Annotated in this window: 54 protein-coding genes and 2 tRNA genes (1 of these 56 only partly in view); 35 read left to right on the forward strand and 21 right to left on the reverse strand. The window is 72.0% G+C overall.

Annotated features, from left to right (window positions below):
* Positions 1-372 precede the first annotated feature (372 nt).
* Positions 373-1,014, forward strand: a complete 642-nt coding sequence (locus H4W80_RS38765) for a cytochrome P450 (protein ID WP_192789600.1) — start codon at positions 373-375, stop codon at positions 1,012-1,014.
* On the opposite strand, the gene H4W80_RS38770 is transcribed toward H4W80_RS38765, so the two are convergent.
* Positions 1,006-1,602 (reverse strand): hypothetical protein, encoded by a 597-nt coding sequence (locus tag H4W80_RS38770; protein WP_192789601.1) that lies wholly within the window; start codon positions 1,600-1,602, stop codon positions 1,006-1,008. The two genes, H4W80_RS38765 and H4W80_RS38770, sit on opposite strands and share 9 nt — an antisense overlap.
* A 107-nt stretch (positions 1,603-1,709) precedes the next feature.
* Between H4W80_RS38770 and H4W80_RS38775 the strand changes: the two genes are divergently transcribed.
* The 3 genes from H4W80_RS38775 to H4W80_RS38785 are packed head-to-tail and all read left to right on the forward strand — an operon-like array spanning position 1,710 to position 3,141.
* Positions 1,710-2,045 (forward strand): ArsR/SmtB family transcription factor, encoded by a 336-nt coding sequence (locus H4W80_RS38775; RefSeq protein ID WP_192789602.1) that lies wholly within the window; start codon positions 1,710-1,712, stop codon positions 2,043-2,045.
* Entirely contained in the window at positions 2,045-2,515 is a 471-nt protein-coding gene (locus tag H4W80_RS38780) for an SRPBCC domain-containing protein (RefSeq protein ID WP_192789603.1), read from the forward strand. The genes H4W80_RS38775 and H4W80_RS38780 overlap by 1 nt, the downstream gene beginning before the upstream one ends.
* Positions 2,512-3,141 (forward strand): dihydrofolate reductase family protein, encoded by a 630-nt coding sequence (locus tag H4W80_RS38785; protein WP_192789604.1) that lies wholly within the window; start codon positions 2,512-2,514, stop codon positions 3,139-3,141. Before H4W80_RS38780 ends, H4W80_RS38785 begins: the two co-directional genes overlap by 4 nt.
* 13 nt (positions 3,142-3,154) lie before the next feature.
* Here H4W80_RS38785 and helR read toward each other — a convergent pair whose 3' ends face one another.
* Both helR and H4W80_RS38795 read right to left on the reverse strand, forming a co-directional pair.
* Positions 3,155-5,311, reverse strand: coding sequence for an RNA polymerase recycling motor ATPase HelR (gene helR / locus H4W80_RS38790; RefSeq protein WP_192789605.1), 2,157 nt, complete (start codon positions 5,309-5,311; stop codon positions 3,155-3,157).
* 46 nt (positions 5,312-5,357) lie between these two features.
* Positions 5,358-6,593: a glycosyltransferase gene (locus H4W80_RS38795; protein ID WP_192789606.1), complete on the reverse strand. Its 1,236-nt coding sequence runs from the start codon at positions 6,591-6,593 to the stop codon at positions 5,358-5,360.
* Positions 6,594-6,818: 225 nt separating this feature from the next.
* Here H4W80_RS38795 and H4W80_RS38800 point away from each other — a divergent pair, with 225 nt between their 5' ends.
* From H4W80_RS38800 to H4W80_RS38810, 3 genes are read left to right on the forward strand one after another with little or no spacing between them, the layout of a single operon-like run.
* Positions 6,819-7,238, forward strand: coding sequence for a TOBE domain-containing protein (locus H4W80_RS38800; RefSeq protein WP_192789607.1), 420 nt, complete (start codon positions 6,819-6,821; stop codon positions 7,236-7,238).
* Positions 7,235-8,086: an ABC transporter permease gene (locus H4W80_RS38805; RefSeq protein ID WP_192789608.1), complete on the forward strand. Its 852-nt coding sequence runs from the start codon at positions 7,235-7,237 to the stop codon at positions 8,084-8,086. Before H4W80_RS38800 ends, H4W80_RS38805 begins: the two co-directional genes overlap by 4 nt.
* A complete protein-coding gene (locus tag H4W80_RS38810) occupies positions 8,083-9,114 on the forward strand; it encodes an ABC transporter ATP-binding protein (RefSeq protein ID WP_192789609.1) in 1,032 nt (343 codons plus the stop codon). Before H4W80_RS38805 ends, H4W80_RS38810 begins: the two co-directional genes overlap by 4 nt.
* A gap of 65 nt (positions 9,115-9,179) precedes the next feature.
* On the opposite strand, the gene H4W80_RS38815 is transcribed toward H4W80_RS38810, so the two are convergent.
* The 4 genes from H4W80_RS38815 to H4W80_RS38830 form a co-directional block, all read right to left on the reverse strand.
* The gene (locus H4W80_RS38815) at positions 9,180-13,280 is read right to left on the reverse strand and encodes a bifunctional nitrate reductase/sulfite reductase flavoprotein subunit alpha (RefSeq protein WP_192789610.1); all 4,101 of its coding nucleotides are present in this window, start codon (positions 13,278-13,280) and stop codon (positions 9,180-9,182) included.
* Between the two features lie 178 nt (positions 13,281-13,458).
* Complete coding sequence (locus H4W80_RS38820; protein WP_192789611.1) at positions 13,459-14,517, reverse strand: threonine aldolase family protein; 1,059 nt, start codon at positions 14,515-14,517, stop codon at positions 13,459-13,461.
* Positions 14,518-14,567: 50 nt separating this feature from the next.
* Complete coding sequence (locus H4W80_RS38825) at positions 14,568-14,855, reverse strand: DUF1905 domain-containing protein (protein ID WP_192789612.1); 288 nt, start codon at positions 14,853-14,855, stop codon at positions 14,568-14,570.
* Between the two features lie 19 nt (positions 14,856-14,874).
* Positions 14,875-15,543 (reverse strand): rhomboid family intramembrane serine protease, encoded by a 669-nt coding sequence (locus H4W80_RS38830; RefSeq protein ID WP_318787259.1) that lies wholly within the window; start codon positions 15,541-15,543, stop codon positions 14,875-14,877.
* Between the two features lie 77 nt (positions 15,544-15,620).
* Between H4W80_RS38830 and H4W80_RS38835 the strand changes: the two genes are divergently transcribed.
* From H4W80_RS38835 to H4W80_RS38860, 6 genes are all read left to right on the forward strand, one after another.
* Positions 15,621-16,001: a hypothetical protein gene (locus tag H4W80_RS38835; RefSeq protein ID WP_192789614.1), complete on the forward strand. Its 381-nt coding sequence runs from the start codon at positions 15,621-15,623 to the stop codon at positions 15,999-16,001.
* Between the two features lie 97 nt (positions 16,002-16,098).
* Positions 16,099-16,533: a signal peptidase I gene (gene lepB, locus H4W80_RS38840; RefSeq protein WP_225963890.1), complete on the forward strand. Its 435-nt coding sequence runs from the start codon at positions 16,099-16,101 to the stop codon at positions 16,531-16,533.
* Between the two features lie 10 nt (positions 16,534-16,543).
* Complete coding sequence (locus H4W80_RS38845) at positions 16,544-19,438, forward strand: AfsR/SARP family transcriptional regulator (RefSeq protein ID WP_192789615.1); 2,895 nt, start codon at positions 16,544-16,546, stop codon at positions 19,436-19,438.
* A gap of 74 nt (positions 19,439-19,512) precedes the next feature.
* Entirely contained in the window at positions 19,513-19,707 is a 195-nt protein-coding gene (locus H4W80_RS38850) for a hypothetical protein (protein ID WP_192789616.1), read from the forward strand.
* Positions 19,708-19,791: 84 nt separating this feature from the next.
* Positions 19,792-20,289 (forward strand): hypothetical protein, encoded by a 498-nt coding sequence (locus tag H4W80_RS38855; RefSeq protein WP_192789617.1) that lies wholly within the window; start codon positions 19,792-19,794, stop codon positions 20,287-20,289.
* Entirely contained in the window at positions 20,286-22,091 is a 1,806-nt protein-coding gene (locus H4W80_RS38860) for an ABC transporter ATP-binding protein (RefSeq protein WP_318787260.1), read from the forward strand. The genes H4W80_RS38855 and H4W80_RS38860 overlap by 4 nt, the downstream gene beginning before the upstream one ends.
* Here the strand turns inward: H4W80_RS38860 and H4W80_RS38865 are convergent.
* Both H4W80_RS38865 and H4W80_RS63945 read right to left on the reverse strand, forming a co-directional pair.
* A complete protein-coding gene (locus H4W80_RS38865; RefSeq protein ID WP_318787261.1) occupies positions 22,064-22,552 on the reverse strand; it encodes a S26 family signal peptidase in 489 nt (162 codons plus the stop codon). The genes H4W80_RS38860 and H4W80_RS38865 overlap by 28 nt on opposite strands.
* A 31-nt stretch (positions 22,553-22,583) precedes the next feature.
* A complete protein-coding gene (locus tag H4W80_RS63945; protein WP_192789619.1) occupies positions 22,584-23,378 on the reverse strand; it encodes an ATP-binding cassette domain-containing protein in 795 nt (264 codons plus the stop codon).
* Between the two features lie 86 nt (positions 23,379-23,464).
* Here H4W80_RS63945 and H4W80_RS38875 point away from each other — a divergent pair, with 86 nt between their 5' ends.
* Genes H4W80_RS38875 through H4W80_RS38885 form a run of 3 tightly spaced genes read left to right on the forward strand, consistent with a single transcriptional unit; the run spans position 23,465 to position 25,574 of the window.
* On the forward strand, positions 23,465-23,989 hold the full coding sequence (locus H4W80_RS38875; protein ID WP_192789620.1) for a MauE/DoxX family redox-associated membrane protein: 525 nt from the start codon (positions 23,465-23,467) through the stop codon (positions 23,987-23,989).
* A 16-nt stretch (positions 23,990-24,005) separates the two neighbouring features.
* On the forward strand, positions 24,006-24,893 hold the full coding sequence (locus tag H4W80_RS38880) for a hypothetical protein (RefSeq protein ID WP_192789621.1): 888 nt from the start codon (positions 24,006-24,008) through the stop codon (positions 24,891-24,893).
* Positions 24,894-24,941: 48 nt separating this feature from the next.
* Entirely contained in the window at positions 24,942-25,574 is a 633-nt protein-coding gene (locus tag H4W80_RS38885; protein WP_192789622.1) for a 2'-5' RNA ligase family protein, read from the forward strand.
* A gap of 12 nt (positions 25,575-25,586) precedes the next feature.
* Here the strand turns inward: H4W80_RS38885 and H4W80_RS38890 are convergent, their stop codons facing one another.
* Positions 25,587-26,027 carry a MarR family winged helix-turn-helix transcriptional regulator gene (locus tag H4W80_RS38890; protein WP_192789623.1) on the reverse strand — a complete coding sequence of 147 codons (441 nt, stop codon included), beginning with the start codon at positions 26,025-26,027 and terminating at the stop codon, positions 25,587-25,589.
* Between the two features lie 62 nt (positions 26,028-26,089).
* Here H4W80_RS38890 and H4W80_RS38895 point away from each other — a divergent pair, with 62 nt between their 5' ends.
* A complete protein-coding gene (locus tag H4W80_RS38895) occupies positions 26,090-27,223 on the forward strand; it encodes an FAD-dependent monooxygenase (protein WP_192789624.1) in 1,134 nt (377 codons plus the stop codon).
* Here H4W80_RS38895 and H4W80_RS38900 read toward each other — a convergent pair.
* A complete protein-coding gene (locus tag H4W80_RS38900; RefSeq protein WP_225963891.1) occupies positions 27,220-28,110 on the reverse strand; it encodes a Rossmann-fold NAD(P)-binding domain-containing protein in 891 nt (296 codons plus the stop codon). The two genes, H4W80_RS38895 and H4W80_RS38900, sit on opposite strands and share 4 nt — an antisense overlap.
* Positions 28,111-28,181: 71 nt before the next feature.
* Between H4W80_RS38900 and H4W80_RS38905 the strand changes: the two genes are divergently transcribed.
* Positions 28,182-29,117: a GlxA family transcriptional regulator gene (locus H4W80_RS38905; protein ID WP_192789625.1), complete on the forward strand. Its 936-nt coding sequence runs from the start codon at positions 28,182-28,184 to the stop codon at positions 29,115-29,117.
* A 54-nt stretch (positions 29,118-29,171) separates the two neighbouring features.
* On the opposite strand, the gene H4W80_RS38910 is transcribed toward H4W80_RS38905, so the two are convergent.
* The 4 genes from H4W80_RS38910 to H4W80_RS38925 all read right to left on the reverse strand — a co-directional run bounded on the left by H4W80_RS38910 (position 29,172) and on the right by H4W80_RS38925 (position 31,911).
* Entirely contained in the window at positions 29,172-29,438 is a 267-nt protein-coding gene (locus H4W80_RS38910; protein WP_192789626.1) for a ribbon-helix-helix protein, CopG family, read from the reverse strand.
* A gap of 288 nt (positions 29,439-29,726) precedes the next feature.
* A complete protein-coding gene (locus tag H4W80_RS38915; protein ID WP_192789627.1) occupies positions 29,727-30,230 on the reverse strand; it encodes an NUDIX hydrolase in 504 nt (167 codons plus the stop codon).
* A gap of 12 nt (positions 30,231-30,242) precedes the next feature.
* Complete coding sequence (locus H4W80_RS38920; protein ID WP_192789628.1) at positions 30,243-30,986, reverse strand: ABC transporter permease; 744 nt, start codon at positions 30,984-30,986, stop codon at positions 30,243-30,245.
* A complete protein-coding gene (locus H4W80_RS38925; protein ID WP_192789629.1) occupies positions 30,967-31,911 on the reverse strand; it encodes an ATP-binding cassette domain-containing protein in 945 nt (314 codons plus the stop codon). The genes H4W80_RS38920 and H4W80_RS38925 overlap by 20 nt, the downstream gene beginning before the upstream one ends.
* Before the next feature lie 247 nt (positions 31,912-32,158).
* Between H4W80_RS38925 and H4W80_RS38930 the strand changes: the two genes are divergently transcribed.
* The 5 genes from H4W80_RS38930 to H4W80_RS38950 all read left to right on the forward strand — a co-directional run bounded on the left by H4W80_RS38930 (position 32,159) and on the right by H4W80_RS38950 (position 34,803).
* Positions 32,159-32,692 carry a P-loop nucleotide/nucleoside kinase family protein gene (locus H4W80_RS38930; RefSeq protein ID WP_225963892.1) on the forward strand — a complete coding sequence of 178 codons (534 nt, stop codon included), beginning with the start codon at positions 32,159-32,161 and terminating at the stop codon, positions 32,690-32,692.
* Between the two features lie 50 nt (positions 32,693-32,742).
* A complete protein-coding gene (locus tag H4W80_RS38935; RefSeq protein WP_192789630.1) occupies positions 32,743-33,705 on the forward strand; it encodes a GH25 family lysozyme in 963 nt (320 codons plus the stop codon).
* A 127-nt stretch (positions 33,706-33,832) separates the two neighbouring features.
* The gene (locus H4W80_RS38940; protein ID WP_225963893.1) at positions 33,833-34,387 is read left to right on the forward strand and encodes a C40 family peptidase; all 555 of its coding nucleotides are present in this window, start codon (positions 33,833-33,835) and stop codon (positions 34,385-34,387) included.
* Between the two features lie 73 nt (positions 34,388-34,460).
* Positions 34,461-34,691: a transposase gene (locus tag H4W80_RS38945; protein WP_192789631.1), complete on the forward strand. Its 231-nt coding sequence runs from the start codon at positions 34,461-34,463 to the stop codon at positions 34,689-34,691.
* Positions 34,692-34,730: 39 nt separating this feature from the next.
* A tRNA-Thr gene (locus H4W80_RS38950) sits at positions 34,731-34,803 on the forward strand.
* A 950-nt stretch (positions 34,804-35,753) separates the two neighbouring features.
* Here H4W80_RS38950 and H4W80_RS38955 read toward each other — a convergent pair.
* Positions 35,754-36,518, reverse strand: coding sequence for a DUF2071 domain-containing protein (locus H4W80_RS38955; protein ID WP_192789632.1), 765 nt, complete (start codon positions 36,516-36,518; stop codon positions 35,754-35,756).
* Between the two features lie 299 nt (positions 36,519-36,817).
* On the opposite strand from H4W80_RS38955, the gene H4W80_RS38960 reads away from it, so the two are divergent.
* From H4W80_RS38960 to H4W80_RS38990, 7 genes are all read left to right on the forward strand, one after another.
* Positions 36,818-36,891 (forward strand) — tRNA-Met (locus H4W80_RS38960).
* 71 nt (positions 36,892-36,962) lie between these two features.
* Entirely contained in the window at positions 36,963-37,127 is a 165-nt protein-coding gene (gene rpmG / locus H4W80_RS38965; protein ID WP_019632658.1) for a 50S ribosomal protein L33, read from the forward strand.
* 920 nt (positions 37,128-38,047) lie between these two features.
* The gene (locus H4W80_RS38970; protein WP_192789633.1) at positions 38,048-38,497 is read left to right on the forward strand and encodes a MaoC family dehydratase N-terminal domain-containing protein; all 450 of its coding nucleotides are present in this window, start codon (positions 38,048-38,050) and stop codon (positions 38,495-38,497) included.
* 1 nt (position 38,498) lies between these two features.
* A complete protein-coding gene (locus H4W80_RS38975) occupies positions 38,499-38,927 on the forward strand; it encodes a MaoC family dehydratase (protein ID WP_192789634.1) in 429 nt (142 codons plus the stop codon).
* Positions 38,928-39,038: 111 nt separating this feature from the next.
* Positions 39,039-40,538, forward strand: a complete 1,500-nt coding sequence (locus tag H4W80_RS38980; protein WP_192789635.1) for a hypothetical protein — start codon at positions 39,039-39,041, stop codon at positions 40,536-40,538.
* Between the two features lie 11 nt (positions 40,539-40,549).
* Complete coding sequence (locus H4W80_RS38985; RefSeq protein ID WP_192789636.1) at positions 40,550-41,635, forward strand: UDP-N-acetylmuramate dehydrogenase; 1,086 nt, start codon at positions 40,550-40,552, stop codon at positions 41,633-41,635.
* Positions 41,636-41,858: 223 nt separating this feature from the next.
* On the forward strand, positions 41,859-42,425 hold the full coding sequence (locus tag H4W80_RS38990) for a TMEM165/GDT1 family protein (protein ID WP_192789637.1): 567 nt from the start codon (positions 41,859-41,861) through the stop codon (positions 42,423-42,425).
* Here H4W80_RS38990 and H4W80_RS38995 read toward each other — a convergent pair.
* Positions 42,422-45,277, reverse strand: coding sequence for an ATP-binding protein (locus H4W80_RS38995; RefSeq protein WP_225963894.1), 2,856 nt, complete (start codon positions 45,275-45,277; stop codon positions 42,422-42,424). The genes H4W80_RS38990 and H4W80_RS38995 overlap by 4 nt on opposite strands.
* Before the next feature lie 115 nt (positions 45,278-45,392).
* Entirely contained in the window at positions 45,393-45,539 is a 147-nt protein-coding gene (locus H4W80_RS39000) for a hypothetical protein (RefSeq protein WP_192789639.1), read from the reverse strand.
* Between the two features lie 198 nt (positions 45,540-45,737).
* Between H4W80_RS39000 and deoC the strand changes: the two genes are divergently transcribed.
* The 4 genes from deoC (at position 45,738) to H4W80_RS39020 (ending at position 49,951) form a co-directional block, all read left to right on the forward strand.
* A complete protein-coding gene (gene deoC / locus H4W80_RS39005) occupies positions 45,738-46,667 on the forward strand; it encodes a deoxyribose-phosphate aldolase (protein ID WP_192793999.1) in 930 nt (309 codons plus the stop codon).
* Positions 46,667-48,094 (forward strand): aldehyde dehydrogenase family protein, encoded by a 1,428-nt coding sequence (locus tag H4W80_RS39010; RefSeq protein WP_192789640.1) that lies wholly within the window; start codon positions 46,667-46,669, stop codon positions 48,092-48,094. Before deoC ends, H4W80_RS39010 begins: the two co-directional genes overlap by 1 nt.
* Positions 48,095-48,273: 179 nt before the next feature.
* Positions 48,274-49,119 (forward strand): aldehyde dehydrogenase family protein, encoded by an 846-nt coding sequence (locus H4W80_RS39015; RefSeq protein ID WP_192789641.1) that lies wholly within the window; start codon positions 48,274-48,276, stop codon positions 49,117-49,119.
* Positions 49,120-49,132: 13 nt separating this feature from the next.
* Positions 49,133-49,951: a helix-turn-helix transcriptional regulator gene (locus H4W80_RS39020; RefSeq protein ID WP_192789642.1), complete on the forward strand. Its 819-nt coding sequence runs from the start codon at positions 49,133-49,135 to the stop codon at positions 49,949-49,951.
* On the opposite strand, the gene H4W80_RS39025 is transcribed toward H4W80_RS39020, so the two are convergent.
* Both H4W80_RS39025 and H4W80_RS39030 read right to left on the reverse strand, forming a co-directional pair.
* Entirely contained in the window at positions 49,926-51,263 is a 1,338-nt protein-coding gene (locus H4W80_RS39025; RefSeq protein ID WP_192789643.1) for an MFS transporter, read from the reverse strand. The two genes, H4W80_RS39020 and H4W80_RS39025, sit on opposite strands and share 26 nt — an antisense overlap.
* 118 nt (positions 51,264-51,381) lie before the next feature.
* Positions 51,382-52,824, reverse strand: coding sequence for an amidase (locus H4W80_RS39030; protein WP_192789644.1), 1,443 nt, complete (start codon positions 52,822-52,824; stop codon positions 51,382-51,384).
* 61 nt (positions 52,825-52,885) lie between these two features.
* Here H4W80_RS39030 and H4W80_RS39035 point away from each other — a divergent pair, with 61 nt between their 5' ends.
* On the forward strand, positions 52,886-54,070 hold the full coding sequence (locus H4W80_RS39035) for a threonine synthase (protein WP_318787262.1): 1,185 nt from the start codon (positions 52,886-52,888) through the stop codon (positions 54,068-54,070).
* Positions 54,071-54,082: 12 nt separating this feature from the next.
* Here the strand turns inward: H4W80_RS39035 and hrpB are convergent, their stop codons facing one another.
* Positions 54,083-55,462, reverse strand: partial view of an ATP-dependent helicase HrpB gene (gene hrpB, locus H4W80_RS39040; RefSeq protein ID WP_225963895.1) — the 3' portion only. It continues 1,005 nt past the right edge of the window; only the last 1,380 of its 2,385 coding nucleotides appear in the window; its start codon lies off the right edge, out of view; the stop codon is at positions 54,083-54,085.

Raw genomic sequence — 55,462 nt, forward strand, 5'->3', positions numbered from 1 at the left:
CTTCGGGCACCGGCACCCGCCGGGTGGCCCGACGCCGCCGGTCAAGCCGTGAGACTGCCGAAGTGGGCACGGCCGGCATGGGGAATGCTGGCATTTCGTGCAAATTGTCCGGTTCGCCGGGCTGGGCGTCGTACGCGGCCTGTATGTCGTTCAGGCAAAGCCCGGTCAGTGCCTGAATCCGGGCGCATCCGCGGTGCGGAGAATGCGAGCGTCAGTGGCCCGCCGTCCCGGGGATGGCGCTCAGAGGGTGACAGGCCGTCGAGGACGAGCGCGAGGTAGCGCCGCCAGCCGTCGCCGTCCGGGTCCATCTCTCTGCTGCTCGGCGTCCCGTACTCCGACCACGGCTTCTTCCAGGAGATCACCGGTGTCCTGATGAGCCGCCTCATCCAGGAGTACCTCCCGACCGGGGAGCTGACCCGCGAGACCATCGTGATGAACAGCTTCATCCTGCTCAGCGCCGGCCACGAGACCACCGCCGACATGATCGGCCTCGGCACGCTGGCCCTGCTGGAGAACCCCGCGCTCCTGGCCCGGATCCGTGACGCCGACGACCCCAAGGTGGTGTCGGGCGCGGTCGAAGAGCTGCTGCGATACCTGACGATCGTGCACAGTCTCGTCGCCCGGGTGGCCAAGGAGGACATCGAGGTCGGCGGCACGCTCGTCAGGGCGGGCGAAGGGCTGATCATGAACCTCCCCGCCGCCAACCGCGACCCGGCCTTCCTCGACAACCCCGACATCCTCGACATCGAGCGCAACTCCCGAGGCCACATGGCCTTCGGCTACGGCGTGCACCAGTGCCTCGGCCAGACCCTCGCCCGCGCCGAACTCGAGATCGTGCTGCTCACCCTGCTGCGCCGCCTGCCCACCCTGCGGCCGGCCGTGCCGCTGGAGGAGATCCGGTTCCGGGGTGACATGAGCATCTACGGCGTCCACGAGCTGCCCGTCACCTGGGAGCAGCCCGGGAAGCCGCCGTCCGTACGCGAGGTCGGCGCCGCGCAGGCCGCATCAGGTTGAGGGGGCGAGGCGATCCCAGACCAGGCGTTGCCGTTCCGCCGGCAGCTCCTGGCCCCTCATGGCCCGCCGCAACAGCTCGACATCGCACCCGTGCGCGCTCATGTGGTCGAGGAGGGGCTCGTAACGGTCGGCCCGGTCCCGTACGAGTTCCGTCGCCAGCCGTAGTTCCAGCCGGACCGCAGGAACCTGGTGCGAGCCACATGCGATCCACACGTAGTGCTGCCATGGGCCGCGACCGACGCATTCCAAGGCGTCGGAGTCGGCCTGCCTCTCGACGGTGCTCAGCTCCACCTTGACCCCGTGCACCTCGTACCTGGCGAAGTACTGCGAGGACGCCGGGATCCACGAGGCGGCATAGAGGCAGGGGAACGAGGCGAGCGCGGCACCGAACGCGTCCACCTCCTCCCGCCGCGCCACCAGGAGGTCGATGTCCCCGACAGGAAGCCGAACCCCCTGGAGGAGAGCTGCGCTCGTGCCCCCAAGGCGGTAAGTGATGTCGGCACCCGCGGCTCGCAGGGCGGTGAGCACCGTGTCCAGCGCAGCGGTGATGTCCGCCGCTCGGAGAAATGTTCCACCGTTGTCGTCCATGGCGAGCAGCCTAGGAGCGCGCGGACGCGCGATGTCAGTCCTCCGGAGCGGCATGCTCGATACTTAGCCCTTGCGCTAACTATTGCGGGACGGCCATACTTAGCCGCATGGCACAGTATTCGGCGCAGCTCGACGGGGTGTTCGTCGCCCTCGCCGACCCCACCCGGCGCGCCGTCGTCCGGCGCCTCGGCCACGGGCCCACGAGCGTCGGTGACCTCGCCCGCGAGTTCCCGATGACCCTCCCCTCGTTCATGAAGCATGTGCGCACGCTCGAGTCGAACGGGCTCATCCGCACGGTCAAGTCCGGCCGGGTGCGCACCTGCGTGCTCAACCGCGAGCGGCTCGCCCTGGTCGACGATTGGCTCGCCGAGCAGCGCCGGATCTGGGAGGCGCGCACCGACCGCCTCGAACAGTTCGTCACCGACCCCGAGGAGAACCAGTAGTGAACCCCGATCTCGACCTCGCTCTGGAGCGGATCATCCGCGCCCCGCGCGCGACCGTGTGGAGGGCCTGGACGGACCCGTCCCGGCTTGAGCGGTGGTGGGTCCCGGCTCCGTCCCGCTGCCGGGTGGACCGCCTGGACCTGCGGCCCGGCGGGGCGTTCGTGGCGCGGCTGAGCGACGGCGGGGCCGAGTTCGTCCCGCACCTGGACGCGTGCTTCCTCGCCGTGGACGAGCTTGAGCGGATCGTGTTCACCAACGCGATCGACAGCGCGTGGCGGCCCGCGAGCCCCGCCCCGGTCGCGATGACCGCCACGATCACGCTGAACGACCACCCGGACGGCACGGACTACCGGATCGTCGTCCGGCACGGCGACCCCGAGGCCCGCGCCCATCACGAGAAGCTCGGCTTCGCCGAGGGCTGGGGGACGGTCACCGCCCAGCTGGCCGCGCTCACCGAGGGCGGGCAATGAAGATCACTCTCACAGAGTTCCTCACCCTCGACGGGGTCAGCCAGGGACCCGGCTCGCCGGAGGAGGACACCAGCGACGGATTCACCCGCGGCGGCTGGCTCGTCCCTCACATGGACGGGACGTTCGTCCAGCGCGTCTCCGGCTGGCTCGACCTCGCCGACGGCCTGCTGCTCGGACGGCGGACCTACGAGGCGTTCGCCCGCGACTGGCCGGAGATCACCGACCCGGCCGACCCGTTCACCGAGCGGATGAACACCCTGCCGAAGTACGTCGTGACGAACACCCTCACCGAAGGGACCTGGAACCCCACGACCGTCCTCAAGGGCGACCCGGTCCAGGCGGTCACCGAACTCAAGGCACGGCCGGGCCGCGAACTCCAGATCCACGGCAGCGCCCGCCTCGGCGACTCACTGCTGGCGGCCGGCCTGATCGACACGCTCCGCCTCGTGCTCGCCCCCGCCGTCCTCCGGACCGGCCGACGGCTGCTGACCGGCGCGGGCGCCCCGTCCGATCTCCGCCTGCTCCACCACGAGGCCACGCCGAACGGCATGCTGCTCCTGGAGTACGAGGTGACCGGCCGGGCAGCACGCCGAGGCGCGTACGAAGGCGTCACCGCCTTCACCTGAGCGGCAACCTGGCTCAGGAGCTCGTGAGGATGACCAGTTGCTGAGTCGCCCGGGTCATCGCCACATAACGGTCGACCGCCCCCTCGATGCCCTCGCCGAACGCCTCCGGGTCGATGAGCACGACGAGGTCGAACTCGAGCCCCTTCGACAGCTCCGGTGTCAGCGACCGGACGCGGGACGTCCCCTGGAACGCGGGGTCGCCGATCACGCAGGCGATCCCGTCGGCGTGCGCGGCGAGCCAGGTGTCGAGGATCGAGTCCAGCTCCGCGACGGACCCGTGTACGACGGGGACGTCGGTGCTGCGGATGGAGGTCGGCACGTTGGCGTCCGGGAGAGCGGCCCGGATGACCGGCTCGGCCTCCGTCATGATCGCTTCCGGTGTGCGGTAGTTGATGCTCAGGGACGCCAGCTTGATCCGGTCGAGCCCGACCCGCTCCAGCCGTTCCTGCCACGACTCCGTGAACCCGTGCCTGGCCTGGGCCCGGTCCCCGACGATGGTGAAGCTCCGGGACGGGCACCGCAGCAGCAGCATCTGCCACTCCGCGTCGGTCAGCTCCTGGGCCTCGTCCACGACGATGTGGGCGAACGGGCCGGCGAGCTGGTCGGGTTCGGCGCCGGGCGATGCGGTCTCGTCGACCAGGGCGTCCCGCAGGTCCTGGCCGCGCAGCATCGTCACCGCGCCCTCACCGTCGTCATCGGCTTCGAGCAGGTCGTCGACGACCCGGGCCATGCGCTCGCGTTCGGCGGCGACGGAGGCTTCCTGCCGCCGCTTGAGCCGCGCCGCCTCCGGATCGCCGAGCCGCTGCCGCGCCGCGTCCAGGAGCGGCAGGTCGGACACCGTCCAGGCCTGGGCGTCCGCGCGCTGCAACCGCCGGATCTCGTCGGCGCTGAGCCAGGGGGCGCACATCCGCAGGTAGGCGGGCACCGACCACAGGTCTCCGACGAGGTCGGCCGCTTCGATCAGCGGCCAGGCGCGGTTGAAGGTCGTGAGCAGCTCCCTGTTCCGCAGCAGCGACTTGCGGAGCAGGTCAGCCGAGATGTCCTCCTCGGCGTCGTGCTTGTCCGCCAGGATCGTGAGCAGTTCCTGCCAGATCTGGTCGCGCGCCTCGTTGTGCGGGGTGCCGGGCTCGGCCGCCTCGAACGCCTCGGCCCAGTCCTCGGGGCCCAGCCAGATGTCGGACCAGGGGGTTGTGACCGTCATGCCCTTGGCGGGCGGGTTCTCGTAGAACCTGACGGCCGGCTCGATCGCCTTGACCAGGTTCGCGGACGACTTCAGGCGGGCCACGTCCGGGTCGGTCTCGAGCGCCGCCGTGGCCCCCTCGGCGACGAGGTCCCGCAGGGTGCAGGTCTGCACGCCCTCCTCGCCGAGGCTGGGGAGGACGTCGGCGACGTAGGCCAGGTACGGCTGGTGCGGACCGACGAACAGCACGCCGCCCCGGCGGTGACCGAGGCGAGGGTCGGAGTAGAGGAGGTACGCGGAGCGGTGCAGGGCGACGACGGTCTTGCCCGTGCCCGGACCGCCGTCGACGACGAGGGCGCCGCCGGATCCCGCGCGGATGATGGCGTCCTGGTCGGCCTGGATGGTGCCGAGCACGTCCCGCATCCGCGGCGACCGGCTGCCGCCCAGGCTGGCGATGAAGGCGGACTGGTCGTCGAGCGCGGCTTGGTGCCCGTCGAACCCGTCCGAGGTGAACACCTCGTCCCAGTAGTCGCTGATCCGGCCGCGGGTCCAGCGGTACCTGCGGCGGCTCGCCAGCCCCATCGGGTTGCCGTGGGTGGCTCCGAAGAACGGCTCGGCCGCGGGGGAACGCCAGTCGAGCAGCAGCCGGCGGCCCTCGCTGTCCGTGAGGCCGAGCCGTCCGATGTAGACCGGCTCGGGGTCGTCCGCGCTGACCATGTGCCCGAGGCACAGGTCCAGACCGAAGCGACGCAGCGCGCGCAGGCGAGCGGACAGCCGGTGGATCTCCAGGTCCCGGTCCAGCGCCGCCCGCCCCTTTCCGCCGGGCGCCCTGCGCTCGGCGTCGAGGCGGCCGGACAGCTCCGAGATCGACTGCTCAAGGCTCTCCGCGATGGCCGCGAAGTGCCGCTCGTCGCCGGCGATCAGCGCCGGGTCGGCCTTGGGGGCGAGATGCTCGGGCAGGTCGAACACGCCGGTGGTCAGGGGATTCAAGTCATCAGCTCCGATGTGAGGTCGCTTGCGAAGGTCGGCGGGTGATTCACACGGACGAGGACGGCCTTTCCCGGCTGACCACGTCGAGCAGCAGCCTCGCGGCCACCTCTGCCCCGTCGGTGCGGATCGTGCCGGCCACGTCGGCCGCCCGTACGCGGGTCTCGGGGGCCAGAGCCGTTTTGAGCGCGGCCGACAGGGACCCGGCGGTCGGAGCCGGACCGTCGTGCGCCGCGCCGATGCCCAGGTCGGCCACCCGACCGCCCCAGTACGGCTGGTCCGCCGCCTGGGGCACCACCACCTGGGGCGCGCCGGCCCGTGCGGCCGTCGTCGTGGTGCCCGCGCCGCCGTGGTGGACGACCGCGGCCACCCGGCCGAACAGCGCCTGCTGGTTGACCTCGCCGACGACGAAACAGTCGTCCCGGTCGTCGATCAGAGCCAGGTCGGCCCAGCCGCTCTTGATGATCGTGCGACGGCCCTGCGCCCGGACCGCCTCGATGGCCACCCGGGCGGCGTCCTGGGAAGCGTGCATGGGCATGCTGCCGAAGCCCACGTACACCGGTGGTTCGCCGGCCTCCAGGAACGCCACCAGCTCGGCCGGGAGCGGGCGATTGTCCGGCAGGATCCACGCGCCGGTCTGTACGACGTCGAGCTCCGGCCCGTCCTGCCACGGGTCCAGGGCCGGGTCCGTCGCCAGCCACGGCTGGTCGCCGATGACGTAGTCGCGGACGTTGTCCACCGGCGGCAGGCCGATCGACGCCCGGTTGGTGTTGAGCGCCGCGCCGAACAGCGCGTCGATGCTCTGGGCGTCCAGGTCCCACAGCACCCGGTTGTCGGTCACCTCCGGCGGGAACGGCCGGCCCGGATAGGCCAGCGGCCGGCGGTGCGGCGACGGCAGGGTGAGCTGCTGGAAGGTCACGGACACGGAGCGGATGCCCAGCTTCTCGGCCACCGACCGCGCACCGGCGGCGGCCGGCATCATGCCGGTCGCCACCAGCACGTCACATCCCTCGGCCGCCGCGGTGACCGCCTCGAACTGGCCCGCGATCAACTCGGCCGCGCGCTGGGGCAGGGACGACGGCGCCGGCGCCGCGGTCGTCAGCGCACGCGCCGACGGTCCGACCGGCACCAGCTCCACGCCGACCCCGGCCAACCGCTGCGCGAACTCCTCGTCCGGCGGCGCGCACACCCGCACCTCAGCGCCGAGCTCCCGCAACCGCACCGCGAGTGCCGCCATCGGTTCGACGTCCCCGCGCGATCCGTACGTCGACAACACCACACGCACTTCGCGTCCCCCATTTCCGCAGGTTCTGGCCTCGGCGGATGATTCTGCGGCATGACCCGGGTCTTGTGGCAAGCCCCCCGGTGCGCTATACGTTGAGAGTGGAAAGGCGCGGGCACTCCCCTTTCCCTTCTTCTCATCGCTCGATGCTCCCCTGACAGCTCAGCCGGTGGATGCCAGGGCTGAACCGTACTTCGGCTCGAATCTGCGAAGGTATGGTGAGGGCCTATGACGACGTTCCGGATCAGCGAGGCCGCGGCGCTGCTCGGGGTCAGCGCCGACACCGTCCGCCGGTGGGTGGACGCGGGGCGGCTGCCGGCCGAGCGGGACGAGCACGGTCATCGGCAGGTGAACGGCACCGACCTGGCCGCCTTCGCCCGGGCCCAGGTCGAGGAGATCGAGAGCGGCAGCCGTTCGTCGGCGCGTAACCGCTTCCGGGGGATCGTGACCGAGGTGATCCGGGACGCGGTGATGGCGCAGGTGGAGATCGCCGCCGGGCCGTTCCGCGTGGTGTCGCTGATGAGCCGCCAGGCCGCCGACGAGCTCGGCCTGGAGGCCGGGGTGGTGGCGGTCGCCGTGATCAAGTCCACCAACGTCGTCGTCGAGATCCCCGGTCACGAGCGCGTGGCCGGCAGCCCATCCGCATGACCGATCCCGGGCGCGCCGACCGGGCGGACCTGAAAGTCGGGTCCGCCGGTCGTCCGGCTCGTCAGGCTTCCGGGCGGCTGCCGTGGATGCTGGTCGTGCCCGCGCTGGTGGGCCTGGCCTTCCTGGTGCTGCCGCTGGCCGGGCTGCTGGTCCGCGCGCCCTGGTCCACGCTGCTGGAGCGGCTGGCCGAGCCGCAGGTGCTGGAGGCGTTGCGGCTGTCGCTGGTGTGCGCGACCATCGCGACGGCCCTGTGCCTGGTGTTCGGGGTGCCGCTGGCGTGGCTGCTGGCGAGGGTGGACTTCCCGGGCCGGCGGGTGGTGCGGGCGCTGGTGACCGTGCCGCTGGTGCTGCCGCCGGTGGTGGGCGGTGTGGCGCTGCTGCTGGTGCTGGGGCGGCGCGGGCTGGTCGGGCAGTGGCTGGAGTCGTCGCTGGGGATCACGCTGCCGTTCACCACGGCGGGGGTGGTCGTCGCGGAGGCGTTCGTGGCGATGCCGTTCCTGGTGATCAGCGTGGAGGGGGCGCTGCGCGGCGCCGACCGGCGCTTCGAGGAGGCGGCGGCCACGCTGGGGGCCTCGCGGTGGACGGTGTTCCGGCGGGTTACGCTGCCGCTGATCGCGCCGGGCGTGGTGGCCGGGGCGGTGTTGTGCTGGGCGCGGGCGCTGGGGGAGTTCGGCGCGACGATCACGTTCGCGGGGAACTTCCCGGGCACCACCCGTACGATGCCGCTGGCCGTCTACCTGGCCCTGGAGACCGAGCCGGAGGCGGCGATCGTGCTCAGCCTCGTCCTGCTGGCGGTCTCCGTGATCATCCTGGCCAGCCTGCGCGATCGGTGGGTGAGCAGCCCATGACGCTGCGGGCCCGTCTGGTGGTCAGCCGGTCCGCCTTCACTCTCGACATCGCGTTCGAGGTGGCCGCGGGCGAGGTCGTGGCGCTGCTCGGCCCCAACGGCGCGGGCAAGACCACCGCGCTGCGCGCCCTGGCCGGGCTCACCGCGCTGTCCGGCGGCGAGATCGTCCTGGACGGCCGCGACCTGCACCCGCTGGCCGCCGAGCAGCGCCCGATCGGCATGGTCTTCCAGGACTACCTGCTCTTCCCGCACCTGACGGCGCTCGACAACGTCGCCTTCGGGCCGCGCTGCCAGGGCGTCCCCAAGGCCGAGGCCCGCCGCACGGCCGCCGCCCTGCTGGAGCGGGTCGGCCTGGCCGACCGGGCCGCCGCCAAGCCGCGCCAGCTCTCCGGCGGCCAGGCCCAGCGGGTCGCGCTGGCGCGGGCGCTGGCCGTACGGCCCGGCCTGCTGCTGCTGGACGAGCCGCTGGCCGCGCTGGACGCCCACACCCGGCTGGAGATCCGCTCCCAGCTGCGCCGCCATCTGGCCGACTTCGACGGCGCGACCGTCCTGGTCACCCACGATCCGCTGGATGCGATGGTGCTGGCGGACCGGCTGATCGTCATCGAGAACGGCGCCGTCGTCCAGCAGGGCACCCCGGCCGAGGTCGCCCGCCACCCGCGTACCGACTACGTCGCCCGGCTGGTCGGGCTCAACCTGTATCGCGGGGTGGCCGACGGATCCCGGGTCAAGGCCGGCGAGCTGCTGCTGCACACCTCCGAACGGCTCGACGGGCCCGCGTTCGTCGCCTTCCCGCCCGCCGCCGTGGCCCTCTACCGGACCCGCCCGGACGGGAGCCCGCGCAACCTGTGGCAGGCGCGCATCGAGGGCATCGAACGGCACGGAGACAACGTACGGGTCCACCTCGGCGGCCCCATCACCGCCTTCGCCGACATCACCCCGGCCGCCCTGGCCGACCTCGACCTGACCCCGGGCCTGCAGATCTGGGCCTCGGTCAAGGCCGGCGAGACCCACGCCTACCCGGCATGAACGCCAGCTCCACAAACGGTCGGCGGCGCACACCCTGAGGTCGGTGACCTGGCGCGGCGTCGCTTTCAGTACACGTCGCGCACGTAGCGTTTCGCCGCGGCCAGCTGCTTGACGTACGCGGTGGCGTCGTCGGGAGCCAGGCCGCCGTGGCGGGCCGCGATGTCGCGAAGGGTCTGGTCGACGTCCTTGGCCATCCGGGCGGCGTCGCCGCACACGTACACGTGCGCGCCCTCCTGCAGCCAGCTCCACAGCTGCACGCCGTGCTCGCGCATCCGGTCCTGCACATAGACCTTGGCCCGCTGGTCGCGGGAGAAGGCCAGGTCCAGGCGGGTCAGCAGGCCGTCGTCGTGCAGCGCGGCCAGTTCGTCGCGGTAGTAGAAGTCGGTGGTGCGGCGCTGCTCGCCGAAGAAGAGCCAGTTGCGGCCGTGGTGGCCGAGGGCCCGGCGCTCGTCGAGGAAGCCGAGGAAGGGGGCCACGCCGGTGCCGGGACCGATCATCACCATGGGAGCGCTGGGGTCGGCGGGTGGCCGGAAGTGCTTGGTCGGCTGGACGTGCACCGGAACGGTGGTCTGCTCCGGGCTGTCGGCCAGGTACGCCGAGCAGGCGCCGCCCCGCGTCGTGCCGCGCGGGTTGCGGAAGCGCACCACCGAGACCGTCAGGCTGATCCGGTCGGGGCTGGTGAGCGGGCTGGAGGAGATGGAGTACAGGCGCGGTTGGAGCCGTTTGAGCACGTCGGCCCACTCCTGGGCCGTGGCGCGTACGGGGAGCTCGGCGAGCACGTCCACGGCCTGGCGACCCCACGCCCATTTGTCCAGCTCGCCCTTGTTGCCGGGGCGCAGGAGCCGGGCGAGGTCGCGGTCGCGGGTGCGTTCGGCGACGAACTTCAGCAGGCCAGGGGTGATCCTGGTGATGTCGAGGTGGCGGTGCAGGGCCTCGCGGAGCGGCAGCGTCCCCAGGCCGGGCAGCTCGACGGTGTCGGCGGGGCTGAGGCCGGTGCCGGCCAGCCATTCCATGACCAGGTCCAGGCTGTTGACGGGCAGCACGCCGAGGGCGTCGCCCGCCCGGTAGGTCAGCTCGCCGCCGGTGTCGAAGGTGAACTGGCGAACCTCCTTGGCCGAGCCCGGCAGGCTGAGCAGCCTGTTCGCCGTCAGCGTCGCGGTGAAGGGGGTGGCGCGGGTGCCGGCCGGCGTGGCCGTCTTCGGTTCGCTCCGCCCCGGTCCGGGATCGGCGAGGGTGGACAGGAGCTGGTCAAGCCAGTCCAGGGCGCGTTCGTGCTCGTCCGGCTCGCAGTCCACGCGTGGCGCGAGGCGCAGCGCGCCGAGCTCCTCCAGGCGCTGGTCGAGGCGCCGGCCGTGGCCGCAGAAGTCGTCGTAGCTGGAGTCGCCGAAGGCGAGGACGGCATAGCGCATGCCGTCGAGCCGCGGCGCTCCGGGCTCGGCGAGCGCCTCCCAGAACGCGGCGCCGTTGTCGGGGGCCTCGCCGTCGCCGAACGTGCTGGAGATGATCAGCAGGTCCGCGTCCGGCGCCAGGGCCTGCGGGGCGCAGTCGTCCATGCTGACCAGCCGGGCGCTGCGGCCGGCGCCCGCCAGCCGCTCGGCGCTGGCCGCGGCGAACTCCTCGGCGTTGCCCGTTTGCGAAGCCCACAGGATGACGATCTCGCGCGCCGGGGCCGCCGGGGCCGCCGGTTCGGTGGGCTTGTGCGCCGGGAGGACGATGCGGGAGAAGGCGCCGGCCAGCGCCCCGTTCACCCACAGCGCGTGGTCCGGCGCGAAGGGAGCGTGACCCGGCAGCACCGGTACGTCAGCCCCGTCGAGCGGGGCGCTCGCCAGGCCGGACAGGAATCCGGACAGATAGCGGCGTTCCGACGGGGAGAGCTCCGGCGGGGTCATGTCGGCGAGCCCGAACAGGTCGTGCAGCGCGCCGACGGCGACCGGCGTCCGCACCCCCTCATCGGTGGTGGGAGTCGCCGTGGTGCGGTCCGGGGCGACCTTGACGAGGGAGACGGCGCACACCTTCAGCTCGGGCTGGAAGGAGATGGGATCGACGGCGTCGCTGGTGACGGCGTTGACGCTGAGGTACTCGCCGAAGAGATCGTTCCAGTGGAACGGCGCGAACAGGTTGCCCGGCATCACCCGGTCCGTCACCACCGCCGGCAACACGGCCCGCCCGCGCCGGGAGGAGACCGCCACGAGGTCGCCCTCGCCGATGCCGTGCTCGGCGGCGTCGGCCGGGTTGATCTCCACGAACGGGCCGGGGTTGAGCCTGTTCAGCTTCGCGATCTTGGCCGTCTTGGTGAGCGTGTGCCACTGGTGCTGCACCCGGCCGGTGTTGAGCACGTACGGGAAGGTGTCGTCGGGCAGCTCGGCGGCGGGCAGGTGCGGACGCGGGAAGAAGACGGCGCGGCCGTCGGGGGTGGCGAAGGCCAGCCGCGGGCCGCTGCCGTCCTCGCGCGTGAGCGTCGCCTGGCTGCGGCCGTCGTTGAGGTAGCGGACCGGGTTGCGCTCGCCGGAGCCGGGCGGGGCGGGCCACTGCACGGGGGTCTCGCGCAGCCGGTCGTACGTCACGCCGCGCAGGTCGTACCCGGTCGCCGGGTTCCAGGCCCGCTTGATCTCCTCGAACACCTCCTCCGCGCTCGCATAGGAGAAGCCGTCCTCGAACCCCATCTCGCACGCGACCCGGGCGATGATCATCCAGTCGGGCAGCGCCTCGCCGGCCGGCTCGACGGCCTGCCGGAGCAGGGTGAGGTTGCGCTCGGAGTTGATCATCACGCCTTCGGTCTCGGCCCACAGGGCGGCGGGCAGGACCACGTCGGCGTAGGCGTTGGTCTCGGTGGCCGCGAAGACGTCCTGCGTCACCACGAACTCGGCGGCCTCCAGGCCCGCGATCACGGTCCTGCGGTTGGCGACGCTGGCCACGGGGTTGGTGCAGATGATCCAGCACGCCTTGATCTCGCCCTCGGCCATCCGGGAGAACATCTCGATCGTGCCCTGCCCGACGTCGGTGCGCAGCGTGCCGGGCGCGATGCCCCACAGGTCCTCGACGAACCGGCGGTCCTGCTCCACCAGCACCGAGCGCTGGCCGGGCAGGCCGGGGCCCATGTAGCCCATCTCGCGGCCGCCCATCGCGTTCGGCTGGCCGGTCAGCGAGAACGGGCCGCTGCCCGGGCGGCAGATCGCGCCCGTGGCCAGGTGCAGGTTGCACAGCGCGTTGGTGTTCCAGGTGCCGTGGGTGCTCTGGTTGAGCCCCATCGTCCAGCAGCTCATCCACTCGCCGGCCGCGCCGATCCACTGGGCGGCCTGGCGCAGGTCGGCCTCGGGGATGCCGGTGAGCTCGGCGACCCTGGCGGGCGGGTAGTCGAGCAGGAACTCCGGCATCGCCTCCCAGCCGCGGGTGTGCTCGGCGACGAACTCCTCGTCCACGTGCCCGTTCTCCACCAGCAGGTGCAGCAGCCCGTTGAGCAGGGCCAGGTCCGTGCCGGGCCGGATCTGCAGGAACAGGTCGGCCTTGGCGGCGGTGGCGGTGCGCCGCGGGTCCACCACGATCAGCTTGGCGCCGGCCTTGACCCGGTCCATCATGCGCAGGAACAGGATGGGGTGGCAGTCGGCCATGTTCGCGCCGATGACGAAGAACACCTCGGCGCGCTCGAAGTCCTCGTACGAGCCGGGCGGGCCGTCCGAGCCCAGCGACAGCTTGTAGCCGCTGCCCGCGCTGGCCATGCACAGCCGCGAGTTCGACTCGATCTGGTTGGTGCCGACGAACCCCTTGGCCAGCTTGTTGGCCAGGTACTGGGCCTCCAGCGTCAGCTGCCCGGAGACGTAGAACGACAGGGCGTCGGGCCCGTGCTCGTCCAGGATCGCGCGCAGCCGCCGGGCGGTCGCCGTGATCGCCGCGTCGACGCCGCTCTCCTCTGGCTGCACGCCCCTGGCGGGCCGGACGAGCGCGCGCTCCAGCCGGCCCGGGGCGGCGAGCATGTCAGCGCTCGTGGCGCCCTTGGTGCAGAGGCGGCCGGCGTTGGCGGGATGGCTCTTGTCGCCGGCGACCTTGACCACCCGGCGCCGCCCGTCCTCGCCCTGGGCCACGTCCAGGACGATCCCGCACCCTACGCCGCAGTAGGAGCAGACGGTCTTCACGCGCGTGATGGCGTTGCTCGGGTCTGTCGCCGTCATCGGCCCTTCCCCTTCGACAGGGCCTGAACGACGTTCCCATCAGCGGGCGCGTCGCAGCCGCACCGGGCAGTCCAACGCGCAAAACGTAAGAAACAGGCGTTACGCGGATGTCACAACGACCGACCGCCGCCGGTTACATCCGGTTCACCGCCGATCCCCGCCCGCCACACGCCCAGGGTCACGCGGTGGCGCGGGCGAGCACCTCGTGGATGAGGGCGACCACCTCGCCGGGGGCGAACTCCATGGCGTTGTCGCCGACGCTGATCTCGAAGCTGCACCGGCCCGGGTCGGTCGCGGAGCGGACCCGCCCCCAGAGCTGGACGCCGTGTTCGGCGAGGATCTCCTCGCCGGCCCGCTCGACCGCGCGCCGGGGAGCCGGCAGGTGGATGTGGAACAGCGGCGTCTGCGGGGGATCGGGGTAGGCGCGGGCGGCGCCGTCGGCGTTGACGGCCGCCGCGATGGCGACGGCGTGCTCGCGGTAGGCGGGCATGCGTGCGGCCAGGGTGTCGAGGCCGACGAGGGCGGCCAGGGCGAGCGGCCAGGCGTCGCGGATGCCGCCGCCGAGTCGCTGGCGCCACACCCGGGCGGCGTCCACCGTGGCGGTGTCGGCGGCGAGCACGGCGCCCCGTACGCCTTGCAGGCTCTTGTAGAGCGAGACGTAGACCGTGTCGAACAGGGCGGCGATCTCGTCGAACGGCCGGCGATAGTACGTCTGGGCCTCCCACAACCGGGCGCCGTCCAGGTGCGCGGCGGCGCCGGTGGCCCGTACGAGGGCGACCTGCTCGCCCAGGTCCTGCCATTCCGGAAGCAGGCCGCCGAGGTCGCGCTGCGGCAACTCCCAGACGACCGCCGCGAGCGGCTCGCCGATGGCCCGGAGATCGTCGGTGGTCATCAGCTCGTGCAGGTCGCCGGTGCGGCGCATCCGCAGGCCGTGGACGGCGTTGTAGCCCTGCTCCTCCCAGACGTCGAGATGCGACTGCGGGTGCACGGCGAAGGTCCGGCGCCCGCGCCGGTCGGCGTGCAGGCGCAGGGCGACCTGCTGGGCCATCGTCCCGCTGGGGAAGAACAGCGCGCTTTCCTTGCCGAGGAGCTCGGACAGCCGCCGCTCCAGCACGGCCACGGGGCCGTCAGGACCGTCCGGCGGGGTGTCGTCGTCCACGAGCGCCAGCATCTGCTCCAGCATCACTCGCGGAGTACGCCGGATCGGCGCGTGCAGGAACAACGACCGTCGGATCATATGCACACTCCTAGCTATTGCAATTGGTTCGCAATAGTAGCCTCGGTGTGTCAGACGTCAACGGTCAGGCGAACGGTCACCACGTCCCCCACGTCGAGCCCCTCGGCCTTGCGCACCCCCGCCTTCACCGGCACGATGTAGCGCCCGTCCTTCGGGAACAGCGACGTCTTCCACCGGGTCTCCCGTATCTGGGCCGTGACCGGGATCATGCCCCAGCCATAGCTCACCGCGGCGGCGGTCGTCTCCAGATCGCGGCACTCCTCGTCCGGGACGGTGACGAAGTGCCAGGGCGCAGGCCCCCTCCAGAACCACATCTCACTGCTGAACTCGACGTTCATCGGCTCAGGATAGGAGCTGTCACAGCCCGAGATCGTCCAGTTCCTTCAGCAGCGCGCTCCGAGGGCTCTGCTGAGGTGGGGGCGAGGACGACGGCGTACGCCGGGACCGGGCGCGTTCGCGCAATATCCAGCCACCCGCCACGCCGCCGAGGAAGCCGAACAGGTGAGCCTGCCAGCCGATCCCCTCCTGGGGCAGCAGGCCGGCGAACTGGTAGGCGAAGCACAGGGCCATGACCACGCCCACCACGATGTCGATGAGATGCCGGTCGAACGCGCCGCGCACCAGGATGTAGCCGAAGTAGCCGAAGACGACGCCGCTCGCGCCCGCCCCGGTGGCCTCGGGGCTGGCGGTGAACCAGGCGCCGAGACCGCTGACCAGGATGATGAGCCCGGTCACGCTGAGGAACTTGCGCACGCCCCGATAGGCGGACAGGAAGCCGAAGATGAACAGCGGCCCCGAGTTCGCCTCGATGTGCGCCCAGCTCCAGTGCAAAAACGGCGCCGAGACGATGTCGGGCAGGCTGCCGGGGTTCCACGCCTGGATCCCGTACTCGTAGCTCAGCGTGTAGCCCGACGCCCAGTTGGCGATCTGGATCGTCCAGATGACGGCCAGCGCCCCGACCATCACCCATAACGCCTTGCGCGCCTCAGCGATCATGATCTCGGCCGTCTGGCCCTTGGCTTCCACTTGATCCCTCCTGAGGGCCCGCGCCTTTTTCCGGGAATCAGTATCGGGGTCATCGGTCATTTCCCCAAGGAGCGCTGATGTACGTACGGTTCCAGAGCCCCACGCCGAACGCGAGAGGGACGTATCCCGGCGTGTTCGGCCTCGTCAACAACCTGGCCGCGCAAGGGCTGCTGTCCCCCGGAGAGGAGGTGTTCAGGCGCGGCAACAACGACTGGTACGAGGCGAACTTCACCGATCCCGCGAGCGTGGACCCCACCGTCTATGACCGTGAGCTCAACCCGGGAGCCGCGGCCTGGTTCAAGCCGTCGGCTCGTCATCTGATGGAGCGGGTGCCGGGTTACCTCGCGATCCTCGCCGCGCACGGCGTGGAGTGCGTGCGGCTGGAATCGGCCGACCCCGGCAAAGTGATCTACGAAGACGACGATCAGATCGTCGTGGTGCCCCGTCCGGCCGGGTAGCCCCATGATCGGGAACGGTTGACAGCGCGCGGAGGCAACGGCGATCCTCAGCCGGACAAAGATCAATATTTCCCAGGGGCCGACGGTGGAAAAGCGGATGAAGCTGATCAGCATGGGATTGCTCGCCGGTGTGCTCGCGGCGGCGGCCGGCGCCTTGGTGGCCCGCCGGCGCTACGTGGTGGTCACCGTCGAGGGGACGAGCATGGCGCCGACCTTGCACGACGGCGACCGGGTGCTGGTCAGGCGGCGCCGGATCGGCCAGGTGGCCAGGGGCGACGTCGTGGTGCTCGAACCCCCGTCCGACCCGCGAGCGGGCCTGGACGGCACCCGCTGGAACATCAAGCGCGCCGTCGCCCTGCCGGGCGACCCGGTGCCGCCGGACGTGGAGGACGCCGCGGAGCGGGTGCCCGCTGGTGCGCTGGTGGTCTACGGCGACAACCCCCACAGCGTCGACTCGCGGCAGCGCGGTTTCTTCCCGGCCGATCGCCTGCTCGGGGTCGCGCTGCGCCGCTTGGGCGGGGCTGCCCTGTAGGCGGCGGGACGTGAAGTTCCGGATGCTCGGACCGCTGCGGATCGAGGGCGACGACTCGCCGGCGGGAGGGGCGAGGATCACGGCGCCCAAGCAGCGGACCGTCCTCGCCATGCTGCTCGCCCGCGCGGGCCACGTCGTCCCGATCCGGTCGCTGGTGGCGGAGGTCTGGGACGACCAGCCGCCCCGCTCCGCGGTGGCGAACCTGCGTACGTACCTCATGCAGTTGCGCAAGCTGATGCCCCCCGCGGCCGACCCGTCCGTGGAGCGGCTGGTGACCTCGGACGCCGGCTACCTGCTGCGGGTCGAGCCCGAGGAGTTCGACCTCTTCCAGTTCGAGGCGCTGACCGCGCACGCCCGCCAGGCGCTGGGCAGGCGCGATCTCAGCACCGCCCTCGACTCCTACACCCGGGCCCTCGCGCTGTGGCAGGGGATGGCGGCCGAGGACGTGCCGCTGGGGCCGACGCTGCGGGAGGTGGTCGCGCGCCTCACCGACCACTACCTGAGCGTGGTGGAGGAGCACGCGGACATCCAGCTCGCCCTGGGCAGGCACGCGACGGCGGCCAAGCGGCTGCGCGAGGTGATCGGGCAGTATCCGCTGCGCGAGCGGCTGCACGGCCAGCTCATGGTGGCCCTGTACCAGAGCGGCGACGTGGTCGGCGCGCTGGACGCGTTCGGGGCCGCCCGGAAGGTCCTCGCCGACGAGCTGGGCATCGATCCCGGGCCTGACCTGCGCAGACTGCACCAGCTGATCCTGCGCAGGGACCCGGCCCTGCTGTCGGAGGAGGAGGCCCCCGCCGACGACGGGCGGCCCCGGCCGCGCCAGCTGCCGCGCGCGCCGAGCGTGTTCGTGGGCCGGTCGGCCGAGCTCGCCCGCATCCACGCCGTGCTGGGCGCCGGCGCGGGGCCGCCCGTGCTGGCGCTGCACGGCCCCGGCGGGATCGGCAAGTCGACGCTCGCCATGAAGGCGGCGTACGGCGTCGCCGACCGGTACCCCGACGGCCACCTCTACGCCGACCTGCAGGGATCGACGCCGAGCCTGTCGCCGTTGCGCCCCGACGAGGTGCTCGGCCGCTTCCTGCGCGCCCTGGGGGTGCCTCCGGGCGAGGTGCCCGCGGCGCCGGCGGAGGCGGCCGCCCTCTACCAGTCGGTGCTGGCCGACCGGCGCGTCCTGGTCGTCCTGGACAACGCGGTCGGCGCCGCCCAGGTGGCTCCCCTGCTGCCGGCGGGCGGTGGCTGCGCGGCCCTGGTCACCAGCCGGTCGGCTTTGACCACGCTGGACGCCGTACCGGTCGCCGTGAGCATGTTCGACGAGGAGCAGTCGGTACGGATGCTGGCGCTGCTGGCCGGCCAGGCGCGCGTGGCCGCCGAGAAGGAGGCGGCGGCCGAGATCGCGCGCTGGTGCTGCCACCATCCGCTGGCGCTGCGCATCGCCGGCGCCCGCCTCGCGGGCCGGCCGGACTGGTCGCTCGCGGCCTTCAACGAGCGCCTGAGCAACCAGCGGCGGCGCCTGGACGAGCTGCAGGCGGCCGACCTGCGCGTCCGCTCCTGCTTCGAGGTCGGCTACGCGACCCTGACGAGCGCCGCGAGGACCGTCTTCCGCCTGTTCGGCGTGCTGGAGGTGCCGGAGGTGGGCGTCGAGCTTGTCGCCGCGCTGGCCGACGCCGACCTGAAGGCCGCCGAGGCCGTGCTCGACGAGCTGGTCGAGGCACGACTGATCGAGCCGGTCGGCGAGAGCCGGTTCCGCACGCACGACCTGCTGCGGCTCTTCGCGGCGGAGCTGGCCGCCTCCCACGACCCGCCGGCGGACCTGGACCTGGCCGTGCGGCGGGCCCTGGACTGGTACCTCGGCCTCTGCCGCCAGTTGCGCGACCTGCTGCAGCCGCACCTGCGAGCCGGGAGCGGGGAGCGCCGGCGCGATCCCGGCCTGGTGCTGCCCGACCCCGCCGCGGCCGTGCGGTGGCTCGACACGGAGCTGCGCTGCCTCGTCGCGGCCGCCGTCCAGGCCGCGCGCGGGCAGCCGGACGTGGCGCGCTTCGCCATCGAGCTGATGACCCTGGTCAAGGCCACGGTGATGAAGGGCGGCTACTGGCGCGAGCTGGAGACCATCGCGCGGCTGGCCATCGAGGTGGCGCGGCGCGACGGCGACCGCGGCGCGGAGGCGTCCACGCTCGCGACCCTGGGGCTGCTGGAATGGCGGGCCGGCCAGAGGGAGGCGGCCGACGGCCACCTGCGGCGCGCGCTCGAGCTCTGGCGCGACCTGGGCAACCGCGAGGAGGAAGGGATGGCGCTGCACAACCTCGGCTGGCTGCACATGCAGACCGGCGACCTCGACGCGGCACTCGGCCACATCAGCGCCAGCCTGCGGCTGCTCAAGACGCACGGGTCCAGGCGGGTCGGGCTGGTCGGCCACAACCTGGGCGAGCTCCTGCTCCAGCTGGGCAGGGACGCCGAGGCGGTGGACCGCTTCGAACGGTGCCTGGCCGTCCGCCGCGCCGATCGCGACCTGAACGGCGAGAGCATCACGCTGGCGGCGCTCGGCCGCGCCTACTGCCTGCTCGACCGGCGGGACGAGGCGCTGGCCGCGATGGACGAGGCGCTGGCCCGCTGCGAGGAGACCGGCAACCGGGAGGACGAGTGGGAGGTGCTGCTGAGCAGGTCCGAGATCCGGCTGCGGCAGGGCGCCCTCGCCGCGGCCGAGCGCGACCTGGTCAGGGCCCTGGAGGTGACCGCCCAGATCGGCGACGCGTACGGCTACGCCGCCTGCACCCGCCAGCTCGCCAGGGCCTGGACGGCGTCGGGCGACCCGCGTGCCGCGGGGGACGCCCGGCGGGCCGAGGAGCTGTTCGCGGATCCGGCGATGCGCCTCGACCCGGTGCTGGAAAGGCTGCTCACCGCCCAGGTGTAGCGCGGCTGTATCGGTCGCTGTATCTCCCCCAAATAGCGTTTCGGCCTGACCGCATCGCTATACAAGGAGCGAACATGACGTCTGTCTTGGGCAAGCTCGGCGACAGGATTCTCGACAGGCTCGTGCCGAAGGCGTCCGCCAAGGCGGCCGCCGAGTGGTACGTGCACTGCTACTGCAGGGAGCGTTCCGACTTCAGGAAGATCTGCACGACCGCCGGCGGCACCACCCGCTGCGGGTCCTGCTACGCCTTCAGGGTCTGCGGCGGCTAGGTAGTGCGCGCGGACCGGTGGCGGCCACCTCCGCCACCGGTCCGACCTGTTGGAGCTGTTGACCGCCTGAAGAGGGGTTGTCCGATGACCATCCTGATCGTCGCCGTCGTGCTGGTCGGCCTGCTGTGCCTGCTGGACCTGGTGCTCACCCTGGGCGTGCTGCGCCGGCTGCGCGAGCACACCGCCGAGCTGGAGCGCCTCGCGGGGACGTCGACGCTCATGCCGTACGACCCCCGCGTGCTGGTCGGGCGCACGCTGCCGCAGGACGTGGCGGGAGCGCGGCTCGTGGGCTTCTTCGACGTCGGCTGCGACACCTGCCACGAGCGCGCGCCGCAGTTCGCCGCGCAGGCCGAGGGGCAGAACGCCCTGGCGGTCGTCTCCGGCGCCGCCGACGAGGCCGCGGACCTGGTCGAGGTGGTGGGCGGCGTGGCGAGCGTCGTCACGGGCGAGGACGCGCAGCGCATCGTGCGGGCTCTCGACATCCACGCCTTCCCCACGTTCCTGAGGACCGACCAGGACGGCAAGGTCGTGGCCGCGGACACGGACCTGACCGACCTGGCCGCCATGGCGCCGGCCACGTGACCCGTCGCGCCGCCACCCTGGCGCTGCTGTGCTGGCGGGCCGGGCCGGTGCTGGCGGCGTCCCAGCTGGTCGCCACCGTCCTGGCCGGACTGCTGCCCTCGGCCACCGTGTGGGCGACCAAGACGCTCGTCGACGGGCTGGCGGCGGGCCGGCCGGAACGCGTGCTCGCCCCGGTCGCCGGCCTCGTCGTGCTGGGGCTGGTCGCCGGGGTGCTGCCGCAGCTGACCGGCTATCTGCGGGGCGAGACGGACCGCCGGCTGGACCTGCTGCTGCAGGATCGCCTGTACACACGGGTGAACACGTTCCACGGCCTGTCGCGGTTCGAGAATCCGGTGTTCCTGGACGAGCTGCGCATGGCGGCGCAGGCGACGGGCAACGCGATGGGGCCGATCACCTCGGGCCTGTTCGACCTGGGGCGCAACGTCATCGCCCTGGCCGGGCTCCTCACCGCCCTCGCCGTGCTGAGCCCGCTCATGGCGGGACTGGTGGCGCTCGCGGCGCTGCCCGTCCTCGCGGCGCGGATGTCCCTGGAGAAGCGGCGGATCAAGATGATCGCCGGGCAGTCCGCCGCGGCCCGGCGGCAGATCTTCTACTCCTCCCTGATCACCGACGTGGAGGCCGCCAAGGAGGTCCGGCTCTTCGGGCTGGGCGACTTCCTCAAGCGCCGGGTGCTCGGCGAGCTGGCCGTCCTGCAGGCGGGGGAGCGGCGGCTGGACCGGCGGGAGGCGCTCACGCAGTCGGCGCTCGCGGCGCTCTCCGCCGCGGTCAGCGGCGCCGGGCTGCTCTGGGCGGTGTACTCCGCCCTGGACGGCCGGCTCACCCTCGGCGACGTGACCGCGTTCGCCGCCGCCGTGGCGGGCACGCAGGCCGCGCTGACCGCCACCGTGGACAACGCCGCGAACGCCCGCCAGGCGCTGCTCCTGTTCGCCCACCACGAACGGGTGATGTCGCTGCCCGGCGACCTGCCCACGCCCGCCGGACCGGAGCGCCTGCCCGCGCTGCGCCGCGGCATCGAGCTGCGCGACGTGTGGTTCCGGTACGACGAGAGCCATCCCTGGGTGCTGCGCGGGGTGAACCTGACGATCCCCCACGGCGCCTCGGTCGCGCTGGTCGGGCTCAACGGGGCCGGCAAGAGCACGCTGATCAAGCTGCTGTGCCGCTTCTACGACCCGACGCGCGGCGCCATCCTCTGGGACGGCATCGACATCCGCGACGTGCCGCCCGCCGAGCTGCGCGCCAGGATGGGCGTGCTCTTCCAGGACTACATGAGCTACGACCTGACCGCGGCGGAGAACATCGGGGTGGGCGAGGTCGAGGCGATGTCCGACCGCGCCAGGCTCCGGGCCGCCGCCGAGCTGGCGGGCGCGCACGAAACCGTCCAGGCGCTGCCCCGGGGCTACGACACCATGCTGAGCCGCGTCTTCTTCGGCCCCGAGGACGACGACGACCCCCAGGCGGGCGTGACGCTCTCCGGGGGCCAGTGGCAGCGCCTGGCCCTGGCCCGCGCGCTGGTGCGCGAGCGCCGCGACCTGCTCATCCTCGACGAGCCCAGCTCCGGCCTGGACGCGCAGGCCGAGTACGAGGTGCACCGGCGGCTGCGCGAGCATCGCGCGGGCAACACCAGCCTGCTGGTCTCGCACCGGCTCGGAGCGGTCCGCGACGCCGACCTGATCGTGGTGCTCGGCGAGGGCCGGATCATCGAGCGGGGCGCCCACGACGAGTTGATCGCGCTGGGCGGCCGGTACGCCCACCTGTTCGCCACCCAGGCCAGCGGCTACCGCGAGGGCGCCGACCTCGGCTGATCGACCTTGCGCAGCACCACGCCGAACAGGCGGTCCGCCGCCAGGTAGCCGGACTGCCGGGAGTCGAGCGAATGGTCCGGGTTGTCGCCCAGCACCACCAGGCGTCCGGCCGGCACCCGCGTGCCCGGCTCGCCCCGCAGCGCGGGGACGGTGTCGCGCGGGATCGGGTCACCCGGGACGGCCGCGACCCGCTTGATGATCCAGCCCGGGCCTGCGCCCAGCTGCTGGTGCCGTTCCCGCCGGCGCTCGCCCGGCCGGGCGTGGGCGAAGCCGCTCAGCACGACGACCTGCCCGGGGCGCAGCGATCCCGGCGGCGTCCGCCGTACGAGGACGCGCTCACCCGGCCGGTACGCCGGCAGCATGCTCTCCCCCTGGACGGTCACCACCAGGTACCGCCGGCGCACCCGGAGAACGGCGAGAGCGACGCCGACGGCCGCCAGCACGACGATCGCGCCGGTCACCGCGACAGCTCCACGTCGTCCCGGTAGCCGGTCACCGCGACAGCTCCACGTCGTCCCGGTAGAGGGTCGCCTGCCGGGCGAACAACTCGGCGTACGTGCCGCCCTCGGCCAGCAGGGCGGCATGCGTGCCCTGCTCCGTGACGACGCCGTCGGTCAGCACCACGATCCGGTCGGCCGTGCGGATCCCGCCGAGCCGATGGGTGATGACCACGCTGGTCCGCCCCGACCTCAGCGTGGCGAGCCGGCCGTGCACCTCGTACTCGGCCTCGGGGTCCAGGCCGGCGCTGGGCTCGTCGAGGATCATCAGGTCCCGGTCGCGGCGCAGGAACGCCCTGGCCAGCGCCAGCCGCTGCCACTGCCCGCCGGAGAGCAGCACTCCGGAGCCGGCGTTGTCCTGCTCGTCGTCCGGGTCCTGGGGGAATCCACGGCTCAGCAGCGTGCGGTAGCCGTGCGGCAGGGCCAGCGCCGCGCCCAGCGGCGGCATCGGGTCCGGCACGGCCATCGCCTGGTCGGCCAGGTCGCGGAAGCGCGGCACGTCCACCGCGGACTCGTCCACATCGAGCAGGTAACCCCCGAGCCGGCGGACGACCGCGCCCTCATCCGCGAGCACGTCGCGCCGGATGCGGGTGATGATCGTGTACAGGGTGCGCCGCGCGCCGGGCGGTACCTGCTCGCCCCAGACCCGGGCGAGGAGCGTGTCCACCGGCACGACCCGGCCGACCTCCCACGCGAGCGCGGCGAGGGCGAGCGCGACCTGCGGAGGGCGTACGGGCCAGGTCTGCCCCGAGCGCTCCACCTCCACCGGGCCGAGTAACCGGATCAGCACGACGGTCCACCCCTTGCTCGTGGATCTTCGAGAGTAACGCAGCGGGGCTCTTGCCGGATTTGCGCGGCCGTGGCAGGTTGCGATCTATGCAGTACGTCGATGTGGCGAGCAGACTGCTGCTGCTCACGGTGTTCGTCCTCGCGTTGGCGAGCAAGGTCTCCAGCCGCCGGGCCTGGAGCGAGTTCGTCCAGTCGATCAGGGCGATGGCAGTGATCGACAAGGCCAGGGCGCCGGCGGCCGCGACGGCGACGGCGGTGGCCGAGGCCGGTGTCATCGTCCTGGCCGCGGTGCCCCTTCGCTGGGCCGGATCGGCGTCGTTCGTGCTCGCGGCGGGGCTGCTCGGCTGCCTCACCGTCGCCGTCGTCACGGTGGTACGCAGGGGCGCCGCCGTTCCCTGCCGCTGCTTCGGCGCCTCCACGACGCCCCTGAGCATGGCGCACGTGGCCCGCAACGGCATCCTCATCGCGGTGGCGCTGCTCGGGCTGGTCGCCTCCCTGGTGAACGGCTCCTTCGATCCGGGCATCGTCGCGATCGTCGGCGTCTTCGGCGCCGTGCTGGGCCTGCTCATGGCCCGGTGGGACGATCTCGTCTCCCTGCTCCGTACGACCTGAGCCGGCGGCGGCTCTCGTGGCGGGCTGGCGGGTGGCCGAGCGCGCGGTGCGGCCGAAGGGCGCGGGGCCCGGCGAGGACCGGGTGGTCGTCCTCGAGGACGGCGGCGGCGTCCGCTGCGCGGCGGTGATCGACGGCGTCACCGACAAGTCCGGCCGCGACTACGGCGGGGCGAGCGGCGGGGCCCTGGCCGCCGACAGCGTCGCGCAGACCCTGGCCACCCTGCCGTCCGGCGCCACCGTGGCGGAGGCGGTCGCGGCCGTCTCGGCGGACCTCATGGAGCTGCGCCGCAAGTGGTCCGTCGCCGACGACGACCTTCTCGCGCCGGCCGCCGTCGCGGCGGTGGCGTGGCCGCGCCGGCGGCTGGCGTGGCGCGTGGGCGACGTCCACGTCGCCCTGGGCCACCATGACGGCGGGTGGCATCGGCACCCCGGCGGGAAGCTGATCGACACGGTGCTGGCCGGCGCCCGGGCCGCCTACCTGCACTGCCTGCTGCTGCAAGGAGAGCGCCCGGAGGACCTGGCGGCCACCGATCCGGGGCGGGCACTGATCCGGCCGGTGCTGGAGCGCCAGGCTGTGCTGGCCAACCGGGACGAAGCCGGTCCTTTCGGGTTTGGCGTGCTGGACGGGCGGCCGGTCCCGGAGCGGTTCGTGGAGACGTTCGTGCTGGCGGACGACGTGGACGAGGTGGTGCTGGCGTCGGACGGCTACCTCGGCCCGGCGCGGACCCTCGCGGCAGCCGAAGCGGAGCTCCAGGCGTCGTTACGGGCCGATCGGCTGCGCATCATGGAACCGGCGGCCACCAAGGCGGTGGCCGCCGGCGCCGACAGTTTCGACGACCGCGCCTACGTGCGGCTGTCCCGCGGTTCCCCTCGTGACCACGGCTCACCGAGTCGGATATCGTGACCACGCTGCGTGAGCAGAACAGCTGCCCGTGCCCACCGAGGAGGACGCGTGAGCCCGCTTCCGACGCGCATGGCGAATCGCTGGGAGCGGCGACGATCGCTCATGCTGCCGCCGGGGCAGGGCCGGCTCTACTGGCACGTCCTGCTGGGGGAGGACCCACAGGCGCGGGCCATCGTGGAGGAGGCGCACGACCGGCTGGCCGGCCTGCCCGGGCTCGATCTGGTGCCGCGCCGGTTCATCCACCTCACCACGTTCGTCGCCGGATACACGCACGAGATCACCGAGCGTCAGGTGACCGTGATGGCCGAGGAGGCGGCGGGCCAGCTCGCGCGGGTCGAGCCGATCACGGTCACGCTGGGGCGCGTGCTCTACCACCCCGAGGCGGTCGTGCTGGAGGCACGGCCGGCCGAGCGGCTGCGGCCGCTGCTCGAAGCGGCGCGGTTCGCCACGCGGGCGGCCACGGGCCGTGACGGCGTGCTCGCCCACGACACGTGGCTGCCGCACGTCACCGTGGCCTACAGCAACGCGGACGGCCCGGCGGCGCCCATCATCGACGCGCTCGGGGAGCGGCTTCCGGAGCGGGAGGTGACCATCCGCAGCATCCACGTCGTCGACCAGGACGGCCCGGAGACGGCATGGGACTGGCGACCGGTGGCGGAGGTCCGGCTCGGCGCGGCGTGAGCGCCCTGGGGTTCACCCCCGTACTTCCTTGGTGGCGCATCGGTAGGCCTCGGTGACGCGGCTGAACATGTCCAGCATCACCATCGCCTGCTCCGGCTCGTAGTGCGCGCTGATCGCCGCCAGGTGCCGCCTCGACGCCTCGCAGGCGGCGTTGTAGTCGTCCAGACCGCCCTCGACCAGCTCGACGGTGACCGTGCGCCGATCGCGTTCGCCGCGCGTCCTCCGGACGTACCCCGCCTTCTCCAGCCTGTCGATCAGCCGGGTCGTCGAGGCGGACGGCAGCCCCAGCTCCTCGGAGATCGCCCCCACGGCGAGCGGTCCGCGCGTCTCCAGCAGGATGGCGGCGGCGACGTCGACGGGTTGCAGGCCGAGCCGGTCGGCGACCGCCTCGTTGTGCAGGAGGACCGCGACCAGGAACTCGCGGAAGACGTCATCTGGATGTCCGTGGGCCACCTCACTAACCTACTCCACCCCGGAGTATCTTCGAATCGAAGATACTCCGCTTTGGAGGATATATGGATGTTCTCGTCATAGGCGCCGGGGTGGGCGGCTTGGCCGTCGCGCGTGAGCTGCTGGCCGCCGGTCACCAGGTGCGGGTCTACGAACAGGCTCCGGCCCGGCGGACGGGCGGCAAGGCGATGCTCATCTGGAGCAACGGCAACGCCGTGCTGAACGACCTCGGCATCGGCCTCGACGGCGTCGGCGCCCGCATCGACCGGATCGACGCGCTGACCGCCGGCGGCCGGCTGCGCACCAGCATGGACATCGCCCACGCGGCAGGCCGCTTCGGCTTCGAGACCAGGGCGATCCCCCGCCGCCACCTGCTGGAGCGCCTGGCCGACGGGCTGCCGGGCGACCTCGTCCGCCACGGCCTGGCCTGCCGGGGCGTGATCCAGGGCGACGGCCAGGTGACGGCGACCTTCAGCGACGGCTCGACGGACAGGGGAGACCTGCTCATCGGAGCCGACGGCCACCACTCCGTCGTACGGCGCCACCTGTGGGGCGACGGTGCCGTACGGCCGGCGACCTTCGGCACCTGGCAGGGACTCAGCCGGATCGACATCGATCTCGCCGACACGAACCGGCACCTCATCATCTCGGGGCGCGAGGGCGCGTGCGGGCTCATGCCGGCCGGTGACGGCCTGCTGCAGTGGTGGTTCGACGTGCGCTGGTCGCCCGCCGATCCGCGACCGGCCGCGCCGCTGGCCGAGCTGAGGCGCCGGTTCGGGCACTGGGCGTCACCCGTCCCCGAGGTGCTGGCCGGCGCGACCGAGGACGACCTCGAGTTCTTCGGCCACCATTGGACCAAGGTGCGCCCGGCGTGGGGCAAGGGGCGGATCACCCTGGTCGGCGACTCGGCCCACATCATGCCGCCCACCCTGGGGCAGGGCGCCAACCAGACCCTCGAGGACGCGTGGGTGCTCGGGCGCGAGCTCGCCCAGGGCGGCGACGATCCGGCGGTACGGCTGCGCGCCTACGAGAAGCTGCGCTACCCGTACATCTCCCTGGTCTCCCGGCTGGCCAGGCGCAACCCCGCGAACTGGCGCGTCCCGCCGCTGATCGCCCGGCTGTTCCCCGAGACGACCCAGACCGCCATGCTCGCCCGCTTCAGCAACCGCCTCAACGAGCCGGAGGTCTCCCGACGCTAGATCAGTTGCCGGAGCACGTCATCGACCGGCGTGGCGCCGACGCCGAGGATCTTCTCGGTCTCGGAGAAGTCGAGGACCAGCGGGTGGCCCGGCTTGGTGAGCACTTCGTGCATCTCCGCCCACAGCGGATCGGTGATCCCGAGCAGGGTCAGGTCGCGCTCCGTCATCACCTCCAGCCGCGGCGCCGGCGCTCCCGCGAGGTCCGCGAGCCGCCGGGCCAGTTCCCGCACCGACAGGGTCGCGGTGGGCACGTGCCAGGCCCTGCCGTACGCCTGCTCCTCGCGGCTCGCCGCGACCAGCGTGCGCGCGGTGTCGTCGATCGCCGAGTAACTGTGCGGAACGTCGAGTTCCTGCGGCACCAGGGCGAGCCTGCCTTCCAGCACGGGCCGCTGCACCAGGAGGCTGAACACCGAGAAGGCGCCGGCGCCGTAGAACTGGCCGGCCCGCACCTCGGTGACCTTCACCCCCGAGGCGGCGGCCTCCTCCCACGCCCGCGCCCTGGCCCGCCCCTTGGGCCCGGTCGCCGCCAGCGGGAAGTGGGGCGTGATCGGCCCGTCCACCGGCCCGTAGCCGTAGATGTTGCCGAGCATGACGTACGCGGCCCCCGTCCGCCGCACCGCGGTGAGCAGCGACGCCGACAGGATCGGCAACCGCTCGGGCCAGGTGTGATAGGGCGGCACGGCGGTGGTGAACAGCGTGTCCGCCCCTTCGGCCAGCTCGGTGAGCCGGTCGGTGTCGGTCGCGTCCGCGGCGACCCTCTCGACGAGCCGGTGGTCGGGCCCGCCGCCCGTGCGGCTGATCATCCGTACCCGCTCGCCGTCCTCGGCCAGCAGCAGAGCGGTCTTCGACGCGGTGGCCCCGCGACCCACGATCACATGAAATTTCATGATGACCACCGTGCCGACCTGTGGCCTCGTGGCATAGTGGCCGGAATGCCAACTATCCGGAGGATCTGGCCATGCACCGCCTCGCCGCAGTGATCGTCCCTCCCGTGCTGGGGTTCGACGTCTCGATCCCGCTCATGGTGTTCAACAGCGTTCCGCACTACGACGTACGCGTCTGCACGGCGCGACCCGGCCCCGTGCCGACCGTCGGGGGCCCCGACGTGGTGGTGACGCACGGCCTGGAGACGCTGGAGGACGCCGACACGGTGATCGCGGTCGGCAGCGGCGGCGAGCAGGCTCCTCCGGAGGTCCTCGACGCCCTGCGGAAGGCCGCGGCCGGCGGCGCGCGGATCGCCTCGCTGTGCACGGGCGCGTTCGTGCTGGCCCAGGCCGGTCTGCTCGACGGGCGCCGCGCCACCACCCACTGGGGGCTGGCCGGCGACCTCGCCGCCCGCTTCCCGGCGATCGAGGTGCGGCCCGACGTCCTGTTCGTCGAGGACGACGGCGTCTTCACCTCGGCGGGCGCCGCGGCCGCCATCGACCTGTGCCTGCACCTGATCAGGCTCGACTACGGGGCGGCGGTGGCCAACACGGCCGCGCGGCTCGCGGTCGTCTCTCCCGTACGGCCGGGCGGGCAGGCCCAGTTCATCGAGACCCCGCTGCCTCCCGAGCGCGGCACCTCGCTCGCCCCCACCCGGGCCTGGGCGCTGGAGCACCTCGACCGCCCGCTCACCCTGGCCGACCTGGCCCGCCACGCCAGGATCAGCGTGCGCACCCTGACCAGGCGCTTCCACGCGGAGACCGGGCTGAGCCCGCTGCAGTGGCTGCTGCACCGGCGCGTCGACCGGGCCAGGGAACTGCTGGAGACCACCGGGCTGCCGATGGACCAGGTGGCCGGGCGCAGCGGCCTGGGCAGCGCCGACTCCCTCCGCAAACACCTGGTCAGCCGGGTCGGCCTCACTCCCACGGCCTACCGCGCGAGCTTCACCCGGGAGCCCCTTCCGTCATAGGGGCCCGGGAGTGCGAGAAGCCGGAACGTACGGGGGGTCCTGATAAACGGCTGATCAGAGGAACAGTATTCTCCGCGGATTTCCATCGGATTCCACGATGGCCAGCTCATGGCCCTGCGCGAGCTGGTCCTCGACGAATTTCCAGATGGTGATGGCGCGGCGGATCGCCTCGGTGAACGACAGGCCCTTGCGGTCGGCCAGTGCCTTGAACGTGTGCGCGGTTTCGTGGCTCAGATTGACGGACAGCCGGACGAAATTGCCGTTGTTGTTGCTCCTCTCCTGCTCGTGCCTGGTGTCCTTGCCGGTGGACTCACGCATCATGGTCATTCTCCTGGCCCTGGGGGATAAGGGGGCACGTGGAGTAGGGGGCGGGGATGCTCCGACGTCTCGCTGCTCTCGGTCCTCATCGTGGGTGCATGCTGTTTATACACGCCGGCCTGCCATGAGGACCGGGTCGAATCCGTGCCGAGTGTTGTCCTGCCACACCTCGAATGAAGAACGTTATACCGGCGCTGAAAGATCTCCTCCCCTGCCTCATATGCGATTAATTCTGGCAAATCGTATGCGTCGTGGCATCATGAAATGCGGGCTAAATGCGCGCCCGAATAGCTATTGCGGGCTCGGGCCCTCCAGAAGCGACAACCAGGTGCGATCAGGGCAGACGCGGGCGATCTCCGATGGTGAGAGCCAGTCCGCCCTGGTGCTCTCCGAGCCGGCCGGCGGATGGGTCGGCCGGCCGGGATGCGGGAGCCGGGCCCTGAACATCACCATGTACGTCAGCGGCGGGTAGCGGTAGCCGGCCGGGGCCGCGTCCAGGAGCTCGATGCGCTGCCAGGCGAAGGCGGACAGCGCGGTGGCCGGCAGGCGCAGGCCCGTCTCCTCGTACAGCTCCCTCGCCGCGGCGTCGAGGGCCGTCTCGCCCGGTTCGAGGTGGCCGCCGGGGATGTCCCACCCGCGGCCCTCCTCGTCCACGCACGTCATGAGCGTTCTGCCGGTCTGGTCCGAGACGAACGCGAACGCCGACGTGGTCTTGTCCACAGGCGGGAGGGCCGGGGACAGGATCACGTCCAGGCGATGGCGTACGGGGATCCAGGGGACCGTCAGATGAGTCATCCCTCAAGGGTCTCAGACACCCCGGCGCATGGCCCGGTTGCCCAGATACAGGCCGATCGCGGCTATCGCGCAGGCGGCGGCGGTCCCGTAAAGGATCGAGGGGCTTGTCAGGTTTCCGGAGAAGAGGGCTCGCTGGGCTTCGACGATGTACGTGACCGGATTCGCGTACCCGACCGCCCGCAGCCACGCCGGAGCCGTCTCCATGGGCAGCAGCACCCCCGAGAGGAGGAGCAGGGGGAACATGACCGACTGGCTGACGACGTAGAAGAGCGTGCCGCTGGGCGCCGACTTGATGGCCAGCACGAACGACAGCGAGCCCAGGCCGACGCCGAAGACGACGAGCTGCGCCAGGCCCGCCAGGACGCCCGCCGGATACAGCTCGAAGCCCAGGGGGACGGCCAGCACGATGATCAGGACGGCCTGGGCCAGCAGCACGATCATGGTCTTCATCGTCCGGCCCACCAGCATCGCCGTACGGTTCAGCGGGGTGACCATCAGGCGCTCCAGCGAGCCGCCGATCAGCTCGACCAGCAGGGTGTAGCCGGAGGACATGGGGCCCGTCAGGCACATCATGACCAGGATCCCCGGCACGAACCACTGCCACGACGACCCGACCGCCCCGTCCAGCAGCGACCCGAACAGGAACAGGAACAGCAGCGGCTGCCCCATCTCGAACAGCAGCCCGACCGAGTCGCGCAGGACCGGCCTGAACTCGCGCGAGAAGACGGTGGCGGTGTCACGAAAGAATGTCGTCATCGGTGAGGCTTCTCCCGGTAAGAGCGAGGAACACGTCGTCGAGCGTCGGACGGATGGTCTCGGCGGTGGTGACCTTGATGCCGGAGCCGTCCAGGGTTCTGAGGTAGTCGGGGAGCGCGGCGGCCGCGTTGGGGACGCGCAGGCGCACGGTGGTCCCGTCGGCGGCGCCCCCGCCGCCGAGCTCCGCGGCCCTGCGCGCCTCCTCCTCCGTGCTGGTGGTGATCGTGATGTGGTCGCCGGCGAGGTCGTTCTTGAGCTGCTCGGCGGTGCCGTCCGCGATGATCCGGCCGTTGTCGATGATCACCACGCGTTCGGCCATGTTGTCGGCTTCCTCCAGGTAGTGGGTGGTCAGGAACAGCGTCGTCCCGTACGTCTCCCGCAGCCGGAGGATGTGCTGCCAGATGTCGGCGCGGCTCTTCGGGTCGAGACCGGTCGAGGGCTCGTCGAGGAAGAGCAGGCCGGGTCGGTGGATGAGGCCGAGCGCGATGTCCAGGCGGCGGCGCTGGCCGCCCGAGAGCGTGCCGGGGCGCCGCTTGGCCAGCGCTCTGAGGTCGAGCAGGTCGAGCAGCTCCTCGGCGCGGGCGCTCGCCTGCCTGGCGTCCAGTCCGTAGCAGCGGCCCTGGGTGACCAGCTCGTCGCGGACGAGGAAGTTCTCGCCCGCGCTGTTGCGCTGGCCCACGTAGCCGATACGGGCGCGCACGCCCGCCGGGTCCTTGGCCACGTCGTGGCCCGCCACCATGGCGGTGCCCGAGGTGGGCGGCAGGAGGGTCGTGAGCATGCGCAGGGTGGTGGACTTGCCCGCGCCGTTGGGCCCCAGGAAGGCGACGAGCTGGCCGGCCTCCACCTCCAGGTCGATGCCGCGTACGGCTTCCACCCGCTCCTTCTTGACTTTGAACACACGGGTCAGTCCCCGGGTATGGATCATGGTCGGCCTCTCCGGGCATGGCGAAATAACCCCTGGTCGGGGGCGCGATTGAGGATCGGATCAAGTTTGTGCAGGTTCAATCCGGTTTGGCAAACGTGAATGTCACGTTCATAAAGGGCTCTCACCTGCGGAAACGCCTTTTCTGAAGGCGGCCCGTGACGGTGGATTTCGGGGCGCTGAGGTGCGGTTTTCCGGCTGTTCCGAAGATTTCCGGCCGGGGCTGGCAGCATGGCTGATCGTGTGCCGGATGGTGGTGTTGGTGAACGGGTTGCCGGGGGCCGGGAAGACCACGGTCGCGCGAGCGCTGGGGCGGGCGCTCGGTCTGCCGGTCTTCAGCAAGGACGACCTCAAGGAGACGCTGGCCGACATGCTCGAACGGCCGCCCGGGGTGGGCGAGCGGGAGTGGAGCAGGCGGCTGGGGGCGGCCGCCGGGGAGAGCATGTGGACGCTGCTGGCGAGCGCCGGGCGGGGCGCGGTGCTGGAGAGCCCCTGGCTGGCGCCGACGCGGCCGCTGGTGCTCGCCGGACTCGAGCGGGCCGGGGTCGAGGCCCGGGCGGAGGTGCGCGAGGTCTGGTGCGCGGTGCCGCCGGAGCTGGCCAGGCACCGGTACGAACGGCGGGTGCGGCACGCGATCCACGGCGAGACCCGGCTCGGGGACGAGCGCTGGGCGGAATGGGCGGCGGGGGCGCGGCCCCTGGGAGTGGGGACGATCTATTGGGTTGATACCTCAAAAACAGTCGATATTTCGGGACTTGCGGGATTGTGTCAGGCTCCGCAATGATCTCCCGCGTGAAAAGTCTGTGGGTAATTGCGGTAATTGCTGCCTTAGGCATGGGTGGAGTCGCGGAGGCGGCCGACGGTGTGCCCGGGGTCGACGTCAGTAACTGGACGGGCGAGGTCGACTGGGGAAGCGTGGCCTCCGGGGGTGCGAAGTTCGCGTTCGTCCAGGCCACCGAGGGGACGAACTACCGCAACCCCAGTTTCGACGCCCAGTACGGCGGCGCCGCGGGGGCCGGGCTGATCCGGGGCGCATATCACTTTGCGCAACCACACGAATCCGACGGGACGGCTCAGGCCGACTATTTCCTGCAGAACGGCGGCAACTGGATCAGCGACGGTCAAACGCTGCCCGGAGTGCTCGATATCGAGGACAACCCGTACAAGGACAAGAACGGCAAGAACAACTGCTACGACCTGTCCGCCGAGGACATGGTCAACTGGATCAAGGACTTCACGAAGAAGTACCACGAGGCCACCGGCCGCCGCGCGATCATCTACACCACCACGAGCTGGTGGCAGACCTGTACGGGGAACTCCGACAAGTTCAAGTCCAACCCGCTCTGGCTCGCCCGCTGGGGCGCTGACCCCGGTGAGCTGCCGAAGGGCTGGAAGCGGCACACGTTCTGGCAGTCGGCGGAGAAGGGCACGCTGGCCGGTGGGCAGAACTCGTTCAACGGCTCCGAGTCCCAGCTCAAGGAGCTGGCCAACCCGCCGGCCGAGGTGACGGTCTCGGGCGCGGCCCGCAACCGTAAGACGTACACGGTCACCGTCTCGAACACCGGCCCGCACCCCGTCAAGGACGTCAAGGTGTCGGGGCGGGCGTTCGGCGGGCAGCGCGTGGTGAAGGCGCCCGGGTGCAAGTTCAGCGGCACGGCGGTGCTGTGCCAGGTGGGTGAGCTGACGCGGGGACAGAAGACGACGTTCACGATCACCACGAAGCCGTCCAGGTCGAAGGGCACGGTCGGCCTCTACGTCACCGTGGGCTCCGTGAAACTGACCCTCAAGACCCGCTGACACCCGCCCCGAAGCCCCGGAGCCCTGGAGCCCCGGAGCCCCGGAGCCCTGGAACCCCGGAAGCCTGGAAGCGGCTGGGGCCGCCGGGCGCCGTAAATCCCATGAGGCAGGATGACTCCAAGGGGCCATGGAGCTTGTCGGGGGCGGGGACGGTATGAGGCGGTGGCGGCTGGCAGCAGGGGCGGCGGCGCTGGTCCTGCTGGTCGCCACGGCCTCCGTGCCGCTCGGGCTGTACGTGCCGGAGAACGTCGTGCGGATCGCGTACGAGATCGAGCAGCGCCGGATCGTCTACTCGTGGGGAGGCGGTCACGCCGAGGAGCCCGGCCCGTCGAAGGGGACCTGCAAGGGATACCGGGGGAAGATCCAGCCCTGCCCGGCCGCCCGGACGCGCGGGCTCGACTGCTCGGGGTTCGCGCGATGGGTGTACGCGCTGGCCAGCGGGTCGGACGTGCTGGGGCCTGGGAACACCGACGATCACGTACGGCGGATGCGGCGGGTCCAGGTGGCCATGCCGGGGGACCTGGTGTTCTTCGGAAAAATCACGAAAAAAGCCCCCAAAACCCATCACGTAGGCATATATCTCGGCAACGGGAAGATGATGAACGCGCCCGAGACCGGGGCAGTGGTGCGCGTGGACGACATTGCCCGCCGGAAGGACTTCTTGGGTTTCTACCGGCTCTGAACTGATTCGGTATGGCCTGTAACGCGTGTGGCATGGCAAAAATTGAGAGACCCGGCGGCTACTGTGTGCCGCTATGGACAGGCGATGGGTCGGCCTCGACGGCTACGAGGTCGTAGGCGTGGTGCGGGGCGGTCAGCAGTTGCTGCGGGTGCTCCGCCACGGGTGGGTGGTCGCCGACTGCACCTCTGTGGCGGAGGTGGCCGGCCACGTCGACCTGGCCGACCTGTGCGAGGTCATCGAACTGCCGACGTGGCGGCGGACGGAAGAGCGCGCGGAGGCCCGAACGAGTTCGCATCATCGCTGAGTGCCGTGTATGGTTACACCTGTCCGCAGCGCCGGACAGGCCCCTATAGCTCAGTCGGCAGAGCGTCTCCATGGTAAGGAGAAGGTCAACGGTTCGATTCCGTTTGGGGGCTCTCGCTCTGAACAACCACAACGCCCGACCCGCCAGCTCGCGGGGCCGGGCGTTTCGCGTTTCTGGCAACTCCACCACGCGAGTGCCGATAAACCCACCCTTAACCACCGCCCCCTGACACCCCCTGGGCCGCCGCCGCCCTGACACCACCCCCCGGGCCGCCACCCGCTGTCCGGTCACCCGCTGTCCGGTCACCCGCTGTCCGGTCACCCGCTGTCCGGTCACCCGCTGTCCGGTCACCCGCTGTCCGGTCACCCGCTGTCCGGCCATCCGCTGTCCGGCCACGACGCCCCCTGTCACCCGCTGTCCGGCCACCCGCTGTCCGGCCACGACGCCCCCTGTCACCCGCTGTCCGGCCACCCGCCGGGCCGTCACCCCCTCGTGCCGTCACCCCCGGGTTGCCACCTCCCGGGCCGCTACGCCCTCTGCCCCCCGCCGTCCTCAACCCACCCTCCTCCACACACCCCGCCTGCCTTGCGAGGGTGCGTTGAAGCCCGCCCCATGCGCCGCCCGCCCCATGCGCCGCCCGCGCCCTCTGCGCCGCCCGCCTGCTCTGCGGAGGCGCGCTCATTTCGCGGTGCCGCGCCTGCGCTACGGGGCTGCGCTTGCCCTGCGATTCCGCGTCCACCCTGCGATGCCGAGCACGCCGTGAGGAGGCGGCTCGCCCTGCGGAGTGTGCCCATTCCGTGGTGCCGCGCCTGTCCTGCGGGGCCGCGCCTGTCCTGCGGGGCCGCGCCTGTCCTGCGGGGCCGCGCCTGTCCTGCGGGGCCGCGCCTGCCCTGCGGGGCCGCGCCTGCCCTACGGGGCCGCGCCTGCCCTACGGGAGTCGCTCCGCCTTGCGGGAGCGTGCTCGTCTTGCGGGGCCGCTCGCCCTGCGCCGCTCCGCCTGACCGCCAGCGGTGCGGTCCTGTCCCTCCGAAGCGTGCTCGCCTTGCGGTGGCTGGGCTCGCTCTACGGCCGACGGCCGGGTCGCTCGTCCGGGTGGAAGCGCCACGGTGGCGTGTGGATGTCGAAGGGGATCCGGGCCTGCGCCAGGATCGAGTGCGGGGGCGTGTCCGGCGTGATCAGCCCCAGGCGCTCGAAGAAGGGGAATCTGGCGAAGGCGGCCTCCAGGTGCCGGGGTCGCATGACCGGGTGCCAGATGCTGTAGGCGCCCACCCTGCCGTCTCTGCGCCGGTACCAGCCCTGGATCGGGTGGGTGAGTTGCTCCAGCCAGTCCGAATCGTTCGTGAAGCCGTCCAGCAGCGCCGGAGCCTGCGGGAGTTCGACCGCCTCGCACCGGCCGTCCGCGGACTCCAGGCGCCAGCGGGCCGGCGTGCCCAGCCAGTCGGCCTCGATGCGGATGTGGTCGCGGCGCCACGGCATGCCCCACAGGTGCTGCGGGATCGCCACGACGGGGTGGTCCAGGCGGGTGCCGAAGAACCAGACCCCCGCCTTGCCGTACGCGGTGACGTAGGCCCGGTAGTTGATCTGCCCGCAGTTGATCGACGCCTGCGGCAGGAACCGGAAGTGGAAGTCCCGGTCGCGGAAGGCGACGGCGGAGACCAGGGCTCCGGGGCCGTCCCCGAAGGCCGCCTCCATGGGTGCGAAGTCCTCGGGCAGGTGCCGGGCGAGCGCGTCGGCGTCCACCCGGTAGCTCACGATCGCGAAGTTCTCCAGATCCGTGTGCGCGTGGTGCCAGCGCGGACGCGGCCGAGGGGTGCCCACGAAGCTCATGCCCAAAAGGTACGGCCCTTACGGCTGCGCGGGCTGGTGAGATCACGTGCGCCACGGCGAGATCCAAGGGCTCTCAGGGGTTGTGCGCCTCGCGCCGGTCGCTGCTACGCTTGCTTCCTCCACTGCTTGATCTTCACGTGGAGTCGGCTGTTCGGGGGCGAGCATCGCCGATTGGTAATGGATTTCGGTTGTCGGGGGTTCCTGAGGCATACTGGGAGCACCCCACCCGATCGGGCGAGTTACGAATGTGCTCGCTGCGTCGGGTATCCTCTACGGGCCGGGGTCGTTACCGGCTCAAAGGCGGAGTAGCTCAGTCAGGCAGAGCAAACGGCTCATAATCGTTGTGTCGCCGGTTCAAGTCCGGCCTCCGCTACTGCCCACTCCCAGGTCAACAGGCCTGGGTACGGGCGTGTCCATGTCCCGAACGTAGAAAGGCACTCCCAAGTGGCTGCCACCGACGTTAGGCCGAAGATCACGCTGGCCTGCCAGGAGTGCAAGCACCGCAACTACATCACGCGGAAGAACCGGCGCAACGACCCGGATCGGCTTGAGCTGAAGAAGTACTGCCCCAACTGCCGCTGCCACCGCGCGCACCGCGAGACCCGCTAGGTCTCCCGGGCAGGGCTTCTGCCCCACATTTCGTCATATCGCGCAACCGGCGTCCTACCACAGGGCGCCGGTTCGTCGCGTCTGCACAGGGTTCCAGCAGTTCCACACCGGCCCCAGGGTCCTCTCTCGACGCTGATGATGGCTGGCTCGCGGATGAGTGGTGGCTGGTGGATGGGTGGCGGCCCGCGGATCAGGTGGCTGGCGGATGGGTGGCGGCGCATGGCTGGCTGGCTGTCGGCGGCCTGGGGTCGGTCGATGTAGGTGTCGGTCTCGACTAGGCGCGTCGCCGCCGTCGGGGCTCCGGTTGCCACTCAGGCGAAAAGCGCGCAACGTGACGGTGGCCGGGCCTTGAGAGTCTGTGGTCGCTCCATGAAGGTCTGAGGGTCTTTGGTCGCGGCCCTTGGGCATTTGGTCGGCCCCCTGGGTGGTCTGTGGCTGGCCCCTGAAGGTCTGCGGCCGGTTCATGCGGGTCGTTGGCCGGTCCATGGGGTCTATGGGCGTCCTCTGAGGGTCTATGGCAGCCCGTGGGGTCTATGGCGGCCCACGGGGGCCTGCGGGCGTCGTGGGCGTGACTGGCTGGCCTCTTGAGGGCGGCGGTGTCGGAGACGGTGGCCGGTTCCGAAGGAGCGGTGGGCGGTGCCCTTACGGTGTCGGCCGTGTGCGGGTCGGCCGGTGCGGTTACCGGTGTCGTGGCCGGTGCCGGGACTGGTGCCGTCTCGGGGTCGGCATCGGGAGGGCCGTGGGGTGCTCGGCATTGGGGATGCCGCGCAGGGGCGGTGTTTATGGCTTGGGTTTTGGAAGGGCCGGGCGGAGGGAAAGTTCACGGGGCAAAATCAAGATAATCACCGGCGACAGCCGAACCTTGTTCTGTTACCGTCTGCCTCAGCAGCGCTCGGTTGGTGACATGCGAGGGAGCACTGATGGCCTTGAACCGAGACTTCGTGGGCAGGACCTATTCGCCCAGCGCGCCGTACGAGGTCAGCCGGGTGAAGATCAGGGAGTTCGCCGCCGCGATCGGTGACAACAACCCGCTCTACCGGGACAAAGAGGCAGCCCAGGCCGCCGGATACCCCGATGTGATCGCGCCGCCCACGTTCCCCATCGTGTTCAGCCTGCAGAGCGGGGGCGAGGCGCTCGTCGATCCCGATCTCGGGCTGAACCTCGCCATGGTCGTCCACGGCGAGCAGCGCTTCGAGTACGTCCGGCAGGTCTGCGCCGGCGACCAGCTCGTCACGACCGCGACGATCACCGACATCCGCACGGCCGGGCGGAACGAGTTGCTGACGGTCAGGAGCGAAGTGACGACCGTCGACGGCGAGCCGGTCTGCGTCACCTACAACACGATCGTCGAGCGCGGAGGGGCCGGTTGAGATGACCGCCACGGTGAAGTACGACGAGGTCGAGGTCGGGCAGGAGATCCCGGTGGTCGACTACAACGTGCGCCGGCTCAACCTGGTGATGTACGCCGGGGCTTCCGGGGACTTCAACCAGATCCACTGGAACGAGCGGTTCGCCAAGATGGTGGGGCTGCCCGACGTGATCGCGCATGGGATGTACACGATGGCGCAGGCCGGGCGGTTCGTCACGGACTGGGCCGGGGACCCCGGGGCGGTGGTGGACTTCGGGGTGCGGTTCTCGTCGATGGTGGTCGTTCCCGACGACGATCAGGGGGCGACGGTCTCGGTCAGCGGGGTGGTGGAGGAGAAACTGGAGGACAAGCGGGTGGTCATCGGGCTCACCGCCAGGTCGGGCGATCAGAAGGTGCTCTCCAAGGCCCGCGCGGTGGTCCAGCTGTCCTGACACGGCGGCCGGTCGGGTGATATTTCGGGCGGGTCTCGGGTACGCGTGACGTCTATGAACGAAGCTGCGCGACGAGTTTGGCCCACAGTTCGATCGATCCCCGTTTCCGCTGTGACCGATGCCAAGCCGCCCGCCCACCTTCGGCCGGCGCGGGTCGAGAAGGTGGCGGGCAGCTCCGGCACCGGACGGGACACCGCGGGCGGCACCGAAACCGGCACGGCCGGCACGCAGGTCGAGGCGGCCGAGGTCGGTACGGCCGGCTCGAAGCCCGAGGGCACCGGAGCTGGTGCGGCCGGTGCGAAGCCCGAGGGGGCCGGAGCTGGTGCGGGCGGCTCGAAGGCCGAGGCGGCCGGAGCCGGTGCGGGCGGTGCGGAGGCCACGGCGAGCGGGGCTGGGGCGCATGCTCGGCTTGATCCCGCTGCCGAGCTGGGGTTCTCCGGCGATCCCGGGCAACGTGGTGACGACACGGGTGACACCATGCTGCATGCCCAGCGGGTCTGGGACAGCTCGCTGGCCACCAACCGTCTCGACGAGCTGGGCGTGAAGCTGGAACGCCAGCGTACGGAGACCAAGGACGTCACCGTCAGCGTGAGCCTGCTGGTCGACGGCTGGCCGGAGGACGTCAGGAAGAGCGTGGGATCGATCGTCGAGCACACGAACGCGCGCGTGCTCGCCCTCGATCTCGGCGACGTCGACGGCGCCGGTGAGGTGCTGGACGAGCTGGCCGACCGGCATCCGGACCGGATCGCCGTGTGGCACGTGGCCGAGGAGCCGCACTGGCGCGGGGGCACGGCGACCTGGGGTGAATGCCGCGCCAAGCTGCTGCGGCTCGACGAGTCGGACGTGCACGTGCTCATGGACACGAACGTCGAGCTCTCCGGCGACGCGCTGACCCCGCTGGTCGCGGCCATCGCGGAGGGCGCCGTGGCGGCCGGGTGGCGGGGCGTGGACTTCCCGGACGGGGAGCCGGAGCCCGGCCGTGTGGCGGAGCCCGGCCGTGTGGCGGAGCCCGGCCGTGTGGCGGAGCCCGGCCGTGTGGCGGAGCCCGGCCGTCTGGCGGGGGCGGGCCCTGCGGTGGGGCCGGGCCATGGGGCGGGGCCGAGCGATGGGGCGGGGCCGAGCGATAGGGCGGAGCCGGGCCAAGCGGTGGGGCCGGGGCAAGCGGTGGGGCCGGGCCGGGCGGCGGAGCCGGGCCAAGCGGTGGAGCCGGGCCAAGCGGTGGGGCCGGGCCGGGCGGCGGGGTCGGCCGATGTGGCGGAGCTGGGCCGGGTGGTGGAGCCGGAGCCTGGTACGGCTGGGCCCAGGAGGGTGCGGGCGCTGACGGGGGAGCTCATGGCCGTCCGTCGGGGCCCGGCGCTCGGAGCCCTGCCCGAGGACGCCGGCTACGGCAGGAACGCCGATCTGGCGCTCTCCCTCGCCCTCCAGGGAAGGCCCCCTCAGGAAGGGTCCCTCCAGCAAGGTCCTCTCCAGCAAGGGCGCAGAGAGCTGGTCGTGCCCGAGGCGCCGCTGCCCGCGGTGCGGCTGGGATCGCACGACGTGGACCCCGACTACGACGCACGGGAGTCCCGGCGGAACTTTGACCGCGTGCTGCGCATACTGGGCACCTCATAAGCTAGTGGCCCATGGAGATGCTCGCGCCGTACACCACGCTGCGCCTAGGCGGCCCCGCCCGCGACTTCGCCGAGGCGACCACGGCGGAGCACCTCGTGTCCCTGGTGGCCGAGGCCGACATGAAGGGGCTGCCCACGCTGGTGCTCGGCGGGGGCAGCAACGTCGTGGTGTCCGACGAGGGCTTCGACGGGCTGGTGGTCAAGGTCTCGACCCAGGGCGTGACCGTCTCGCGCGACGGCGAGCAGATGCTGGTCACGGTCGAGGCGGGGGAGGACTGGGATTCGCTGGTCGCCCGCGCCGTGGCCGAGGGCTGGTCGGGCATCGAGTGCATGTCGGGCATCCCCGGGCTGGTCGGCTCGACGCCCATCCAGAACGTCGGCGCGTACGGGCAGGAGGTGTCCCAGACCATCCGGTGCGTGCGGGCCTACGACCGCCGCACCAGGCAGGTGGTGGATCTGGAGGCGCGGCAGTGCGGGTTCTCCTACCGTGACAGCGCCTTCAAGCGCGACCTGGCGCGGCATGTGGTGCTCGCGGTGACGTACGCGCTGGATATTTCGGAAATGTCCGGCCCGCTGGCGTACGCGGAGCTGGCCGGCAGGCTGGACGCGGAGGCCGGCGGCAGGGTGCCGCTCGCGCGGGCCCGTGAGGCCGTGCTGGCGCTGCGGCGAGGCAAGGGCATGGTGCTCGACCCGGACGATCCCGACACCCGCAGCGCCGGCTCGTTCTTCACCAACCCGATCCTCACGCCCGAGGAGGCCGCGGAGCTGGCCTCCCGCGCCCCGGGGCATCCGCGCTGGGAGCTGCCCGGCGGATCGGTCAAGGTGCCCGCCGCGTGGCTGATCGAGCAGGCGGGCTACCCGAAGGGGTACGCGCGCGGGCCCGTACGCATCTCCACCAAGCACACGCTCGCGCTGACCAACCCCGACGGGGTCGCCACCACCGGCGACCTGCTCGCGCTGGCCAGGGAGGTCCGGGACGGGGTGCGGGAGAAGTTCGGGGTCACGCTGGTCAACGAGCCCGTGCTCGTCGGCTGCGACCTCGCGGAAGACCTCGGGGAAGACCTCGGGGAAGACCTCACGGAAGACCTCGCGGAATAAGTCCCGCTCGCGGGCTGTTATGGTTGTTCGGAATTTCCGAAGGGGAGTAGTCCCAATCGTGTGATCGACACACTGGCGCTTCATCGCGCCCGGTCACGCGGGCCTCATACGGGCGGACGAGACCTTCGGCCTGGCAGTTGTGCAATGAGACGCTGCCGGGCCGAAGTCGTGCCCGAAACTCCCCGGGTCGCCGCTTCCGGCTCGGTCGCGCGGAAGGGGACCGTTGGAAGCGTTCTGGATCAGTCTCGCCGTCATCTTCGTGGCCGAGCTCGGCGACAAGAGTCAGCTCATGGCGATGACGTTCGCGACCCGTTTCAAGACCTGGCCCGTGCTCGCGGGCATCACGATCGCCACGACCGTCGTGCACCTGGTCAGCGTCGCCGTGGGCGGCCTGATCGGTGACGCGTTGCCGACGACGGCCATCTCGGTGGTGGCGGGGCTGGCCTTCCTCGGGTTCGCCGCGTGGACGCTGCGCGGGGACGAGCTGACCGAGGACGAGTCGAAGAAGGCCCAGCGCACCACCAGGAACGCCCTGATCGCGGTGACCGTGGCGTTCTTCCTGAGCGAGCTGGGCGACAAGACGATGCTGGCCACCATCACGCTGGCCACGCAGCACGGCTGGCTCGGCACCTGGATCGGCTCGACCGTCGGCATGGTGGCGGCGGACGCGCTGGCGATCCTGGTGGGACGGCTGCTGGGCAAGCACCTGCCGGAGAAGATGATCCGGTACGGCGCCGCGGCGGCGTTCGCGGTCTTCGGCGTGATCCTCCTGGCGGAAGCGCTCCTTTAATTGGGGGAGAGCAGCGAGAGGCGGTGGGCCGCGGCGGCGGCCTCGCCGCGGGTGGTGACGCCGAGCTTGGCCAGGATGTTGGACACGTGGACGCTCACCGTCTTCGCCGAGATGAACAGCTCGGCCGCGATGTCCCGGTTGGTCCTGCCCTGGGTCACCAGCCGCAGCACCTCCAGCTCGCGCGGCGTCAGCAGTTCGGACGGCTCCTGGGCGGGCTGAACCCCGCCCACCCGGCGCGACAGCACCTCGATCTCCTCGATCAGCGGCGTCGCGCGCAGCGCCTGGGCCAGCGGGAGCGCCACCTTCAGCCGGGCCGCCGCCCCCTCCCGGTCGCCCCCGCGCGCGGCCGCGGTGGCCGCCCGCAGCAGGGCCTTGGCCTGGTTGTGCGGGCGGTTGAGCCGCTCCCAGGCCGCCGCGGCGGCGTCGAAGTCGCCGGTGTAGGACAGCCGGTACGCCTCCACGACCGGCCCGATGACCGACAGCTCGGCCGCCACCTCCGCGGCCAGCTCGCGCACCGCGGCGGCCCGTTCGGGCTCGGTGGTCTCGGCGGCGTCGCAGACCGTGCGGAGCAGCGAGAGCAGCCGCCAGCTGAGCATGGCCTTGCTGGACTGCTTGTGGTGCGAGAGCACGCGTTCGGCCACGCTGAGCGCGGCCCCCGGCTCGCCCTTCGTCAGGTGCCAGCCGATGTGCAGGCGGGCGTTGTTGATGATGTCCTGGACGAACTCCTCGGGCCGGTCCTTCAGCACGCCGACCTCGGACAGGATGCCCTCGACCAGTTGCAGCTCGCCCCTGGCCAGGGCGATGTCGGCGCGGACGCGCAGGAGCGCGTACCTGTGGCGCAGGACGGGGCCGTGACCGAGCGCGCCTTCGATGATCTCGATGGCTTCGTCCCAGCGGCCGATCGCCTCCAGCGCCTCGGCCCAGTTGTTCTTGATGAACAGCCCGCTGCCGCGCAGCCTGCCGTACTTCTTGGCGAGCTCCCAGCCGTGCTCGGCCAGGCGCAGCGCCTCCTCGTGGCGGCCCATGTCGATCAGCGCGTCGATGTTGTTGCCGACCGCCCTGGTGATCAGGCGGGCGGACCCCGCCGCCGTGCCGATCTGCAGCGCCTGCTCGTTCAGGAGGATCGTGGACTCGTTCTCGCCGTTGAGGGAGTGGCCCAGCGCCCGGTTCATCAACAGGTCGGCTTCGAGGCAACCGTCGCCGAGCTCCCTGGCCAGGCGCAGCCCTTCGGTGATCAGCTCGCCCGCCTCGGCGATCTCGCCCCGCAACATGAGGTGGCGGCTCAGCACCGAGACCACTTCGGCGCGGTCGGCGCCGTTCTCGGGCACGAGCCGCAGCGCGTGCCGGAGGTCCTCGATGACGCCGAGCTGCCCCTTGGAGTTCTTGAACCCCACCCGCCGCACGATGAGCTGCGCGACGCGGCCGGGCTCCTTGGCCTCGTCCAGCTCCGCCAGCGCGGCCTTGACGAACTTGGCGCCCTTGTCGGCCTCGCCTCCGGCGTTGGCGGCCTCCGAGGCGCGTTCGAGGACGGCGGTGTGGTCGGCGTCGATGAGCGAGGCCGCGTCGGGCACGCGCTCCCACAGCATGAGGACGCGTTCGAGCAGCGGGACGGCCTCGGTGTAGGCGAACGCCTTGAACGACTTCTGCGCCGCCTCCCAGGCGGAGATCAGCGCCCAGGTGTCGTTGCGGGCGCCGTACCAGTGGTGTGCCAGCTCGACGGCGGCGCGCCCCGGCGGGACCAGCCCGCGGTCCTTGGAGATCTCTTCGGCGAACCTGGCGTGCAGCCGCTGGTGCTCGCCGGGCAGCAGCTCGTCGTGCACGGCCTCGCGGATGAGCGAGTGCCTGAAGACGTAGGCGCGGTTGTCGGCGATCTGCAGGACGTTGCCCGCGATGGCGGGGCGCAGCGCGGTCTCCAGCTCGACGTCGGACAGGCCGCTCACGGCGGCCAGCAGCTTGTGGCTGACCCGGATGCCGCCGGCGGCGGCGACGCGCAGCAGGCGCTGGGTCTCCTCGGGGAGCCGTTCGACGGAGTTGAGGATGAGGTCCTGCATGGATTCGGGGAACGCGCAGTCCTCGCCCTCCAGCATGGCCTCCACGAACAGCGGGATGCCCTCGCTGCGCTCGTAGACCTTCTGGACCTTGGCGTACTGCGGGACCTCGCCGAGGATGCCGGCCATCTGCTGGGCGACCTCGTCCCGCGACAGGCGGGGCAGGTCGAGCCGGTGCACACCGCTCACCCGGCCCAGCTCGGCCAGCACCGGCCGGAGCGGATGCTGGCGGTGCAGGTCGTCGGAGCGGTAGGTCATGACGATCAGCACCTGCGGGGCGTGCAGGTTGCGGCTGAGGAAGGCGATGAGGTCGCGGCTGGACCTGTCGGCCCAGTGGATGTCCTCGATGACGAGGACGGTGGGGCGGGCGAGCGCCAGGCGTTCGAGGAGGGTGAGGAACTGCTCGAAGAGCCGGGCGCGGCCGGTGTCGGTCTCGCCGTCGCCGCTCGGCTCGCCGAACTCGGGCAGCAGCCGCGCGAGATCGCGCTCGGCGCCGTCCGGGAGCAGCCCGGCGACGGCCGCGGGACCCTGCTCCCTGACGAGCTGCCGCAGCGCGGCGGTGAACGGCGCGTAGGCCAGACCCTCCGTGGACAGCTCCACGCAGCCGCCGAACAGCACGTGGGCGCCGCAGGCCTGGCACTGCTCGGCGAAGCGCTGGACGAGCCTGGTCTTGCCGACCCCGGCCTCGCCGCCGAGCAGGACGGCTGTCACCCTGCCCTTTCGTGCCTCGTCGAAGCTTTCAGACAGAGCCGCCAGCTCCTCTTCCCGCCCGACGAAGACGGGACTGACAGAACGTCCCCGCATGTCATCCAGCATTGCATGCCCGATCGATTGCTTTCGACGCTTTTATGGTGGTCCCTTTACGGGGGTTTCGAGGCCCGGCCACGAGGGAGGTGGTGGCCGGGCTCTCGTGGGATGGTCATGAGAAACGGAGCTTGCCGAAGACCGAGCGGCGCTCGGACTTGTTCGCCCGCTCGGCCTCGCGTACCCGCCGGTGTTCGGCGGCGGCCTTGCGGAGCTCGCTCGCGTGGTTCTTCATGAGCTCGTACTCGATCTCGGGGTGCATGGTGTGTCTCCTGAAATTTCGTGCTTCTTCCTGACACCTTTAAGACTCGGTCTAAGGCCCTGCCTGCCACATCGGGTGGATGCCTTATCTCTGGTACGCCGACGCGTACGGCATGCCTAAGACCCCTGGTCCGATCGCCTAAGGCGGTCCGGTTTGGAGCTCACGGCCCTGGTCGGCGATGCTGTGTTGGTGTCAACTGTGACTACCTCGCTCGCGGACGTCGCCTCGTCCGACTCGGCGTTGCGAGCTTTCCTGCACGGCCTGCCCGGCGTTGACCGGGTCGGCGCGGACCAGCGGGCGGCGATGCTCGGCACCCGTTCGATCAAGACCACCGCCAAGGCGCAGGCCATCGACCTGGCCATCTCCATGGTCGACCTGACCACCCTCGAAGGAGCCGACACGGCCGGCAAGGTGCGGGCGATGTGCACCAAGGCCGTCCACCCCGGCGGCGGCGCACCCCGGGTGGCCGCCGTGTGCGTCTACCCTGACCTGGTCGAGGTCGCCGTCCAGGCGCTGGCCGGGACCGGCGTCAAGGTGGCCTCGGTCGCCACCGCCTTCCCCAGCGGCCGTTCCTCGCTGGAGGTCAAGGTGAGCGACACCGCGCTGGCGGTGGCGGCGGGCGCCGACGAGATCGACATGGTGATCGACCGGGGCGCGTTCCTGTCCGGCCGGTACCTGAAGGTGTTCGAGGAGATCGTGGCGGTCAAGGCCGCGTGCGGCCCGGCGCATCTCAAGGTGATCCTGGAGACCGGCGAGCTGGCCGCCTACGACAACGTGCGGCGCGCGTCCTGGCTGGCGATGCTGGCCGGCGCCGACTTCATCAAGACCTCCACGGGCAAGGTGTCCCCGGCCGCGACGCTGCCGGTGACGCTGATCATGCTGGAGGCGGTGCGTGACTTCCGTGACGCGACCGGCCGGCAGGTGGGCGTGAAGCCCGCGGGCGGCATCCGCACCACCAAGGACGCCATCAAGAACCTGGTGCTGGTGCACGAGACGGCCGGCGATGACTGGCTGTCGCCGGACTGGTTCCGGCTGGGCGCCTCCTCGCTGCTGAACGATCTGCTGATGCAGCGCCAGAAGCTGGCCACCGGCCGGTATGCCGGCCCCGACTACTTCACCCTGGACTGATGATGGCGATCTTCGAGTACGCCCCCGCGCCCGAGTCGCGTGACCTGGTCGACATCAAGGCGTCGTACGGGCTGTTCATCGACGGCGAGTTCGTCGACGGCTCCGGCGCCCCGTTCAAGACGGTCAACCCGGCCACCGAGGAGACGCTGGCCGAGGTCGCCACCGCCTCGGCCGACGACGTGGACCGGGCGGTGCGAGCCGCGCGCAAGGCGTTCGGCGGCTGGTCGGCGCTGCCGGGCGCGGAGCGGGCCAAGTACCTGTTCCGCATCGCGCGGATCATCCAGGAGCGGGCGCGTGAGCTGGCGGTGCTGGAGTCGCTCGACAACGGCAAGCCGATCCGCGAGTCGCGCGATGTGGATGTGCCGCTGGTGGCGGCGCACTTCTTCTACTACGCGGGCTGGGCCGACAAGCTGGAGTACGCCGGGTTCGGCACGAAGCCGCTGGGCGTGGCGGGGCAGGTGATCCCGTGGAACTTCCCGCTGCTGATGCTGGCCTGGAAGATCGCGCCGGCGTTGGCGTGCGGGAACACGGTGGTGCTCAAGCCGGCCGAGACGACGCCGCTGAGCGCGTTGTGGTTCGCCGACATCTGCCGGCAGGCCGAGCTGCCGCCGGGGGTGGTGAACATCGTGACCGGCGCGGGCGAGACCGGCGCGGCCGTGGTGGGCCACCCGGAGGTGGACAAGGTGGCCTTCACCGGCTCGACCGAGGTCGGCCGGATCATCGCCAGGGCCGTGGCGGGCACCGGCAAGAAGCTGACCTTGGAGCTGGGCGGCAAGGCGGCCAACATCGTGTTCGAGGACGCCGCGATCGACCAGGCGGTGGAGGGGATCGTGAATGGGATCTTCTTCAACCAGGGTCACGTGTGCTGCGCCGGGTCGCGGCTGCTGGTGCAGGAGTCGGTCCAGGAGGAGCTGCTGGCGTCGTTGAAGCGGCGGCTGGGCACGCTGCGGGTGGGTGACCCGCTGGACAAGAACACCGACGTGGGCGCGATCAACTCGGCCGAGCAGCTGGCCAAGATCCGCGAGCTGTCGGCGGTCGGGGAGTCGGAGGGCGCCGAGCGGTGGTCGCCGGCGTGTGAGCTGCCCGAGCGGGGGTTCTGGTTCCCGCCCACGATCTTCACCGGGGTGGCGCAGTCGCACACGATCGCCCGGGACGAGATCTTCGGGCCCGTGCTGTCCGTGCTGACGTTCCGCACCCCCGCCGAGGCGGTGGAGAAGGCCAACAACACGCCGTACGGGTTGTCGGCGGGGATCTGGACGGAGAAGGGGTCGCGGATCCTGTGGATGGCTGACCGGTTGCGGGCGGGGGTGGTGTGGGCCAACACGTTCAACAAGTTCGACCCGGCCTCGCCGTTCGGCGGTTACAAGGAGTCCGGATACGGCCGCGAAGGCGGCCTGCACGGATTGGAGGCCTACCTTGACGTGTGAGCATCGCCGTCCCCGCCGCGCCAGGCGGCGGGCGCAGGCCACCAGGGGTCACGCCTTCGCCAGGTCCGGGAGGCCCGTACGCACCGGCTGGTACGCCCACCGCTGCGGCGTGAGCCGGTGCGGCCAGGTCTTCGTGCCGGTCCAGATGTCGCAGGAGTCCACGTGGAGGGGGCGGGGCGATGAGTAGGTTGTCCGTCAGAAAGACCTACAAGCTGTTCATCGGAGGGGCGTTCCCGCGCTCGGAGAGTGGGAGGTCCTACCCCGTGACCTCGGCCAAGGGCGAATTCCTCGCCAACGCGTCCCGCGCCTCGCGCAAGGACGCCCGCGACGCCGTGGTGGCCGCGCGCAAGGCGTTCCCCGGCTGGTCGGGCGCCACCGCCTACAACCGGGGCCAGATCCTCTACCGGGTCGCCGAGATGCTGGAGGGCCGCCGCGCCCAGTTCGCCGAGGAGCTCGGCGGCGGCAAGAAGGCGGCGCTGGAGCAGGTGGACGCCGCGATCGACCGGCTCGTCTGGTACGCGGGGTGGTCCGACAAGATCGCCGCCGTGCACGGGACGTCCAACCCGGTCGCGGGCCCGTACTTCAACCTGTCCACGCCCGAGCCGACCGGCGTGGTGGCCGTGATCGCGCCCGCCGATCCGCTGCTCGGGCTGGTGTCGGTGGTCGCGCCCGTGATCGTGACCGGCAACACGTGCGTCGTCGTGGCGTCCGAGCGCGCGCCGCTCGCGTCGATCACGCTGGCGGAGGTGCTGGCCACGTCCGACCTGCCCGGAGGCGTGGTCAACGTCCTCACCGGGCACCAGGCCGAGCTGGCGCCCTGGCTGGCGGCGCACATGGACGTCAACGGGCTCGACCTGACCGGGGTCGAGGACGCCGACCTGGCGCTGAGCTGCGAGCAGGAGGCGGCGGAGAACCTCAAGCGCGTCCTGCGCCCCTCCCGGCAGGACTGGGCGGCCGATCCTGGGACCGGCCGGATGACGCGGTTCCTGGAGACCAAGACCGTCTGGCATCCGGTCGGGGTGTGAACGCGGCACTTCGATGAGTCTCGGTGAGTTCCTCCGGGCCCGGCGCGCCCGGCTCCAGCCCCAGGACGTGGGGCTCGGGCCGGGGGTGCGCCACCGGCGCGTGGCAGGGCTGCGCAGGGAGGAGCTGGCGCCGCTGGCGGGCCTGAGCGTCGGCTACTACACCCGGCTGGAGCAGGGGCAGAGTCCGAACGTCTCCGACGAGGTGCTCGACGCCCTCGCCCGCGCGCTGCGGCTGGACGACGACGAGCGGGCCCACCTGCACCGCCTGGCCCGCGCCGTCCGGTCCCGCCCGCCGGTCGGGCCTGAGCTGCTCAGGCCCGGGATCAGGCGCATGGTGGAGTCGTTCACCGAGGTGCCGGCCTGGGCGGTGGGCCGGCGCGCCGACGTGCTGGCCTGGAACCGGCTCGCGCACGCGCTGTTCACCCCGCACCTGGACTTCGACGCGCCGGAGCGCGAGCCGCGCCCCAACTTCGCCCGCATGGACTTCCTCGACCCCCGCTCCCGCGAGCTCTACGTCGACTGGGAGAGCAAGGCCCTGGACGACATCGCCTACCTTCAGGTGTCGCTCGGCAAGTTCCCCGGCGACGAGGGGCTGCGGGCGCTGGTGGAGGAGCTGGCGGCCGGGAGCGCCGAGTTCAGGGCCATGTGGACGCGGCATCCGGTGAGCAACTGCGCCTCCATCTCGCGCGGCTACCGCCACCCCGAGCTCGGCGTCGTCACGCTCACCGCCGAGCTGCTGCGTACGCCCGATGACGAGGGCCAGGGCGTGGTGCTCTTCCAGCCCGAGCCCGGCTCGGAGGAGCCGCTCAGACGGCTGCTGCGGCAGGGGTAGCACGGCGCAGCAGCAGGGCGCCCCCGGCCGCCCCGAGCAGGGCGACCGCCCCCGCCACCACGAACGCCGCGTGCAGGCCCGCCAGCAGCTCGGCGTACGCCGACGCGACGGCGGTCAGCCCGGCCACCCCGATCGCCCCGACGAACGTGGGCATCTGCGCGAGGCTGCCCGCCACCCCCTGGTCGGCCGGGGCGAGCCCGGACGTGATCGTCGTGATCGCGGCCACCACGGTCAGCACGTGACCGAAGCCCATCGCCGCCGAGGTGGCCAGGAGCACCCCCAGCCCTCCCGAGGCGGGCAGGAACACCATCGCCGCCGTCCCCACGGCCTGCGTGGTCAGGCCGGCCGCCACGGTCGCCGGGGCGCCGTACGCGCCGATCAGCCGGGCCGCAAGGCCGCCCGCGACCAGGGCGGCCACGCCCTCGCCGAGGAACCCGAGCCCCGTCCGCAGCGCGGACCAGCCGAGCACGTCCTGCATGTAGACGCTCAGCAGCAGCGTCGCCCCGCCGCACATGCCGAACGTCACCAGCGCCACCGCCATCCCCCACTTCACCGTGGGCCGGCGCAGCAGCCGCGGCGGCACCAGCGGGGCGGCGTGCCTGGCCTCAACCGTGAGGAACGCCCCCAGCAGCAGCACGGCCGCCGCGACGCCGACCCACGTGAGCGTAGAAATGCCGTAGACCAGGGAGAACAGCCCGCCGCTCGCCAGCACGGCCCCCGGCACGTCCAGCCGGACGGCGCTCCCGCCGGAGTCGCCGGGGAGCACGGCGAGCGCGCCCACCAGCACGACCACGCCGATCCCCACCAGGATGAGCATGGTCCAGCGCCAGCTCAGCCCGCTGGTGACCAGGCCGCCGCCGATGGTCCCGGCCACGAAGCCGAGCGAGAGCAGCGCCCCGTTGACGCCCATCGCCCTCGTACGCTTCGGGCCCTCGGCGAAGGCCGTGGTCATGAGGGCCAGCGCGGTCGGGCCGATCATGGCCGCCGCCACGCCCTGCCCGGCTCTGGCGCCGACCAGCACCCCGGGCACCGGAGCCAGGGCCGCCAGCAGGGAGAACCCGGTGAACGCCGTCACGCCGGCCGCGAACAGCCTGCGCCGCCCCACCACGTCCGACACCCGCCCGAACAGCGGCATCAACGCGGCCGTCGGCAGCAGGCAGGCCGTCACCACCCACTGCAGGTCGCCCCGCGTGGCGAAACCCAGATCGCGGCCGAGCTCGGGGAGCGCGACCGTGATGATCGAATAATCCAGACCTGTCATGAACGTCGCGCCGCACAGCGTGACGAGCACGAGCCATTCACGTGTGTTCATGCGGACCAGGCTGCGGCACGGCCCGCACGCCGGCCAGCGCCCCGTTGGAGGTACACCTGTCAGGTGCACCCTCAGTGACTCAGAACAGTGACTCGGAACAGTGACTCGGAACGGCGGCTCAGAACGCGAAGCCGGGCGGCCTGACCGGAGGATGGGCGGCCTGGAGCTGGGCGGCCAGGCCGAGGAGGTGGGGTTCGCCGCCGGGCGGGGCGACGATCTGGACGCCGATGGGCAGCGCGGTGGAGTGCGTGGCCAGGGGGACCGTGATGGCGGGCCAGCCGCACATGTTCCAGGGGCCGGTGGCGGGGGCGTACCTGACGTTGGTCAGCGCGTTGCGGACGAAGCCGCGCTCGCCCCAGCGCTCGGCCTTCGGCGGGACGGCGGCCAGGGCGGGCGTGATCAGCACGTCGGCGTCCCCGAACCACTGGTCGGCCCCGTAACCGCTCCAGCGCTCCCGGCCGCGCACGCCGTCGAGCTTGAGGGCGGCGAGCACCCGGCCCGCGCGGGCGAGCCCGCGGGTGCGGCGTTCGAGCCGGCGCCGGTCGAGGCCGTCGGCCGACGCGGCGGCCCTGGTGAGCCAGGTGGCGATCGTGGCGGGGCCGAGCCAGGCGGGCAGCCTGTCGCGGTGCTCGACCACCGTGTGCCCGGCCTGGCGCAGCGTCTCCGCCGCCCCGCGCACCGCGGCCTGGAACTCCTTGTCCATGGGCAGGCCGGCGGGGAGCGGCTGGGGCGCGTACGCCACCCGCAGGTCGAACGGCTCGGGGCTGTCCTGGGGCGGCTGCGGCTCCCAGATCTCGTCGTCGTCCGCCCAGACCGAGCGCAGCATGGGCGGCCGCGGCTCGACCCGCCGGCCGCCGCGCCAGGACTCGGCGAGCGCCGGGTCGGCGGCCAGCACGGACAGGGCCAGCGCCAGGTCGGACGCGGTCGTCGCCAGGGGGCCGTTCTCCGTCAGCCCGTCCCAGTGGTCGGTGGGCGGCGGCACGAGCCCGGTGCCGGGCTTGACGGCCAGCACGCCGCAGCAGGCGGCCGGGATGCGCAGCGAGCCCATGCCGTCGTTGCCCAGCGCCAGTGGCACCATGCCCGCCGCCACGGCCGCGGCGCTGCCCGACGACGACCCGCCGGCCGTCCTGGCCGGGTTCCAGGGGTTGCGGACGATGCCGTACGCGCTGTCGCCGAGCGCGACGAGCCCCAGCTCGGGCAGGTTCGTCAGGCCGACGACCACCGCGCCGGCGGCCCGCAGACGCGCCACCGTCACGTGGTCCCGCGGCGCGGGCACGTCCGCCGTGACCGCGGACCCGCCGCGGGTGGCCTCGCCCGCGACCTCCAGGTTGTCCTTCACCGCCACCGGCACGCCGGCCAGCGGCAGCTCCGCCAGGTCGCGCCGTTTCTGCACGGCCTGCGCCTCCTCCACGGCCTGCTCCCTGACCCGCCGGAACGCCCCTACTCTGGAATCCCGCTCCGAGATGGCGTGAAGGTGCTCCTCGACGACGGTCGCGGCCGTGACGTCCCCACGCCGGACGGCCGTCGCGATCTCGACAGCGGACCTGCCTGCCCACAACATGACTAGAGTCTGCATCCTGGCGGCGCGGGTAGATAGGGGCGGCCCGATAGGGTCGATACACGTGAACGGACCCTCCCTTGCCCTCCGCCAGCGCTCGCTGGGTGACCCCTCGGCCGAGTTCCCGCTGTTCCCGCCGCTGACGCGGGGTTGTCCCCGGACCAGCACGGACGAGATCGCCTATCCGCTGGAGATCACCTACGACTACGCGCGGGTGGACCCGCGCCTGTTCGAGCAGGAGCCGGGCACGGACCTCGCGCGCTGGTCGCCGCTGCTGCCGCCGCTGGAGGCGCCCACGCTGGGAGAGGGCGGGACGCCGCTGGTGGAGTTCGACGGGATCTACGTCAAGGACGAGTCCCGCAACCCGACCTGGTCGCACAAGGACCGCCTCAACCGGGTCACGGTCAGCGCCGCCGTCGCCTCGGGCGCGCCCGGCGTGGTCGTGGCCTCCTCCGGCAACCACGGGGCCTCGGCCGCCGCCTACGCCGCCCGGGCCGGGCTGCCCGCCATCGTGCTGACCTCGGCGGATTCGCCGCCCGCCGTGCAGGCGTTCGCGCGCGCGTACGGGGCCAAGGTCGTCTCCGTGCCCGCCGAGGCGCGCTGGCCGCTGCTGCGCGAGGTCGTCGACCGGCTCGGCTACCACCCGGTCAGCAACCAGACGGTGACCCACACCGGGCACCCGTTCGGGCCCGAGGGCTACAAGACGATCGCCTACGAGCTGTTCCTCCAGCTCGGAGGCGTGCCCGCGGCCGTCTTCACCCCCACCGGGTACGCCGAGCTGCTCTACGGGATGTGGAAGGGGTTCGTGGAGCTGCGGCTGCTGGGGTTGACCGAGGCCGTGCCGCGGATGTTCTCCTGCGAGACGGCGGCCGGCGGGCCCCACGCGCGGGCGCTGGCCACCGGCGCCCCCGCCGCGATCGTCGAGCTGGCGGCCAGCGACGCGTACGGCATCGCCGGGCAGGTCGGCGGGCACCGCGGGGTGGTGGCCGTGCGTGACAGCGGCGGCGAGGCGCTGCTCGTGACCGACGAGGAGCTGCGGGCGGCGCAGCGGGACCTGGCCCGGCAGGGGCTGTGGCAGGAGCTGTCGGGCGCGGCGGGGCTCGCGGGACACCGGAAGCTGCGGCGGGACTTCGACGGGCCCGTCGTGTGCGTGGCCACGTCGAGCGGGTTCAAGGACGTGGGCGTGGGGGTCGAGCGCTTCCCCGTCCTGGAGAACCCGACCCTGGACGATCTCGCCCCGGACGCGTAGCGGGGGCGACGGTCAGGATCGCCTCTCCTTGGCGCGGCGGGTGGGAGGCGCGGTCAGCGGGTCCTCCGGCCAGGGGTGCCTGGGGTAGCGGCCGCGCAGCTCCGCACGTACCGAACGGTAGCCCTCGCGCCAGAACGACGCCAGGTCCGCGGTGACGGCCACCGGCCGGCCCGCCGGGGAGAGCAGGTGCACCAGCACGGGCACGCCGGAGATCTCGGGCGTCTCCTGCCAGCCGAACAGCTCCTGCAGCTTCACCGCCAGCACCGGCCGGTCGCCGGAGTAGTCGACGCGGATGTGGGAGCCGCTGGGGACCTCGATGCGTTCGGGGGCCGCCCGCTCCAGCCGCTCGCTCCAGGGGATCAGGCGCTTCAGCGCGGCGGCCACGTCTATGCGCTCCAGGTCGGCCCGGCGGCGGGCCCTGGACAGCTCGGGCTCCAGCCACTGGTCGGCCAGGTCGATGAGCGCGTCCGTCGCGGGCCAGGGGGCGCCGATGGCGCGGTGGCAGAAGGCCAGGCGGTCCCGCAGCTCCTTGGCCTGCTTCGTCCAGGTCAGGACGTCGGGCTCGGTGCGCAGGCCGTGCAGGACGGCCTCGCGGACGTCGGCATCCTTGAGCGGGGCGGCGGACAGCTCGATCGCGCCCAGGCGCTCGACCCGGCGGGCGAGCACGTCGCCGCGCCGCTCGCCCGGAGGGACGTGCCACGCGATCTCGTCCTGCGTGGTGGTGGGGTGCGCCAGCCTGGCGGTCTCCTCGTCGATCTCCACGGCCTGCCTGATGCGGGCCGACGCCGAGCCCGCCTGCCGGTCGGCGACCGCGATGGCCAGCCACTCGGCGGTGTGCAGCCTGGACCCCTCCGGGAGCTGGGCCTGCGTGCCGGAGGCCATGAGGTAGCCGCCGCCCCGCCTGCGCGCCACCCGCTCGGGGAACGCCAGCGCCACCGCCGTCCCGGCCAGGGTGTCGCCGGGCAGGTCCGGGCGGCCCGAGCCGGCGCTCCGCTGGAGGCGCCTGGTCTCCTGGCGCCAGCGGGCGGCGAAGCCGGTGCCGCCCCGGCGGGCCGCGCGCCAGACCTCCACCAGGTCGTCGCCCGCGTCGCGCGGCAACTGCTCCGACAGCAGGGCCACCACCTCGGCCGCGCCAGGGCCGAGGTCGAGCAGGGCCCTGGCCAGGCGGGGGTGGACGCCCGCGAGCGCCATCCGGCGCCCGCGCTCGGTCACCCGCGAGGCCGGGTCCAGCGCGCCCAGCGCCTCCAGGGTGCGGGTGGCGGCGGACATCGCGGCGGGCGGCGGCGGGTCCAGCAGGGCCAGGCCCGACGCGTCGGGCGCGCCCCAGCAGGCCGCCTGCAACGCGAACCCCGTCAGGTCCGCGAGCGCGATCTCCGGCCGCGCGTGGTCGGC

This window comes from Nonomuraea angiospora, assembly GCF_014873145.1.
In the GTDB taxonomy this organism is placed as follows: domain Bacteria; phylum Actinomycetota; class Actinomycetes; order Streptosporangiales; family Streptosporangiaceae; genus Nonomuraea; species Nonomuraea angiospora.

Bases quoted from the DNA above. Each gene is read 5' to 3' on its own strand.
- H4W80_RS38765 (WP_192789600.1), top strand. From the start codon at position 373: ATGAGCCGCCTCATCCAGGAGTACCTCCCGACCGGGGAGCTGACCCGC.
- H4W80_RS38770 (WP_192789601.1), bottom strand. From the start codon at position 1,602: ATGGACGACAACGGTGGAACATTTCTCCGAGCGGCGGACATCACCGCT.
- H4W80_RS38775 (WP_192789602.1), top strand. From the start codon at position 1,710: ATGGCACAGTATTCGGCGCAGCTCGACGGGGTGTTCGTCGCCCTCGCC.
- H4W80_RS38785 (WP_192789604.1), top strand. From the start codon at position 2,512: ATGAAGATCACTCTCACAGAGTTCCTCACCCTCGACGGGGTCAGCCAG.
- H4W80_RS38800 (WP_192789607.1), top strand. From the start codon at position 6,819: ATGACGACGTTCCGGATCAGCGAGGCCGCGGCGCTGCTCGGGGTCAGC.
- H4W80_RS38805 (WP_192789608.1), top strand. From the start codon at position 7,235: ATGACCGATCCCGGGCGCGCCGACCGGGCGGACCTGAAAGTCGGGTCC.
- H4W80_RS38810 (WP_192789609.1), top strand. From the start codon at position 8,083: ATGACGCTGCGGGCCCGTCTGGTGGTCAGCCGGTCCGCCTTCACTCTC.
- H4W80_RS38815 (WP_192789610.1), bottom strand. From the start codon at position 13,280: ATGACGGCGACAGACCCGAGCAACGCCATCACGCGCGTGAAGACCGTC.
- H4W80_RS38820 (WP_192789611.1), bottom strand. From the start codon at position 14,517: ATGATCCGACGGTCGTTGTTCCTGCACGCGCCGATCCGGCGTACTCCG.
- H4W80_RS38825 (WP_192789612.1), bottom strand. From the start codon at position 14,855: ATGAACGTCGAGTTCAGCAGTGAGATGTGGTTCTGGAGGGGGCCTGCG.
- H4W80_RS38835 (WP_192789614.1), top strand. From the start codon at position 15,621: ATGTACGTACGGTTCCAGAGCCCCACGCCGAACGCGAGAGGGACGTAT.
- lepB (WP_225963890.1), top strand. From the start codon at position 16,099: ATGAAGCTGATCAGCATGGGATTGCTCGCCGGTGTGCTCGCGGCGGCG.
- H4W80_RS38850 (WP_192789616.1), top strand. From the start codon at position 19,513: ATGACGTCTGTCTTGGGCAAGCTCGGCGACAGGATTCTCGACAGGCTC.
- H4W80_RS38855 (WP_192789617.1), top strand. From the start codon at position 19,792: ATGACCATCCTGATCGTCGCCGTCGTGCTGGTCGGCCTGCTGTGCCTG.
- H4W80_RS38875 (WP_192789620.1), top strand. From the start codon at position 23,465: ATGCAGTACGTCGATGTGGCGAGCAGACTGCTGCTGCTCACGGTGTTC.
- H4W80_RS38895 (WP_192789624.1), top strand. From the start codon at position 26,090: ATGGATGTTCTCGTCATAGGCGCCGGGGTGGGCGGCTTGGCCGTCGCG.
- H4W80_RS38900 (WP_225963891.1), bottom strand. From the start codon at position 28,110: ATGAAATTTCATGTGATCGTGGGTCGCGGGGCCACCGCGTCGAAGACC.
- H4W80_RS38905 (WP_192789625.1), top strand. From the start codon at position 28,182: ATGCACCGCCTCGCCGCAGTGATCGTCCCTCCCGTGCTGGGGTTCGAC.
- H4W80_RS38910 (WP_192789626.1), bottom strand. From the start codon at position 29,438: ATGATGCGTGAGTCCACCGGCAAGGACACCAGGCACGAGCAGGAGAGG.
- H4W80_RS38915 (WP_192789627.1), bottom strand. From the start codon at position 30,230: ATGACTCATCTGACGGTCCCCTGGATCCCCGTACGCCATCGCCTGGAC.
- H4W80_RS38920 (WP_192789628.1), bottom strand. From the start codon at position 30,986: ATGACGACATTCTTTCGTGACACCGCCACCGTCTTCTCGCGCGAGTTC.
- H4W80_RS38925 (WP_192789629.1), bottom strand. From the start codon at position 31,911: ATGATCCATACCCGGGGACTGACCCGTGTGTTCAAAGTCAAGAAGGAG.
- H4W80_RS38930 (WP_225963892.1), top strand. From the start codon at position 32,159: ATGGTGGTGTTGGTGAACGGGTTGCCGGGGGCCGGGAAGACCACGGTC.
- H4W80_RS38935 (WP_192789630.1), top strand. From the start codon at position 32,743: ATGGGTGGAGTCGCGGAGGCGGCCGACGGTGTGCCCGGGGTCGACGTC.
- H4W80_RS38940 (WP_225963893.1), top strand. From the start codon at position 33,833: ATGGAGCTTGTCGGGGGCGGGGACGGTATGAGGCGGTGGCGGCTGGCA.
- H4W80_RS38945 (WP_192789631.1), top strand. From the start codon at position 34,461: ATGGACAGGCGATGGGTCGGCCTCGACGGCTACGAGGTCGTAGGCGTG.
- H4W80_RS38955 (WP_192789632.1), bottom strand. From the start codon at position 36,518: ATGAGCTTCGTGGGCACCCCTCGGCCGCGTCCGCGCTGGCACCACGCG.
- H4W80_RS38970 (WP_192789633.1), top strand. From the start codon at position 38,048: ATGGCCTTGAACCGAGACTTCGTGGGCAGGACCTATTCGCCCAGCGCG.
- H4W80_RS38975 (WP_192789634.1), top strand. From the start codon at position 38,499: ATGACCGCCACGGTGAAGTACGACGAGGTCGAGGTCGGGCAGGAGATC.
- H4W80_RS38985 (WP_192789636.1), top strand. From the start codon at position 40,550: ATGGAGATGCTCGCGCCGTACACCACGCTGCGCCTAGGCGGCCCCGCC.
- H4W80_RS38995 (WP_225963894.1), bottom strand. From the start codon at position 45,277: ATGCGGGGACGTTCTGTCAGTCCCGTCTTCGTCGGGCGGGAAGAGGAG.
- H4W80_RS39000 (WP_192789639.1), bottom strand. From the start codon at position 45,539: ATGCACCCCGAGATCGAGTACGAGCTCATGAAGAACCACGCGAGCGAG.
- H4W80_RS39010 (WP_192789640.1), top strand. From the start codon at position 46,667: ATGATGGCGATCTTCGAGTACGCCCCCGCGCCCGAGTCGCGTGACCTG.
- H4W80_RS39015 (WP_192789641.1), top strand. From the start codon at position 48,274: ATGAGTAGGTTGTCCGTCAGAAAGACCTACAAGCTGTTCATCGGAGGG.
- H4W80_RS39020 (WP_192789642.1), top strand. From the start codon at position 49,133: ATGAGTCTCGGTGAGTTCCTCCGGGCCCGGCGCGCCCGGCTCCAGCCC.
- H4W80_RS39025 (WP_192789643.1), bottom strand. From the start codon at position 51,263: ATGAACACACGTGAATGGCTCGTGCTCGTCACGCTGTGCGGCGCGACG.
- H4W80_RS39030 (WP_192789644.1), bottom strand. From the start codon at position 52,824: ATGTTGTGGGCAGGCAGGTCCGCTGTCGAGATCGCGACGGCCGTCCGG.